The organism is Kribbella sp. DT2 (assembly GCF_049844575.1).
Taxonomy (GTDB): Bacteria; Actinomycetota; Actinomycetes; order Propionibacteriales; family Kribbellaceae; genus Kribbella.
Genome location: NZ_JBNCLH010000008.1, coordinates 388844 through 443146, shown reverse-complemented (window position 1 = coordinate 443146; position 54303 = coordinate 388844). Strand labels below are relative to the sequence as shown.

Sequence of the window (54303 nt, the reverse complement as noted above, 5' to 3'; positions counted from 1 at the left end):
GTTTCGGCCGGCGGGGCGGGGTAGTCCGGGTCCACGCCGTCCGTTTCCGCGGGCGGGGCCGGGTAGTCCGGGTCGACGCCGTCGGTGCCGCCGCCCGCCGGGGCCGGGTGGGGGGCAGGGTAGTCGGGGTCCACACCGTCGTTGCCGGTGCCGGGGCCGTGGGGCTGGTCGGCGGGCGGGACCGGGTAGTCCGGGTCCACACCGTTCTGCCCGAAGGTCGGGAACGTGTTGGCCTGGGTGGGCGGGTTGTTCGGGCCGGATTGAGCCATGGTTGCCTTTCTCGCGCGGCGGCGGCGGACGTTGTCGACGATGATCAGCACGATGCCGATCAGGAAGAGCAGCACGAACGAGCCGATCGCCAGCAGCACCGACCCCACGAAGGAGGCGAGTGCGAGCTTCGGGCCGGCGTAGAAGGTACCGGCGGTGCCGGCGGTGTCGCAGTCGACCACGACCTCCTGGGCCGGCACCTTGCGGACCGACTGGGCGACGACGTACCAGGTGTCGCCGTTCAGGGAGATCTGCTGCGAACCGTTCACCCGTTCCATCGGGATGTCGGCGCCGGAGGCATCCTTCGCCGTACAGGGTGGGATCAGGGTCGGCACGGTCGAGTAGACCGTCAGCCCCTCGTCGGTCAGCCGCACAGTTCCACCGTCGACCCGGGTCGGGACCTTCGGCACGTTCTGCACCACGCGGACCGCGAAGATCCCGCTCAGCACCAGCCCGAGGACGAAGCAACCGACAGCGATCCACGTGAGTGTCCGCTTCGGCGCCACAGGTCGCCCGGAGTAGCTCGTCATACCCCGCACGCTAACCCGCCAGAGGATCCCGCCGGCCCGATCTGCCCGAAAGGGCGACGCAGGCTGCGGTGCGTGGAACAGGCGCTGCGCTGGGTGAGCGAACTGACGCCCGGCGTCCTGCAGGACCGGCTGGAGCGGTACCTGGCTCAGGTGTCCTGAGGCCGCTGGTCCTGCGGGGGCGCAGGGAAGGTGTTGCCGCCTCGGAAGGTGTTGAACGTGGTGCTGGGCCGACGGCGCCGGCGGTCGATGGTGAGCAGGAGCACGCCCAGCACGACGAACCCCACGCCCGAGAAGACCGTGCCGAGGATCGACAGCGTGAAGGCCAGCACGCCCGACCGCGGGCCGACGCCGTACGTCAGGTCGAGGTCGTAGTCCCCCGGGCAGCTGACGACGACGGTCTGCGGCGGGACCTTCTCGACCGACCGGGCGACGACGTACCAGGTCGTGCCGTTCAGCGTGATGCTCTCGGTGCCGGCCGGCCGCTTCAGGGCGATGTCCGCGTCGTTCTCGTCCCGTGCGAAGCAGGTCGACCCCTCGAGCGGCAACGACGCGTAGATGGTCAGCCCGTCACGCTTCAGCTCCACCGGTCCGTCGTTCAGGTCGGCCGGCTGCCGCGGCGCCGTCTCGACGATCCGCCAGGCGAAGAACCCGGTCAGCAGCAGCCCGATCGCGAACGCGCCGATCGCGAACCACGTCATCATCCCGCGCGGCCCGCGCTGACTCGTCATGCGCGGAAGACTAGGGCGTGTCTCCTAATTCCCGCCGTAGCGAGCAGGTGCTCGGTGCGGTAGCTCGGAGTGCTGGAGTGAAGCCCTCGATGTTTTTCCATCGTGGGCTTTGCTCCAGTGCTCCGAGGTGCCGTGCCGAGCACCTGCTCGCTACGGCGGGAATTAGGAGACACGCCCTAGTGGCCGCGGCGGCTCAGGGCACGCCGAGAAGGCGGAGTCCCGCGGCAGTGGCCGCGGCGGCGACCACGACCAGCACGAAGGGCGCTCGGCGCCAGGCGAGGATGCCACCGACCAGTACGCCGAGAGGCCGCGCGACACCGGCGTGCGTGTGCCCGGCCGTGAGCGCGGCAGTCGCGATCAGCGCGGCGAGCAGGACGACGGCCGCCGCGGAGAGCAGTTGCTGGACGCGGTCGGAGAGCTCGAACCGGGCGCGCATCAGCGGACCCGCGATCCGCAGCGAAAAGGTGCCTACGGCAAGGATCAGGATCGCGACCAGGAGCAGGGCGTTGTCCATCAGGCGGGTTCCAGAGTCTTGATCGGGCGGTAGAAGAGCAGGCCGGCCAGCGCCAGCAGGACCGGCAGACCGGCGGGCAGGAACGGCGTCGCCGCGAGCGCGACGACCGAGCCGACCAGTGCCGCCGTACGGGTTGCCTTGTCCTTCAGCGCGGGCAGCACCAGCGCGAGCAGTACGGCGGGGAACGCCGCGTCCAGCCCGAACGCGTCCGTGTCCGTGATCACCGACCCGGCGAGCGCGCCGGCCACCACCCCGACGTTCCAGCTGACGAAGATCCCGATCCCGCACAGCCAGTACGCCGCGCGCTTGTGCCGCAGCTCCTCCTGGCCGAGCGCGAACGCGACGTTCTCGTCGGTCATCAGGTGACTGCCGGCGGCCCGGCGCCAGCCGCCGCCGAGCACGTCGCTGACCGCGAGCCCGAACGCGACGTGCCGGCTGTTCACCAGCAGCCCGGCGATGGTCGCCGCGATCGGCGAGCCGCCGGCGGCGACGATCCCGACGAACAGGAACTGCGACGCCCCCGCGAACACCAGCAGCGACATCGCCACCGGCACCCACAGGCTGAGTCCGCCGCCGACGCTGATCGCGCCGTACGAGAGGCCGACGACACTGTCGGCGAGGCAGACCAGTGCGATGTCGCGGGCCAGGCCCGGGTCGAGTGTTCGCCAGATCGAACGCATGGGTTTTATGATGAACAGAGCACAGGCGTTCGTCAAGTCGAACGCATGGACCGATGGAGCGAACACTGATGGACAGCAAGGCACCACTCGACGTGATCGCGGGCTCGTTGCGCCGGGAACGCGCCCGGACCGGGCTGTCGCTGAGCGAGGTCGCCAAACGGGCCGGCGTCGCGAAGTCCACGCTGTCGCAGCTGGAGTCGGGCACCGGCAACCCCAGCGTCGAGACGCTGTGGGCGCTCTGCGTGGCGCTGGAGATCCAGTTCGGCGACCTGATCGACCCGCCGCGACCGAAGGTCCAGGTGATCCGGGCCGGCGAGGGCCCGGCGATCCGCTCCGAGAAGGCCGACTACAGCGCGACGCTGGTCGCGTCCTGCCCGCCGAACGCGCGGCGCGACATCTACCGGCTGACGATCGAGCCCGGCCCCGGCCGCGACTCGGAGCCGCACATGCCGGGCACGATCGAGCACGTCGTGCTGGGCACCGGCCGGGCGCTCATCGGTCTCAGCACCGAGCCGGTCGAGCTCACCCCGGGCGACTACATCGCCTACCCGGGAGACCTCCCGCACGTGTTCCGCGCGCTGGAGCCGGGCACCACCCTCGTCCTGGTGTCCGAGACGGCCTGATGGTTGCCCCGAGCAACAGTTGGTACGCCGTACCGGCGGTCAGACCTTGCGGCCGACGCCGCCGGCGATGCACTCCTCGACCTGGTTCAGCGGCTTGACCCGCGGCCCGTCCGGCCACCAGTCGTCGCACAGCACCAGACCGGGCTCGACCAGCTCCTGGTCGGGGAACATCGCGCGGATCTGGTCGTAGGAGCGGAACACCCCGCTGCCCATCGGGCTGTGGGTGAACTTGTCCTCCATCGCCCGCGCGATCGCCGAGTGCTCGGGGGTCTGCGGGTCGTAGAAGTGCGCGACCACCGAGTACGACCCCGGGACCAGGGCATCCAGGTAGGTCTTCATCAGCCCCGGGCCGTCGTCGCCCAGGTAGTGGTGAAGGGTGCCGTTGTGGATCAGGGCGATCGGCTGGTCGAAGTCGAGGAAGTCCTTCACCTGCGGCTCGGCCAGCACCTTCTCCGGCTCGAAGATGTCCGCGCTGAGGAACAGGGTCTGGTCGTTCTCCTCCAGCAGCGCGCGCCCGTGCGCGAGCACCACCGGGTCGTTGTCGATGTACAAGACCTTCGCGCTCGGCTGCAGCCGCTGCACGATCTGGTGGGTGTTCTCCGCGGTGGGCAGACCGGAACCGCAGTCCAGGTACTGCGTGATGCCGGCCTGGCTGGCCAGGAAGCGGCAGGCGCGGATCAGGAAGTTGCGGTTCGACCAGGCCAGGTCGTTCACCTGGGGGGCCACCGTCGCGACCTGCCGCAACACCTCGCGGTCGATCTCGAAGTTGTCCTTGCCGTTCAGCGCCGCGTCGTACACGCGGGCGATGCTGGCCCGGGTGGTGTCCACACCGACCGGGACGGAGCTGGGAGCCTTGGTGGCATCGGACATGCGGCGACCTCACAGGGGAAGGTTCGGCTGAAGCTCCGAGCTTTCCACAATGCACCCGAAATATCACGCCGAGTAGCGAGTCCGGACTCCCCTTGGCCGTGCCGGACGTGCAAAGATCGGCGGGCACGTCGCGGGAGAGTCGATCAGGGAGGGTCGCGGTGACCGAGGAGCAGGGCGCACCGGGTGGCCCGACAGCCCTGCGGATCATGCTCGGAGCCCACCTGCGCCGGATGCGCGAGGACGCCGGGATCAGCCGCGGCGACGCCGGCTGGGCGATCCGCGGGTCGGAGTCCAAGATCAGCCGGCTCGAGCTCGGCAAGGTCGGTTTCAAGCCGCGCGACGTCGACGACCTGCTGACGCTGTACCGGATGAACGACATCGAGGAGCGCGAACGGCTGCTCGACCTCGCCCAGCAGGCGAACAACCCCGGCTGGTGGCAGCGCTACGACGACGTCACCCCGAACTGGTTCCACGCCTACCTCGGCCTCGAGGTCGCGGCGGACATGATCCGGACGTTCGAGTCGCAGTACGTCCCGGGCCTGCTGCAGACCGCCGACTACGCCCGCGCGGTCACCCAGCTCGGGCATAGCGAGGCGCCGCTGCCGCAGGCCGAGGTCGAGCGCCTTGTCACGTTGCGGGTCGAGCGTCAGGCGATCCTGACCCGCTCGCTGCGGCCCCTGCGCCTGTGGGCCGTGCTCGACGAGTCGGTCCTGCGCCGCGGGGTCGGCGTTCCCGGCGTACTGCGTGATCAGCTCGAGCACCTGGTCGAGATGTCCCGCCGCTCCAACATCACGCTGCAGGTGATCCGCTTCGACAAGGGCCTGTACGCCGCGACCGGCGGCGCGTTCAGCATCCTGCGCTTCGCCGAGGCCGACCTGCCCGACGTCGTCTACATCGAGCACCTCACCAGCGCGGTCTACCTCGACAAGCGCGAGGACCTCGACAAGTACGTCGTCACGATGGACGCCCTGTCGATCGCCGCCGGCACGCCGCGGGAGACCGAGGAGCTACTGAAGGAGATCCTGAAGACCACCGAGTGAGCCAGTGGTTCTACTCCGACGACGTGTGGTGGTCGGTCCTGGTGAAGAAGTCGCTCGGATCGGCGGTCGGCTGCGGAGTGGTCTCCAGCCAGGCGGCGAAGGTCTCCGGCTGTCTGCGCTCCAGCTCGTCGAGATAGCTGAGCCGGGTCGCGGTGATCTCCAGGCGCTCGTCCGAGGTTGCGGCCGACTCCAGCGCCGTGCTGCTCAGGCACCAGGCCAGGCAGAGCTCCTCGTCGGAGTACTGCGCGATCGTCGAGACCGGCGTCCAGAAGTGCTTCACGACGTACGGCGAAGTCGCGGCGACCGCCACGACGAGCGCGATCGTCGTCCAGCCGGCGGTGACGACGTACCCGCAGACGGCGAGCGCCACCGCGCCGGAGCGCAGCGACCACTTCGCGACCTGGCGGGCGACGTGCCGGGCGGGTTTGCCGTCGGCCAGGCCCGCGCTGAGATAGACCGAGCCGACCGTTCCCGCGCCCATCACGAACGTCATCAGGCAGGTGGTCGGGCTGATCAGCAGGACGGCGGCACCGGCGCCGGCCAGTAGCAGGAACCCGACCACGGCCGTCCAGACGATCCGATAGCGCTGTCCACCGAAAATCCCCGTAGCCGCCATCTCTACCTCCTTCTCCCCAGTCAAGTGCCCACACCAGGTGTGGTCAATCCATGACGCCGGGTGTCGGCGGAAGAGGTCAGGAAATCGGCGGGCCGGAGCGCCGCGAAGAGTACAGGCAGGTCCAGGGCCTGGGCGTGCGGGAACCCGGCGAGTTCGGCCCGAACCAGGCGTCGAGGACCACGTCCTCACCACCCGCCTCGACCGGCTCGGCCGGATCGGCCGGATCGCGCTCGACCAGCCGCAGCAGCGCGATCAGCCGCCACGCGGTTTCCCCCGTCATTTTCATTGCCCCAGGCCCCCTCTCCCCCTCTATCGGGGAACAGCGGCCGAACGTTTCACCGGCGCGCCACCTGGTGGACTCAGCGGCTTCGCCAGTCGTCCTCACGCAGCGCGAAGACCAGGTCGTCGATCCACTCGCCCTTGAAGAACGCGGCGTGCACGAGGTGACCCTCCTGGCGCATCCCGAGCCGGGTCGCGAGCTGGACGGAGTCCTTGTTGCCATCGACGATGATCGCGCAGATCCGGTGCAGACCGAGCTCCTCGAAGCCGAGCTCGAGCACCGCCTGGGCGGCCTCGGCGGCGTAGCCGTGGCCCTGGTAGGCGGCGTTCAGCGCGTAGCCGAGCTCTCCCTGACGGTCGGTGTCGCTCGCCCACTTGAGCAGGACCTCGCCGATCACCGTGCCCGTCTCGCGTAGCTCGATCGCCAGGACCAGCCACTGTCCCGGCTCGGTCACCTCGCCCTGCCCGAGCTTCTTCTCCAGCGCGGCCTTCGTCTGCTCGCGGTCCCGCACCGGCCACGGCACGTACCGGACGACGTCGGGATCGGAGTGGAAGGCGAGCAGGTCGTCGAGGTCCTCCCGCCGGTGCGGCCGCAGATCGAGCCGCTCGGTCCGTACGGGGTAGTCGGGACGCAGTCCTCCGGACATGGTGATCCTTTCGTCTAACGTTGTTAGACAGCTAGGCTAATGAGGTTGGACAGCCCGGGACAAGGGAGATTCCGCAGATGCCGGTACGGCGTACGCCCGCCCAGGGCGCCTCCGCGCGCGACGCCTCGTCGCACGCCTCGGCCGGGCTGACCGTCGCGTCGATCGTCGACGCGGCGCTGGCGGTGATCCGGGCCGACGGCGTGGCCGGGCTGACCATGCGGTCGCTGGCCGAGCGGCTGGCGGTTCGGGCGCCCTCGCTGTACCACCACGTGCGCAACAAGGACGAGCTGCTCGAACTGGTCGCCCGGAACGCCTTCGACGCGTTCGCGGCCGACCGTACGGCGTACGCGGAAGTGCGGACGCTGGACGACTGGATCGCGGTGACCACCACCGGGTCGCACCGCTTGCGGGAGTTCTACGCCGAGCACCCAGGGCTGGCCGCGCTGATCCAGGCCAAGGCGACGCCGTACCGGGACCAGGGCGACGGCTCGCGCGCGGCGCTCGTCCGGGCGCAGATCAGGGCGCTGGTCACGCTGGGGGTCTCCGAGGCTGTCGCGCGGGAGACCTTCGAGACCATCGCGTACTGGACGCTCGCTGCGGTGGCGGCCGACGGGCCGGACGAGCTCTTCGGCGCCGGGCTCGACCTGCTGATGCTCGGCGTGCGCTCCCGGCTGACGGGCTGACGGGCTGACGGGCTGACGGGCTGACGGGCTGAGCCTGCTTGTTTGTCGGTGGCCGGAGTTAGGCTCGGAGACATGAGTTACCGCGAGTACCGGTCGCCAGTGGGTCTGGAGCCGCTGGTCGCTTGCCTGTGGGAGAGCGACCCGGCGCCGGGGCAGACGACTCGGGTGATCCCGGACGGGTGCGTCGACCTGGTGTGGCTCGGGGGCGAGGAGGGGCTGATGGTCGCGGGGCCTGATACCAGGCCGTGGATCACAGGTCCCGCGAGTGGGAGCAGCCACGCGATCCGGCTGCGGCCGGGGGCGGCCGGTGCGGTGCTGGGACTGCCGGCGTCGGAGATGCGGGACCTCCGGATCAATATCGAGCTGGTGTGGGGTGCTGCCGGGCGGGAGCTCGGCGACGCGCTGGCAGCGGCGGATCCGGGGCAGCGGCTGCGGGTCCTGACCGAGACGGTGCTGCAGCGGCGGGCGGTGCCTGATCCGCTCGCGGTGGCCGCGGCGCGCAAGCTGGCGGAGCCGGCCGCGAAGGTCTCGACGGCGGCCGCTGACCTGGGGATCAGCGAGCGGCAGCTCAACCGGCGCCTGCAGAGTTCGGTCGGGTACGGGCCGAAGATGCTCGCGCGGGTGGCGAGGCTTCGCCGGCTGATCGCCGAGCCGGGTGGCGACGGGCTGGCCGCCCGGGCGTTCAGCGCGGGGTACGCGAGCCAGGCGCACATGAACGACGAGGTCCGCCGGCTGACCGGGCTGACGCCTGTGCAGTTCTTGAAGGACGCCACGCTGACCGCCGCCTGATCGGCATCGCGTCGTGTCCATTTCCTGAAAGACCGCACGCTGCCCACGCCCTACCGTCGACTCCATGATCGACATCACCGCAGCAGAACAGTTCGTCCACGCCAACGCGCGGCTGATCGACCGGCACCGGCTCGCCGTCCTCCTGCACGACGCCCCGGCCGCTCCGGTCCTCGCCGCGTTGCGTGCCTACCGCACTCCCGACGGTGGCTTCGGCCACGGGCTCGAGCCCGACGTCCGCTGCCCCGGCAGCCAGACGTCCGCCGTACTGCAGGCGCTGGAGATCCTCGTCGGGGCCGACGCGCTCGACGACCCGCTCGTCGACGAGCTCGGCGACTGGCTGACCACGATCACCAACTCCGACGGCGGCGTACCGACGGTGCTGCCGAGCGCGGACGGTCATCCCCGCGCGCCGTGGATGGTCCCGGCGCCCGAGAGCAGCTTCCTCACCTACGCGATCGCCGGCAAGCTCTGGCAGGCCGGGTCGAAGCACGCCTGGTTGCCGAAGGCCACCGAGTGGTGCTGGACGACGATCGAGCAGGCCGACGGCGTCGGCGGGTACACGGTGAAGTTCGCGCTCGACTTCCTCGACGCCGTGCCCGACCCGGCCCGCGCCGCCGCGGCGGTCGAGCGGTTCCGCTCCGCGCTCGATGCCAACGGCAACCTTCCCGTCGAGGGCGGCACCGAGGACGAGAAGATCACCCCGATCACGCTGTCCCCGCACCCCGGGACGCCGAGCCGCGCCCTGTTCACGACCGAGCAGCTCGGCGCCGACCTCGACCGCCTCGAAGCAGAGCAGCTCGACGACGGCGGCTGGGACGTCGACTACCTGCACTGGTCGCCCGGTCAGGGCCTCGACTGGCGCGGTATCGCCACCATCCAGGCGATCACGACGCTCCGCACCAACGGCCGCCTTTGACGCCTGGGGTCAACCGGCCGCCGTCGGCCCGGTCCGTCCGTAGGGCGCTGACCTGTCCGTTCGCCCACGAGCTCACGATCCAGTCCCTCTAGAACAGCCGCCCGGCGCGGACCTCGCTCGGCTCCTCCAGGTCCAGCAGCAGCTGCTTGCGGCGCAGGCCACCGGCGTACCCGGTGAGCTTGCCGCCCCTGCCGACCACCCGGTGGCAGGGGACGACGACCGAGACCGGGTTATGGCCGACCGCCTGGCCGACCCGCTGGGCCAGCGCCTTGTCGCCGAGCTGCTCCGCCAGTTCGCCGTACGTCGTGGTGGTGCCGTACGGGATCTCGTTCAGCAGCGCCCAGACCCGCTGCTGGAACTCGTCGCCGTCCAGCACGGTCGGTACGTCGAAGGTCCGGCGCGTGCCGGCCAGGTACTCGTGCAGCTCGGTCTCCGCCTGGGTCAGCACCGGGTCGCCTTCGGCGGGGACCTCGTCGCCGAGGGCCGACCGGTCCGGGCGCGTCCAGTGGTGCGGGAAGTAGACGCCGGCCAGCGCGTCGCCGGACGCGACCAGGGTCAGGTCGCCCAGCGTCGTACTGACTACCGCGTGCCGGAAACTCATGCGCTTCTCCTCGTCTCGATGTCTCACCGGTAGAACGGCGACGCGGCCGGATGTGTGAGGGCTTCCGTTCCGTCACCCTCGGTACAGGTGGTCCAGGTCACCGAAACCCGTGGGCTTGGTGGCGGTGTGCCGCCACTAAGGTGGAGGCGCCAGGCACTTTTGGCGCACTGCACGTAGGCACACTGGGAGCGGAGTACACGGTGACTGACCCGACCATCATCTACACCCACACTGACGAGGCGCCGGCTTTGGCGACGTACTCGTTCCTGCCGGTGATCCAGGCGTACGCCGGGCAGGCCGGGGTCGCCGTCGAGACCCGGGACATCTCGCTGGCCGGGCGGATCATCGCGCTGTTCGGGGAGCACCTGACCGAGGACCAGCGGATCGCCGACGCGCTGGCCGAGCTGGGTGAGCTGGCCAAGACGCCCGAGGCGAACATCATCAAGCTGCCGAACGTGTCGGCCTCGATCCCGCAGCTGAAGGCCGCGGTCGCCGAGCTGCAGAGCCAGGGCTACGCGCTGCCGGACTACCCCGACGAGCCGAAGACCGACGAGGAGCGGGAGATCCAGGCCCGCTACGACAAGGTCAAGGGCTCGGCCGTGAACCCGGTGCTGCGCGAGGGCAACTCCGACCGCCGCGCGCCCGCCTCGGTGAAGAACTACGCCAAGACCCACCCGCACCGCATGGGCGCGTGGACCCCGGACTCGAAGACCAACGTCGCCACGATGGGCGCCGACGACTTCCGCTCGACCGAGAAGTCCGTCGTGATCGCCAAGGACGGCGCGCTGCGGATCGAGCTCGTCGGTGACGACGGGACGACGACCGTGCTGCGCGAGTCGGTGCCGGTGCTGGCCGACGAGATCGTCGACGCGTCGGTGATGCACGTCGCGCCGCTGCGCGAGTTCCTCACCGCGCAGGTCGCCCGGGCCAAGGCCGAGGACGTGCTGTTCTCGGTGCACCTGAAGGCCACGATGATGAAGGTCTCCGACCCGATCGTGTTCGGTCACGTCGTCCGCGCGTTCTTCCCGAAGACCTTCGCGGCGTACGGCGAGGTGCTGGCCAAGGCCGGCCTGACCCCGAACGACGGCCTCGGCGGCATCCTGGCCGGTCTGGCCGGACTGCCCGAGGGCGACGAGATCAAGGCCTCCTTCGACGCCGAGGTCGCCGACGGCCCGGCGCTGGCGATGGTCGACTCCGACAAGGGCATCACCAACCTGCACGTGCCGTCCGACGTGATCGTCGACGCCTCGATGCCGGCGATGATCCGCACGTCGGGCCACATGTGGGGCCCGGACGGCCAGGAGCACGACACCCTCGCCGTGCTGCCGGACAGCAGCTACGCCGGGATCTACCAGGTCGTGCTCGACGACTGCCGCGCCAACGGCGCCTTCGACCCGTCGACGATGGGCTCGGTCCCGAACGTCGGGCTGATGGCCCAGAAGGCCGAGGAGTACGGCAGCCACGACAAGACCTTCGAGGTCGCCACCACCGGGACCGTCCGGCTGGTCGATGCCGACGGCAACGCCGTACTCGAGCAGGCCGTGTCGGCCGGTGACATCTTCCGCGCCTGCCAGACCAAGGACGCGCCGATCCGCGACTGGGTCAAGCTGGCCGTCACCCGCGCCCGGGCGACCGGCAGCCCGGCGGTGTTCTGGCTGGACGAGACCCGTGCGCACGACGCGCAGATCATTGCCAAGGTCAACGAGTACCTGGGCGAGCACGACACCGACGGGCTGGAGCTCAAGATCCTGGCCCCGGTGGACGCGATCGAGTTCTCGCTGGAGCGGATCCGCCGCGGCGAGGACACCATCTCGGTGACCGGCAACGTGCTGCGCGACTACCTGACCGACCTGTTCCCGATCCTCGAGCTGGGCACCAGCGCGAAGATGCTGTCCGTCGTACCGCTGATGGCCGGTGGCGGGCTGTTCGAGACCGGTGCGGGCGGCTCGGCGCCGAAGCACGTGCAGCAGTTCGCGAAGGAGAACTACCTGCGCTGGGACAGCCTGGGCGAGTTCTTCGCGCTGGCCGCGAGCTTCGAGCACCTGGCCCAGACCACCGGCAACGCCAAGGCGCAGATCCTCGCCGACACCCTGGACCGGGCGACGGCGACGTTCCTGAACGAGGACAAGTCGCCGACCCGCCGCATCGGTGGCATCGACAACCGCGGCAGCCACTTCTACCTGTCGCTGTACTGGGCGCAGGAGCTGGCCAAGCAGACCGACGACGCGGAGCTGGCGAAGCTGTTCACCGCCGTCGCCGAGACGCTGGCGAGCAACGAGCAGACCATCGTCGAGGAGCTGCTCGCGGTCCAGGGCAGCCCGGTCGAGCTGGGCGGCTACTACCAGCCGAACGCGGAGCTCGCCGCGGCCGCGATGCGTCCGTCGAAGACCTGGAACGACGCGCTCGCGACGCTGTCCTGAGCTTGTGACGGGGGTGCTCACCGTTCGGTGGGCACCCCCTTTGTCATAGCCAGCTGATCGCTGCGTCGACCTCAGCACCCGCGGCGGCCGAGTGTCGCAACCCGTTGTGGACAAGGTCCCACAGCGCGGGGTTCGCCTCGAGCACTCCCATCGGGATCGTCAGCTTGGCCTCGTTGGCTCCGGTGATCCGCAGTGCCGCCTTCGGCGTACCGGGGTCGACCAGGGCGATCCGTTGCAACTCGTACGTCGGGAGGCATGCCTCGCGCCCCTCGCCGTCTCCCACCCAGGCCGCCCCCGCGAACACCACCTGATCGCGGTGCTGCAGGAATCGGACGCCGGCGTACAGGATCGTGATCACGGAGATGATCACCGCGACAGCCACCGCGTCGCTCGAGTCGAACCCGGCCTCCCTGACCGCCATCCAGATCCCGGCCGCGACCGCGAGCCCCAGCCCGGAGAGCAGCGGGTAGGCGATCGCGAACCACAGCGCGTGCCGCCGTCGTACCTGAGCGAGCTCGAGGATCGGCTCCTCGATGTCGAACCACTGCTGCTCCCGGCCAGGGCTCCAGCTCGCCACCTGACGCCCGGCCTCGCGGCATCCACCCCACGGCCCGACCACGACCGGTCCTGGCGGTGGCCGTGGGATCCCACTCACCGCATCGGGCCGCTCCGGCAACGTCACGCCTTCGACCGTACGTCGCTGTGCCGCACCCGCTGTCCCGGTGACCTGTTGAGGCCAGCCCTGGACGCCCGGCGCAGGGGGCACCGGACGTCCAGGGAGTCGGTCAGCGCGCCGGTGCGTCCTGGAACAGCATCGCGCTGATGTAGCCGTTCTTCGGGCGGTACTTCTCGTCGAGGGCCTTGGTGAGCAGCGCCCGTTCGCTCGGGGAGACCTGGCCGTGGCTCGCGTAGTAGTTCGACAGGATCTCGAACACCGGCTTGCTGATCTCGCCGCGCAGCTTGTCGGAGATGAAGGTCTCCGACTCGACGGCACCGGCCGCGTCGGTGGTGTTGTAGCGCGCGTAGTACAGGGCGCCGGTGAGCAGGCGGGAGCCGTACGCGCCGAAGACGTCGATGCCCTGGTTCAGCGCGATCTCCGAGGTGTAGCCGAAGCCTTCCAGGCCCATGCCCGCGTGCCCCTGGTCGCGGTTGGACTCCTGGCTCTCGCCGGTCCGGTAGATGTAGCTCGGCAGCGTGCCCATCGACAGCGTGTTCGTCACGTTGTCACCGCGGTAGTACTGGTTGAGCGCCCGGTTGAAGATCTGGCGGTCGTCCAGGTACACCCCGATCGCCATGCTGGCCCCGGCGATCAGCGAGTCCCAGTTGCCGTTGGCCTGCGGGTAGTACTCGCCGATCGTGTCGTCGTAGAAGACCGACCGGACCAGCTTGTCGAACCGCTTCATGTCGGCGCCGGTCCAGCGGTCGGCGGCCTTGACCCGGGAGTCCTTGTTGTACAGGTGCTTGATCAGCTCGGCGCCGCTCAGGTAGTCCGGCCCGGCCATCGCGACGATCAGCTTCGCGTCGTTGTTGGTGACGCTCTTCAGCGTGCGCGACCAGCCGTTCAGGATCTCGATCGCCTTCTTCGCGTTCGCCTGGTCACCGGTCAGGTACCAGCGCAACGCGTTGTAGTGCACGGCTTTCCCGTCCCGCGCGAACTGGCTCGAGCCGACGTCCGGGTTGTTGTACGGGCCGCGCTCGACGGTCTCGAAGTACCCGTCCGGGCGGGAGTAGGTGCTCGACGACTCAGGAGCCGCCAGGAGCTCCTGGTAGCCGCGCGCCCAGACCGAGTCGGGGATGTCCTTGCCGGTCTTGAGGTTCCCGAGGTCCTCGGCGGTGTAGTAGATGCCGGGGTGCTCGAACTTGCCGGACTTCACCGGTACGGCGGCCTTCGGCACGAACTCGCCGTCGATCGGCGTCACCTCGAAGTAGTCGAGGTTCGGGCCGTCGTACACGCCCTGCCCCGGCGGAGCCTCGATCGACAGCTTGAGGTCGTTGCGGCCCTTCTTCAGCGGCACGTTCATGTAGTTGGTGTTCCACGCGGTGTTGCCGCCGACCGTCGCCGCCGTCTGCACCGCACCCGGCGCCGCCGAGCTGTTGTAGCCGGAGGTGGCGAAGATCATCCAGCCGACCCAGCCCTTCGCGCTGGTGTACGACGGGCTGTTGACGTTGATCCGCATGTTGCGCTCGTCACGGGTGTTGCGGCTGCCGCCCCACTTGGTGCCGGGGTTGTTGTAGACGAACTTGATCCGGTAGTTGCCGGCCTTCGGGACGGTGACCTGCCAGGTGGCACCGTCCTGACCGGGTGGGATGGTGCCCTGCCAGTCCGTGGCGGCGACCGGGTCGCTGAAGTCGAGGAAGCCGGCGCCGGAGTAGCCGGTCAGCGGCGTCGAGAGCTCCGCCGGCCGGTTCCCGATCGTGCGGCTGTCGTGGACGTTGCCGATCGAGCGGTAGGCGGTCTCGGCCTCGTACTTGACGGTCTTGCCAGGGCTTGCGCTGGTGCTGGTTGTGGTGCTGGTGCTGGTTGTGGTGCTGCTGCTCGTGGGGGTGGCGGCCGCGGGCGTGTCCGGCTGGACGGCGACCAGGGTGGTGGCCGCGAGGCCGGCCATCGCGATGGCGGTGCCGATGCGTCTGGGATCCACTGCACTCTCCTGCTCGGTATGCGCTTTCCCGCCAGGCAGTCGGGCGGCTCGGCGATAGAAAACGATTTCTATGAACCTAGCCAGTTCTCGCCTGCATAGGCAAGGCTTGTGATAGAAATCGTTTGCTACCCCGCTCCGAAACGAGGTGTTCCGTGGTGCTCGACCGGCGCTGGACCGTCAAGGACGTCGCCGCGCACGCGGGCGTCTCCCCCGCGACCGTCTCCCGCGTCCTGGCCGGCAACTACCCGGTGGCGACCGCGACCAGGAGCCGGGTGATGACGGCCGTCCGCGCGCTCGACTACGTGGTGAACGCGCAGGCCCGCGCCCTCAAGGGCTCCGGCACCAAGACCGTCGCGTTCGTCGTCAGCGACGTCACCGGTCCGTTCTTCGCCCACGTCGCCCACGGCGTCGAGCAGCAGGCCACCGAGGAAGGCCGGCTCTGCCTGGTCTGCACGACCCACGACGACCCGGACCGCGAGCTGGCCGTCATCGACCTGATGCGCGAGCAACGCGCCGATGCCGTCGTGCTCGTCGGCGGCGGCTACGAGAGCACGGCGTACCACGAACGCATGGTGCGACTGGCCCACGCGCTCGACGACGCGGGCTCCCGGCTGGTCCTGTGCGGCCGGCCGTCGCTCGGCCACGGCGTACCGAGCACTGTCGTCGAGTACGACAACGAGGGCGGCGCCTACGCCGTCGTCAGCCACCTGCTCTCCCGCGGGCACCGCAAGATCGCCTACCTCGGCGCCCAGCGCGACTTCACCACCACGACGGCCCGGATCCGCGGTTTCGCCCAGGCACACGAGGCGATGGGCCTCGCCGCCGATCCCGACCTGATCGTCGAGGGCACGTTCAGCCGCTCGTTCGGCTACACCGCGACCCAGCAGTTGCTGACCGCCCGCCGCGACGTCACCGCCGTCTTCGCCGCGACCGACATGATCGCGGCCGGCGTCCTGCGCGCGATCCGCGACCTCGGGCTGCGCTGCCCGGAGGACATCTCGGTGGTCGGCTACGACGACGTGCCGTTCGCCGCCGACCTGTTCCCGGCGCTCACCACCGTGCACATCCCGACCGAGGACCTCGGGCGGACGGCGGTCCGCCTGGCTCTGCACCGCGACGAGTACGAGACCAGCCAGCACGTCGTACTGGGGACTCATCTCGTGGTCCGCGACTCGGTCGCCGCTCCCGCATGACCAGGGGTGCCCACCCGGTCAGGTGAGCACCCCTTGACGTCGTACGTCGAACTAGTGCTGGTCCGCGTACTCCTGCTGGGTCATCTCGCGCAGCTCGTGCGCGGGGGTCTTGGCCTTGTCCTGCGAGCTGCCGCCGCCGACGTCACCGCCGCCGAACTTCACGTTCGCCCAGTTGTTCTGGGTGGTCAGCGTGGTCTTGCCGCCGTCGCGGTTGATGTCGGCGGACGCGGTGTCGACGGTGTCGCCGTCACAGTTCCAGTCGATGCCGAGGTCGGCCGCGCCCGAGGTCCGGGTGGTGTTGTCCGGGCACTTCCACTTGGTCTTCCAGGTCGAGGCGGCGCTGCCCAGACCGGTCGACTCCTTCAGGCTGGTCTCGGTGAGCACCGGCGGGGCGAAGTTCGAGTAGCTGAACCAGGCCGCGCCGCTGGTCCGCGGGACGCCGTCGAACTGGAAGTGGTAGTTCATCACGCTGAGGTAGTTCGGCTTGTAGTTCACCGAGTCCGACCCACCGTGGGTCAGGCCGAGGTCGTGACCGAGCTCGTGGATGAACGTGCCGACGTTCATGTTCTCGGTGACGGTCCAGTTGCACTTCGGGCCCATCGTCACGACGAACGTGTCGTTCGGGATCGCGAACGCGTTGCCGCTGCTGCAGCTGTTGTCGTAGTCGTCGGCCCAGAGCATGTAGTGGAAGACCGCTTTGCGGGCCGACGCGAAGTTCGTCGACTTGATCGCGTCGGTCTGCTGCTCGGCCGGCTGCAGGTTGCTGTCGTACGGCACCTGGTTGCCGCCGCCGAGGTCGTACGCCGTACCGCGCGCGGAGCCGGCGTCGAGGTGGATCCGGATGCCGGTGCTGCCGTCGGGGTTGCTGATCGGTGCGTTCGCGAAGCTCTGGACGATCCGGTCGAGCGCCGCCGTACTGGCCAGGCGGCCTGCCATGGAGTCCATCTCGACGAACAGGTCCTTCTTGTTCGGCGTCGCGCCCATCCCGGGCAGGTCGACGTCGACGACGCCGTCACCGTTGGCGTCGTACCCGTTGGTCTCCCAGGTGTCGGGCAGCGAGTCGCCGTCAGTGTCGGTGGCGGCGGGGGCTTCGGCCTTCGTCGCGTCTGGTGCGGGCGCCTTGACCTGGGCGTTCGCCGGGTCCGGCGCGGGGGCCGCCGGGGTGTCCGGCGCGACGGCGGCGACGGCACCGCCGGCCGCGGCGGCGACCAGGGCGAACGAGCTCAGCGTGGCGAGCACGAGGGGGCGGGGGCGGAATGTCATCGGATCTCCTCGGTCCGGTCAGCGGCTGAGCAAGCTCCTCACAGCGCCGCGCGACGGTTGCTATCAACAACTTTCCGCAGCATGTATCCAATCGACCACCCAGCGCAATGGGGATTACCCGAAAGTTTTCGGTTTCACCCCTCAGAGCGTGCGGGGTGTCACCCGGCGTGAACCAGTGGGAGGACGCTGAGCGAGGTCACCGCGATCCCGGTCAGGCGGGCGCGGCCGACGCCGGCCGCGCCGAGCACCTCCATGCCGCGCGTGATCGCGACGAAGTACCCGGCCAACTCACCCGCGTTCGCCGACCCGTCGACCTCGCCACTGGCCTGCGCGTCCTCGATGCAGTGCCGGTAGATCGCCTCGAGACTCTCGTACGCCGCCAGCGCCGACTGGGCGACCTCCTCGTCCTGGTCGGCCATCTCGACGGCGGCCTTGGTGACGAAGAACCCGGACGGCGCCGGGTCACTGAACGTGATCGCCATCCGCAGGACCTGCGCCTTGATCCCCTCCAGCGGGGTCGAGGTCTCGCTGCCGAGTTCTTCGTCGACGAGCGCGATCGCCTCCGCGGTCTTGGCCGACAACGCCTTCAGGAACAACTCACGCTTGCCGCCGAACGCGTTGTAGAGACTCTGCTTGCCCACCCCGGTCGCACGGGCGAGGTCGTCGACACTCGTCCCGCCGTACCCCTGCTTGGCAAAGGCCTCGCTGGCGCGGGTCAGCACGTCAGCTTCCACGAACTTGCGCGGTCGTCCCATGCCCCGAGCCTACCGCGTACTTGACTATCCAGTCTAAAACGCTACTTTTGGACTGTCTCGTCAAAAACCTTGGGAGCTTCTCTTGACCACCTTGTCCGTCGTCCAGGACTTCCTCACCCGCCTCGCCGCCCAGGACGCCGACGCCGTTGGCGAACTGTTTGCCGACGACATCGACTGGCAGGTCCCCGGCAACCCGTCGCTCCCGTGGACCGGCGCACGCGAGCATGGCTCCGACGTACCGGTGTTCCTGCGCACGATGTGGTCCCACTTCGTCGAGGGCCGGAGCGAGGTCCGCCTCGACGACATCGCCGTGGACGGCGAAACGGCGGTCGTCTTCGCCCAGTTGACCCACACCGCCGCCCCCACCGGCCGTCCCTTCACCACCGCCGCCGCGTTGCGCTTCCGCGTCGTCGACGGGCAGATCGTCAAGCTGCACCTGTACGAGGACACACACGCGGTGAGCGCGGCGTTCGTCTAGATTTCTTGGTATGTACGGATTCGTGGGCACGGGCGAACTGACAGCGGCAATCGTGACAGGCTTGGCGGGGCCGGCGGGCCCCACCGGCGACAGCAGCCCGCTCGGAGCATCGGGCGGTGCCGGCATCTTCCTCTCCCCTCGCGGGAAGGAGATCGGGCAGGAACTGGCTGAGCGGTTCCCCGACGTACGGGTCTGCTCGAACAACCAGGAAGTGATCGACAGCACGCCCGTCGTCGTACTCGCCGTCCGCCCGCAGGTCGCGCAGGAAGTCCTGCAGGAGTTGACCTTTCATGACCAGGTGGTCGTGAGCGCAATAGCCGCCGTCTCACTCGCCCAACTCCGCGAGTGGGCACCCGGCGCCGCAGCCTACGTCCGCTCGATCCCCCTCCCCGCGGCAGCGAACCGCCAGAGCCTGACCGCGATGTACCCCGATGACCCGACCGCACGCGAACTCTTCGAACGCGTTGGCCAGGTCGTCGTACCAGCTGACGAGCAAACCCTCGACGCCTTCAGTGCCGCCACCGCAACCGCCGCCGCACACCTCGACTACGTAGCAACGATCGCCGATTGGCTCAGCACCAACGGCGTAGCAGCAACCGACGCCACGGCCTACATGGCCCACCTCTTCGCCCAACTCGGCCAGTCCCTGGACCAGCCCAACGTCTCCCTCACCGAACTAGCCGCCGCCCACATGACCCCCGGCGGCCTCAACCAACAGTTCAAAACCGACCTCCACCAGGCCGGCGTCCCCAACGCCGTACGAGCCGGCCTCGACCGAGTACTCGCACGCGTACGCGGCACAGCCCACGAGAACCAGCCTCCTGCACCAGACCCAGTACGGCCGTAAGCCGATCTCGCTCCACCCCCGCTCGGCAAGGACGGCGACTCCGAGTCCGGCCGCCACGCAGCCCGGCCCGAGTCCGGCACGAGTCCGGCACGATCGAGCACTCGTGCACCCGCACGACACAGCCCACCAGAGCGCGGTACTGGTTGTGCCGACGCCGCTCAGTACAGCTAGCGCCCTCAGCCCACACGCAGCCCGACACGACCCGGCCCGCACGACGCCCGAGACGAGCCGGGCACAACCGAGCGCTCGTGCACCCACACAAGACCACAACCGAGAACTAGCCGGGCACGGCCCGCACAACGCCCGGCGGGCTGGGCTGGGGTGAGTGCTCGCGCGGGTGCGCGGCTCAGTTGAGGAGGGCTAGCCGCTCGACGAGTGTGGCTTCGAGGTCGGGGGGCCAGGGGAAGAGGGAGGCGGCGACGCGGAGTTGGGCCAGGCCGTGCAGGCCGACCCAGAGGGCAGCCGCGTCGGCGGCGGGGTCGATGCTGCGGGACGTGCCGGCCTCGACGCAGTCGACGAGCGCTTCCCGGAGGACGTCGAACGCATTCATCCCCAGGTCCTGGACCGCGAGATCCGGGACCCGCTCGAGCGACTGCGGCGCGCTCCAGACCGCGCCGAACATGATGCGATAGCGGTTCGGCTTCTCCTGCGCGTACTCCAAGTAGGCGGCACAAACCTCCCGCAACCGCTCGGCTGACCCAGGGTTCGGCGGCAAGGCGCGCAAGTGCGCCTCCAACTCGGCGAACGCCTGCTCCGCGACGGCCAGCAGGATCGAGTCCCGGTCGGCGAAGTGCGGGTAGATCGACGGCGCGCTGATCCCCGCCTCACGGGCGACCGCGCGCAGCGTCACCGCCTGCTCCCCCGCCCCCTCATCGAGCAACCGCGCCGCGGCGACCACGATCTCGTCCCGCAGCCGCCCACCTTCACCCCGCCGACTCCGTTTGCGCTGTTCCACATCCATCACTTTACAGCTGTTAACTCAAAGCGTAAGCTTACAGAGGTAAACTTACACTCGTAACCGAGGAGCACATCATGTCGATCCCCGCCCAGCCGACCACCGATCCCACGACACACCCTGCGGCCCAGCCGACCGCCGACCCGACTGCCGATCGCGTTCAGACCGTCCAGCAGGTACGTCGGGTTGAAGCCGACGGCGCTCAGCCCGCGGTCCGCCGGCCGTCTCGCGCAGTGATCATCTCGGCCTTCGCCGTTCCGGTGATGGTCGTCGGCCAGTTCGCGATGCTCGCGATCGTCCCGGTCGCCATCCTCCTCACCGTCACCCTGCGCACCGCCCGCCTCCGAGCTCTCCGCTGGTGGGCCGCCGGCCTGACCGCGGCGTACGCGATCCCCCTGGCCGCATGGGCGATCGGCCCCGACCGAGCCCCCAGCCTCTCGAAGGACATGCACCCGGCACTCGCCGCCGTGATCGTCATCGCGTCGATCGCCTTCATCACCGCGTACTACGCCACCCGCCGACGGCCGTGAGCCCGAGCAGTACGGCGTTCTGCGCGGCGACCACGCTGGCGCTCGACCCGAGGCACAGATCCGGGCCTCCTCGTCCGGCAGAGGTTCGACCCAGGCGATGAAGACAGCGAATGATCAGCGGTTGGTGGTGGGCGGTGGGGGTGGTCGCGATCGCCGGTCGGCGGTGGGGTGCTCGGCGACCTGTTGCGATCTCCAACTGCCCTTGCGGGCGGGGATCGGAGGCGTCGACGGGCCTGCGGCGCTTGTCTGGGGCGGATGGTCGACGCGCCTGCGGCGCCTGTCTGGGGCGGATGGTCGACGCGCCGGCGGCGCCTGTCTGGGGACGATTGGTCGACGCGCCGTGACCGGCGACGACCCGCTCGCCGGTTCGAGCGCAGTCCACGGCGGTCGTCGTTGCCCTCGGCAGCGATCAGCGCGGCCGGCGCCTCCACGCAGGATGTCGGGCGGCGCCGATCCGTACGCCGAGGCAGATCGATGAAGTGCGGGGCTTAATCGTTTCTCGTGGGTGAGCTGTGGCGGTTGGCTGGGCGACATGACACAGACGAAGGTCGGAGTACGGCGGGAGTTGGGCCGGAGCGGGGCCGCGGTGACGGCGTTGGGGTTTGGGGGTGGGCCTCTGGGCGGGTTGTTCGAGGCGTTGGACGACGGGACGGCGACCGCTGCGTTGGAGGGGGCTTGGGGCGGCGGGGTGCGGTACTTCGACACTTCGCCGCACTACGGAATCGGGCATTCGGAGCGGCGGATCGGTGAGTTTCTTCGGGGGCGGCCCCGAGGCGAGTTCACGGTGTCGACGAAGGTCGGGCGGTTGCTGGTGCCACAGGATCCGCGGGGGCGGATGGATGAGGCGTTTCAGGTGCCGGCGACGCATCGCAGGGTGTGGGACTTCTCCAGGGACGGCATCCGGCGCAGTGTCGAGGACTCGTTGACGCGGCTTGGGCTGGATCGGATCGACGTGCTCTACCTGCACGACGCCGAGCAGCACTTCGATGATGCCCTGCGCAACGGATATCCCGCGTTGAAGGAGCTTCGCGACGAGGGCGTCGTGTCGGCGATCGGCGCTGGGATGTACGACCCGAGGCTGCTGACCACGCTGGTGCGGGATGCGGATGTCGACGCGGTGATGCTGGCCGGCCGCTACACCTTGCTCGATCAGAGCGCTCTGGACACCTTGTTTCCTGCCTGCGCCGAGCGTGGGGTCCCGGTCCTGGCCGCGGCGGTGTTCAACTCGGGGCTGCTCGCCTCGCCCCGTCCGGTCGAGGGAGCGCGTTTCGACTACGCGCCGGCGTCTCAGGAGATGCTCGACCGGGCTCGTCGCATCGCTGACATCTGTACGGCGTACGGCGTCACGTTGCCTGCGGCCGCGATCGCCTTCTCGCTGGCGCATGCGGTGGTCGCCGGTGTGGTGATCGGGATGCGGTCGGCCGACGAGGTGCGTGCGAATCTCGAGTCGTTCGAGGTCGCCGTACCCGATCAGCTGTGGGCGGAGCTGCGCGCCGAGGAACTGATCGACCAGCGCACCGCCGGCTGATCGTCAGCCGGTCAGCTGGTCGCCGAGCCCGCTGCGCCGGTAGAGCACCTGCCTGCCGTCGCGAGTCCTGGTCACCAGGCCGCTGGCATGCAGGACCTTGAGGTGCTGGGACACCGCGCTCGGTGTGACCTTCAGCCGCCGGGCCAGTTCGGAGGTCGGCGGGCCTTCGGACAGGAGCCCGAGCAACGTGGCCCGTGGCGCACCGATCAGGGCTGCCAGGGCCGTCGCGTCGGTGGTCGGCTCGGTTGACCAGAGGGTCGCGAGGCCGCGGGCCGGGTAGGCAAGCATCGGCGCCTCCGACGGGTCCATGGGTGGCACCGGCTTGTAGGCGAACACCGACGGCGCCAGCAGCAGACCCCTTCCTCCCGCACCCACGTGGTGCTGCCCGATCATCTTCTCGATCCGCAGCACCCCGTCGTCCCAGCGCACATTGGGATGCAGGTCGGCGAACAACGCGCGGGCGCCACCGGTCGCGAGTTGCCGCGCCCGGTAGGTGATGTCGGCCTCCAGAACCAGCTTCAGCCGCGACCAGAGCGGCAGCAGGATGGTGTCCCAGTACCGCTGCAGCAGGTCGCAGATCAGTTCGAGCAGCCGCTCGGCATCATCGATCTCAGCCAGTACGTCGGGGAGCCGGCCAGGTGCGTGAGTCGCGAGCAGATCGCGCCGTACGATCCGGGCCGGCGTCTCCCGGACTCCGGCCAGCTCCTCCTCGAACGTGCGGAAGAACGTCGTCGGCCGGGGCGTGAGGAAGTCCGGCAGCGCCCGGCTGTCTCCCACCAGAGCGAGGAGCAGCCGGTGATCGGCCGGGCTGATCCGGCGCAGAACCGATCGCCGCCAGGGCAGGTGCAGTGGGTACCGCCCGGGGTCCCGCAGCACCCAGACGCTGAACACCGTCTCCTGCGACGGTGAGACCGCGAACCGGGTGTCGGCGAGATCCTCGACACCGAGCGTGAAGCTGATCATCAAGCCGCAGGCTACCTCGGCCGGCCCGGCCGAGGCCGGACGTCAGAAGCCCGGCAGGAACAGGCAGAAGATGTGGCCCGCCGGGTCGGCGAGGATGCGGACGCCTTCCGGCTGGGGCTGCGAGGCCATCAGGGTTGCGCCGGCGTCGAGCGCTCGTTGCTGGGCGGCTTCGAGGTCGTCGACCCGGAAGTCCAGGTGGATCTGCATCTGCTGATGGCCGGGCTTGCCCGGCCACTGCGGTGGGCTGTGGTTGGGGTTGCGCTGGAACGACAGCTTGCTGCTGCCGTCCGGCCCGCGGAGCTGAGCCCACTCGTCCTCGTTCTCGACGATCTCCCACCCGAGCAACCGGTGGTAGAACTCCGCCAGCACCTGCGGATCAGGCGCGTCGAGCACGACGCCGGACAGCGGAATCATCTTGTCTGCCACGAAACCTCCCAAGGTTCAGGGAGCCCCGGTAGCCCGTGGTGGGATCGGGAAACCTTCCAGGTTCGCGTCAGCTGTTCTGTACGGCGTACTGCCTGCGCGGTGCCGGCCACTGAATCACCAGTACGGCGGCAAGCACGACCGCTCCCCCGAGGAGCTGGGTCGAGTTGAGCGACTCCCCGAAGATAGTTGCCGCCAGCAACACCGTGACCACGGGCTCGAGCGTCGACAGGATCGACGCGGCGGACGGACCGACACGCGCCAACCCGGCGAAGAAGGTGAGGATCGCGGCGACGGTGCTGACCACCGCGATCGCGGTCAGCCAGAGCCATCCGCTGGGGGCGAAGTCAAAACGCGGACCGCCTTGCACCGTAGAGAAAACCGCGAACGTACAGGCAGCCCCGGTGCACACCAGCGACGACAACGCCACCGGCGACATGCCGGCGCCGATACGATCGCCGGCCAGGATGTAGATCGTGTAGGCAACAGCCGCACCGAAGCCCATCGCCGCGCCCAGCGGGTCAAGGCTCCCGGAGGCCGCGCCGCCGAGGACGAGCGCCGTACCGGCCGAGGCGATCAGCAGGGCGGCGATACGCCGCGAAGAGGCGCGTTCGCGGCGCAGCGCGATGGCGCCGATCGTCACCAGGGCCGGGTACGCGTACAGGATCAGCGCGAGCAGCGAAGCGTCGATCCGTTCGAGCGCGCCGAAGAAGAGCCCGGACTGCGTCGCGTAGCCGACGCCACCCATGGCGAGGCCTGCGACCAGCGAGCGACGCGGTACGCCGCGCAGCGCGCCCGTCGTACCGGCGACGACGAGCAGGAGGGCGGCAGCGACCGCGAAGCGGACGAGCAGCAGGTCGCCGACGTCGACGCCCGCGTCGTACGCGAGCTTGCCGAAGATGGCCATGGCACCGAAGCAGACGGCGGACAGGAGGCAGAGGAGAGGACCCACGCGACGATGCTCGCAGCGCTCAACTGTTCACGTCTATCTCACGTTTGTGCATGGCATCGAGTAGATTCACTGAACGATGCTCGATCTCCGACGACTCCGCCTGCTCCGCGAGCTGCACGCCCGCGGGACGATGCACGGCGCCGCGAAAACGCTCGGTTACACCCCGAGCGCGATCTCCCAGCAGCTCGCCGTTCTCGAACGCGAAGCCGGCGCCAAGCTGCTCGAACGGACCGGCCGCAACGTCCGCCTCACCGACGCCGGGCAGGCACTCGTCCGCCACGCGGCGGTCCTGCTCGACGGGCTCGAAGCCGCCGAGGCCGAGGTCGCGGCGATCGCCGCAGGCCATCCGGCGGGCGTCGTCCGGGTGTCCGCGTTCCAGTCGGCCTTCCTCCGCATCGTCGCCCCGGCCGTCGCCGCGCTCGCGACGAGTCATCCAGGCATCCGCATCGAAGTGACCGAGGCCGAGGTCGAGGGTTCGATCCCGGCACTGCGTCTCGGCCAGCTCGACGCCGTCGTCGGCGACGAGTACTCCGGTCAGCCACGCCCGGTCCACACCAACCTGACCCGCGAGTCCCTGGTCCGCGAGGAGGTGCGCCTGGTCCTCCCCGAGTCACATCCTCAAGCAGGCAACGGGAAAGTCCGCATGGCCGCGCTGTCCGACGCCCGCTGGGGCGCCTGCCAACCCGGCACGGGCCACCGCGAGATGCAGATCCGCGCTTGTCGCGATCTCGGCCACTTCGAGCCGGACCTGCGCTACGCCTCGGACGACTTCCTCATCCTCGTCGAGATGGTCCGCACCGCCGGCGCCTGCGCCCTGCTGCCCGATCTGGTCCTCGGGTACGGCGTACCGGGTGTCGCTGTCCGTCCGCTCGCCGAGGGTCCGATCGACCGCGAGGTCTTCCTGCTCACCCGCGCGACCAGGACCCCCGCCGTCGAGGCCGTCGCCGCGGCGCTGCACGCCGCGGCACTGCATCCCAAGGGCTCAGCCCAGTGACCCTGTCGCCGCCCGGAGCGAATCAAGAGCTGCCAGCGTGTACGGCGCAAGCTCGTCCCCGGCATCGTGATCGCCCTCGGACCACTCGGCGTACCCCTGCTTGAACGCGAGCACCCCGAACTCACCGGCCAGCTGCGCGATCGGGTCAGGCACCCCGCGAGCGATCAGCGCCGTCGTCATCGCCGCAGCGAGCCCGACCGACTTGAGCGCGTCACGCTCCTGCAGCTCGGTGCTGGCGGCAATGGCCGCCTTCAGCCGCGGTCCGAACTCACGGTTCACCGGGCCCATCGCGCCGGACGCGCGCTCGAGCCCGGCCGCGACGGCGGCCAGCGGGGTGGCGTCCTCGGGCGCGTCGGCGATCCCCTCGGTCAGCAGCCGGCACAGCGTCTCCTGCCCGGCCACCAGGAGATCGCGCTTGTCGGGGAAGTACCGGAAGAAGGTGCTCTTGGTGACCCCGGCGCGCTCGGCGATCTGGGCGACGGTCGTGGTGTCGTACCCCTGCTCGGTGAACAGGTCGATGGCCGCGACGACCAGTCGCTCGCGTGCCCCCGGTTCCCATCGCGCCATGGACCCATCCTAGCGATGGGACTTTTGTCCCATCGCCTGCTACGTTGATGAGACAAGAGTCCCATCACTCTCGGAGGGTTCCATGATCGTCTTCGTCACCGGCGGCACCGGCCTGATCGGCTCCGCCGCCGTCGCCGAACTGCTCGGCAACGGCCACACCGTGCTCGCGCTCGCCCGTTCCGACGCCTCCGCGGAGGCTGCCGCGAAGGCCGGCGCCGAGCCGATCCGGGGCGGCCTCACCGACCTCGACGTCCTCCGCGCCGGCGTCGCCCGGGCCGACGGAGTCATCCACCTTGCCTTCAGCAACGACTTCAGCAGCACCGAGGCCGTCACCCGCTCGGTCGAGGAGGAGAGCGCCGCCATCGCGACGCTGGGCAACGAGCTCGTCGGCAGCGATCGCCCGCTGGTCCTCGCCTCGGGCACTCCCGCCGTACCGGGTCGCGCCTCTGTCGAGTCCGACCCGACGGTGACCGACGGCCCGGTCGGCGGTCGCGGTCGCGCGGTCGCCGCGGCCCTCCACCTGGCTGCCCGCGGCGTCCGGAGCTCGGCAGTCCGCCTCCCGCGGACCGTCCACAACCAGGGCGACGGCGGTTTCGCCGGCCTGCTGACCCAGATCGCCCGCCAGACAGGCGTTTCGGGCTACCCGGGCGACGGTACGCAGCGCTGGCCGGCCGTGCACGCTCTCGACGCCGCCGTCCTCCTGCGCCTGGCGTTGGAGAACGCACCGGCCGGGACCGCCTGGCACGCCGTGGCCGACGAAGGCGACGCCGTACGGGACATCGCGACGGTCATCGGCCGACGGCTGGAACTGCCCGTCAAGCCGGTACCCGAGGAGACCTTCGGCCCGATCGGCGCGATCTTCGCGGCCGACCAACCCTCCTCCAGCGCCCACACGCAGCAGGCCCTCAACTGGCACCCGACCCACCCGAGCCTGCTCGACGACCTGGAGAACCTCCAGCCCTGAACTGATCCCGATCCCGATCCCGATCCCGATCGCGCTCACCGCGATCGTCCTCGCGCTGGTCATCACCGTGCTGGTCCTGCGCCCGGCACCGACGCCGGGCGACTAGCAGGACGGTTTCAGCCGTCCCGGCCCTGCCAGGTGGTCACGCAGACCTCGTTGCCCTCCCGGTCGGCCAGCACCCAGAAGGCGGGGGCACGCGTCGCGGACACCAGCCGGCCGCCGGCCGCCAGTGCGGCCTCGATGCGGCGGGGCGCCTCGTCGTGCGGAACACAGATGTCGAAGTGGATGCGATTACGCTGCGGACGCGGCGCGTCCATCTGCTGGAACCAGACGGCCGGGCCCTGGCCGACCGGATCGATGAGCGGATCCTTCGGCCCCTCCGCACCCGCCTCGCCGGTGTAGCCCAGCACCGCCCGCCAGAACTCCCGGATCCCGGCGATGTCCAATGCGTCGATCGCGATCTCGAGAATCTGGACGGAACGCGGCGCGCCCGTTCCGATCTCGGGCTCCGTCATGGCCCCCACGGTGCTGGAGATCAGGAGCGCGAGCTCGACGTCCCGGCTGGTCACCCCGGCGTGCTCCAGCGACTGCAGGGTGAAGACGACCCGATCAGGGCGGCCATCGACCCGGAGGTGCCCGTCGGCGTCATCGCCGCACGCCGCGACAGCATCGGCAGCCAGGCCGATCCCCTGAGCCAACGACCCGACCGGGACCGACGTGAGCAAAGCACCGAGCAGGAAGCGCCACCCCGCGTCGTCGACCGCCTCCGACGCTTCCTGCCGACCCAGAATCTTTTCCATACCCGCAGTTTTGCAGGGTCATGCCGGTAGCGCCGTCCAGGCCAAGGTGTAGCGCCAGAACAGCGCGCGGCGGAGCTGCGCGCCAGGCAGAACCCGTTCAGCGGTGCGGGCGATCTCCTCGAACGATTCCGCGGCCATCGCGACGGGAGCGGTCATCTGCTGCGGTGTTTCGCGTGCTCGACGCGGATGGACGACGACGCCGACGACCGGGTTCAGGATCAGCGAGGCGACCGACCAGGGAAGGTCTGCGGGCGACTCCCGGCTGAGGCCGACCACCACGAGCCGTCCACCCGGGCGCAGCAGTTCGCGGACCTTCTCGAGCGTGGCGTGCAGCGGCAGATGATGCAGCACCGCCACGAAGGTGATGAGGTCGTAGCGGTTCCGGTGGGACGCGTCGAACGGCTCGTTCAGGATGCGGACGTTGGCGAGGCCCTCGGTCGTCCGCCGGGCCAGCTCCGCGGTCGGGACGTCGGCCTCGATGCCCGTCACCGCGGGAAAGACGCTCGCGAGCCGGCGTACGAGGTTCCCCGTCCCGCAGCCCACGTCCAGGGCCTCCGTTCCACCGGCCGCGCGGACGCGACGCGCGTGGTGGAGGACGAGTGCGGCATAGGCGTCGTTGTGGGACCAGGGATGGGCGTCGTTGAAGCGACCGACGGCGGCCAGCGCGCTGGTGAGGGCACGAGACATGGTTCGACAGTACCGACGGGTCTCCGGCGGGACCGCGGCATCTAGGATCGAACCGGTAGCCCGTCTCGACGGACCGAGCAGAGGGAGCGGTAACGGTGGCGGAACTCTCGGCTCCGCTGCTCGTCCTGCTGGCCGCCTTCGGCCTCGCCGGCGGGATCGGGATCACGGCCATCGGGCCCGGTGGAGTACTGCCGACGATCGGGCTGTTCGCCCTGACCAGTCTGTCGCCGGCCCAGGTCGCCGGGACCGCGATCGTCACCCATGTCGCCACCGGCGCGCTGGGGACAGCCGCCTACGCCCGGTCGGGGCAATTGCGCGACCAGCAGACGCGGCGGACGGCGCTGATCCTGGCCGGTGCGGCCGTGATCGGCACACCGGTCGGCGTACTGATCAACGCGGCCGTGTCCAAGCGGGTGTTCGGCATCCTGCTCGCGGTCTTCGTGACCGTCGTCGCGGCGCTGGTGCTCTACCGCGAGCGAAGTCGCGCGCCGGCGCCGGAGACGCACCCTTCGGCACCGCTGCTGGCGGGCATCGGGCTGCTGGTCGCCGTAGCAGCCGGGATCGTCGGGATCGGCGGGCCGATGCTCACGGTCCCGCTGCTCGTGGCAGCCGGCGTACCGGTCCTGGAATCGCTGGCGGTGGCCCAGGCGCAATCGATCGTCATCGCCGGGGTGGGCAGCGTCGGGTACCTGGCCGCCGGTGCCATCAACTGGCCGCTCGCGGCGCTGATCGGAGTCCCGGAACTGGCCGGCGTGCTGGTCGGCTGGCGAATCGCCCACGCACTGCCGACCCGCCAGCTCAAGTACGCACTCGTCATCGCCCTGTTCGCGCTGGCGCCCTACCTCGCACTGCACAGCTAGGGCGTGTCTGGCAATTGTCGCCGTAGCGAGCAGGTGCTCGGTGCGGTAGCTCGGAGTGCTGGAGTGAAGCCCTCGATGTTTTTCCATCGTGGGCTTTGCTCCAGTGCTTCGAGGTGCCGTGCCGAGTGCCGCGCAGTAGGCGAGAATCGCCAGACACGCCCTAGGGGCCTGAGGCACCTACCGCTCGAGGGTCTCGATCCGAATGACGGCGACGTGACCGTTGCCCACGGCACGCACTCGTTCGTCGAGCTCCGCGACGTCGCCGGCGCCCAGCGTCACGGAAGGGCCCTCGGTCTCGAGGGTGACGGATCCGTCGAGGCAGACGATCACCAGAGGGTCCGCCTCAGCGAGCGTCAGCGGGGCGTCCAGCTTCTCGATCGACACGGTGGCGTTCGACCGCCCGCGCCTGGTCATGACGTTGAGGTCGCGGGTCGGGCCGGAAACCCGGCACCGGACCTCGACAGCGCCGTCGAACTGGAACGGCTCGTACGGCGTGAGCGTGTGCGCGATCCCGGGCAGCTGCAGGGACATCGCCTCCCCTTCGACCAGGACAATCGTCCGGTCGACGTCCGGGAAGACCGAGAACTCGCAGTCCTCGGTGACTTCGGCCAGGCTGACGCGCCAGCTGAAGTCAGCCGAGGAACCGCCGCTCGGCGGCGCCTCGGCGTCGCCGCCCGGCGGGTCGCTCGCCAGCTCGGTCGTCAGGCCGGCGCCGTTGCGCCACGCGACCCGGTGCTGGTCGGCGGCGCGCCGGTAGCGCCTCAGCCCAGCCCCTTCAGCAGTTGCCGGGCCATCACGATCCGCTGGACCTGGTTGGTGCCTTCGTAGATCTGGGTGATCTTGGCGTCGCGCATCATCCGCTCGACCGGGTAGTCGTGGGTGTAGCCGTAGCCGCCGAGGAGCTGGACGGCGTCGGTGGTGACGGCCATCGCGACGTCGGAGGCGAAGCACTTCGCGGCGGCGCCGAAGTAGGTGAGGTCGGGAGCGTTCCGCTCCGAGCGGGCGGCCGCGGCGTACGTCAGCTGGCGGGCGGCCTCGAGCTTCATGCCCATGTCGGCGAGCATGAACTGCAGGCCCTGGAACTCCGCGATCGCCTTGCCGAACTGCTTGCGCTCCTTGACGTAGCCGAGCGCGTAGTCGAGCGCGCCCTGCGCGATGCCGAGGGCCTGGGCGGCGATCGTCACGCGGGTGTGGTCGAGCGTCGCCATCGCCGTACCGAAGCCCGTGCCCGGGTCGCCGATCATCCGCGCCGCCGGGATCCGGACGTTGTCGAAGTAAACCTCGCGGGTCGGCGAGCCCTTGATGCCGAGCTTCTTCTCCGGGGCGCCGAAGGACACGCCCTCGTCGGCCTTCTCGACCACGAACGCCGAGATGCCCTTCGACCGCGCGTCGGGATCGGTCACCGCGAACACCGTGTAGTAGTCGCTGACACCGGCGTTGGTGATCCAGCGCTTCACGCCGTTCAGCACGAAGTCGTCGCCGTCCGCGACCGCGCGGGTCTTCATCGACACCGCGTCCGAGCCGGCCTCGGGCTCGGACAGGCAGTACGAGAACATCGCGTCGCCGGCCGCGACCGGCGGCAGGTACCGCTGCTTGACCTCCTCGGACGCCGACAGCAGCAGCGGCAGCGAGCCGAGCTTGTTCACCGCGGGGATCAGCGAGGTGGACGCGCAGGCGCGGGCCACCTCCTCGATCACGATCACCGTGGCCAGCGCGTCCGCGCCGGCGCCGCCGTAGGCCTCCGGGATGTGCGGGGCGTGGAAGTCCGAGGCCTTCAGCGCGTCGTACGACGCCTTCGGGAACTCGGCGAGCTCGTCGACGTCCCCGGCGTGCGGGGCCACCTTGGCGTCGCAGACGTCGCGGACCGCCGCCCGGATCGCGTCGTGCTCCTCGGACAGCGCGTACAGGTCGAATGAGTTACTCACGAGTTTCAATCTACGACGGATCGCCGCGGACCGGGAGCCGACGGCACCGGAAAGTGACGTACGGCGCACCCAGCGGCACCCTGCCGGACCAGCGCCGTTCACTGGCCGGAAAGCGGCGTCGGTAGAGTCGCCCGCATGACTGAAGGCACGCCCACCAGCTCCCTGCGGATCGCGGTGATCGGGACCAACTACCTCGGCGCCAACACGGCCGCGGGCATGGCCGAGTTCGGTTTCGACGTGATCGGCGTCGAGATCGACGAGCACCGGCTGAAGCTGCTCAACGACGGCAAGGCGCCGCTGTACGAGCCCGGGCTGGACCCGCTGCTGAAGAAGCACGTCGACTCCGGGCGGCTGCGCTTCACCAAGGACTACCGCGAGGTCGCGGACTGGGCGGACGTCTACTTCATCTGTGTGGGCACGCCGCAGACCGAGGGCAGCGACGCCGCCGACCTGGCCCAGGTCAACTCGGTGGTCGACATGCTCGCCCCGCTGCTGACCCGGCCGGTCCTGGTCGTCGGGCGTTCGACCGTCCCGGTCGGTACGTCGAAGCTGGTCGAGCAGCGGTTCCACACCGAGGCCCCGGCCGGGCCCGGGGTCGAGATCGCCTGGCAGCCGGAGTTCCTGCGCGAGGCGCACGGCGTCGACGACACGCTGCACCCGGACCGGCTGGTGTTCGGCGTACAGACTCCTGAGGCCGAGGCGACGCTGCGGGAGGTGTTCGCGACACCGATCGCCGAAGGGACACCGGTCGTCGTCTGCAACCTGCCGACCGCCGAGCTGGTCAAGGGTGGCGCGAACGCCTTCCTGGCCACGAAGATCTCGTTCATCAACGCGCTGTCGGAGATGGCCGACGCGACCGGCGCCGACGTCACCCAGCTCGCCGACGCGCTCGGTTTCGACCAGCGGATCGGCCGCGGCATGCTGAACGCCGGTCCCGGGTACGGCGGCGGCTGCCTGCCCAAGGACCTGCGCGCCTTCATGGCCCGCGCCGGTGAGCTCGGCGTCGAAGAAGTGATCACGCTGCTGCGCGAGGTCGACGACATCAACTACCGGCGGCGGGCGCGGATCGTCGACGTCACCCACGAGCTGCTCGGCGCCGCGTGGGTCGGGCGGAACGTCACCGTGCTCGGGGCAGCGTTCAAGGCCGGGACGGACGACGTAAGGGACTCGCCCGCGCTCGACATCGCCGGCCGGATCCAGCTCCACGGCGCGACCGTCACCGTGTACGACCCCGAGGCGATGGAGAACGCGCGCCGGGTCCGCCCGACGCTGCGGTACGCCGCCTCGGCGCTCGAGGCGTGCGAGAACGCCCACCTGGTCCTGCACCTGACCGAGTGGCCGGAGTTCCGCGCGCTCGACCCGGTCACGCTGAAGGAGGTCGTGGACACCCCGGTGATCCTCGACGCGAGACTGCTGCTCGACTCGGCCCAGTGGCGCGCGGCGGGATGGACCTACCGGGCACCGGGCAAGCCGTAACCGACCCACACGGCCCACCGGTGGCGGGGTTCTGTCCTGCCGGCAGAGAAGACGCAGGTACGCCGTACCGGTGTCAGGTGACGGTGGCCTCGCGCATCACCCTGCGACTCAGAGCGAAGCAGCCGATCAGGGCGGTCAGGACGCTGATGCCCAGGCAGACCCCGGCGATGCCGATGCCGTCGAGGTCGATGAAGAACCCGAGCAGAGGGTTCATCACCACCAGGGCGAGGCTTTGGCACAGGACGACGACCGACTGCAGCCGGGACTGGTAGTCCTTCTCGACCGAGTTCATCAGCAGGGGCAGCAGGTGGCCGGTGAAGGTGCCAACACCCAGACCGCTGACGATCGCCGCGGCCATCGTCAGCGGTAGTGGATCGAGGAAGGCCAGTCCGAGGATCCCGATCGACGCCAGCAGCAGTCCCAGCGCCGCCACCAGGCCCGGGCGCTGGAACGCGCCGCGCATCAGGATGCGCAGCGCGATCAGGCCGACGCCGAGGCTTCGGACTGCGATCAGCAGTGAGGCACGGCCGGCGTCCCAGCCGTGTTCCCGGGCCAGCAGCGGCAGCAGCAGTGCGTCCATGGGCATCAGCAGGCCCGCCGCCAAGGTCATGGTGACCAGCAGGGTCCGGGTCAGCGGGCGCCCGAAGGCCACCTTCACACCATCGGCGATCGAGCGGAACATGCCCGTGGTCGGTTTCGGCGGCGGCGCGATCGTTCGGCCCATCAGGGTCAGCACCACGATCATCACCGCGAAGGTCAGCGCGTCGAACCCGGCCGCGGCGGTCAGCCCCGCCCAGCCGACCAGGGCGCCACCGACGGCCGCGCCGATCACGGCGAAGACCATGCCGGTGACCTGGAAGCTGGCCATCGCGCGGGGGATCTGGGCGGGCGGAACGAGCAGCCGCGGCATCGACCGGGACGACGGGAGGAAGAACGCGTCGATCACCCCGACCAGCAAGGCGGTGCCGAGCAGCAGCCAGACCGGCTCGTCGATGGCGATCGTCACCGGGACAAGGAGTGTCGTGAGCGCGAACATCGCCGTACAGCTCAGCAGCAGAACACGTGGTGCGCCGAAGCGGTCACCGATCGCCCCGCCGATCAGCAGCAAGGCCGCGCGCGGTGCCGCTGCCAGCAACAGCACGAGGCCGGCCACCTTGCCGCCGTAGTGACTGGCCGACCAACCGATCGCGAAAGTCATCGCGATGTCGCCGAGCAGGGACACCGCAGCGCCGAAGAGCCAGATCCAGTAGCGGACCGGGATGCGCTGAGTGTCCGGTTCTGCGGGCGGAGTCACGATCGACGACCTTAGACGACAATGGTTGGGATCTCACGGCTACCCGCGCCAAGGGTGTGGAAAACCGCCTCGGTCCGGGCTTAACGCAGCTCTTCCGCCCCGTCACGCACCGCTGCGCCCTTGGCCTTGGCCAGTGCGGCCAAGGAGTCCTGGAAGTCTGTCATCTTCTGCAAGAGCCCGGCGTCGTGCGCGGCGAGGATCCGTACCGCCAGCAGTCCCGCGTTGCGGGCGTTGCCGATCGACACCGTCGCCACCGGTACGCCGGCCGGCATCTGCACGATCGACAGCAGCGAGTCCATCCCGTCGAGGTACTTCAGCGGTACCGGTACGCCGATCACCGGCAACGGCGTCACCGCCGCGAGCATGCCCGGCAGGTGCGCCGCGCCGCCGGCTCCGGCGATCAGCACCTTGAGCCCGCGTTCGTGCGCCTGCCGCCCGTACTCGATCATCTCCACCGGCATCCGGTGCGCGGAGATCACGTCCGCCTCGAACGTCACGCCGAACTCGGCGCAGACCTCCGCGGCGGCCTTCATCACCGGCCAGTCGGAGTCCGATCCCATCACGATGCCCACGCTCATGGCCGGTTCCTCACTCGTCGATCGTGCCGGTCAGGTACGCCGCGGCGTGCCGCGCGCGGTCGCGGACCTCGTCGAGGTCGTCGCCGTACGCCGTGACGTGCCCGACCTTGCGGCCCGGCTTCACGGACTTGCCGTAGAAGTGCACCTTCAGCCCCGGGTCGCGGGCCATGCAGTGCAGCAGTCCCAGGTGCATGTCCTCGACGTCGCCGCCGAGCACGTTCACCATCACCGTGTACGGCGCCCGCGCGGCCGGCGACCCCAGCGGCAGGTCCAGGACGGCGCGCAGGTGGTTCTCGAACTGACTGGTGACCGCGCCCTCGATCGACCAGTGGCCGGTGTTGTGCGGGCGCATCGCGAGCTCGTTCACGAGCAGGCGGCCGTCGCGGGCCTCGAACATCTCGACCGCGAGGATGCCGACCACGCCCAGCTCGCCGGCGATCCGCAGCGCGGTCTGCTGCGCCTGGGCGGCCTTGTCCGGGTCCAGCCCGGGCGCCGGTGCGGTGACCTCGACGCAGATGCCGTTCTCCTGCACCGATTCGACGACCGGGTAGGCGACCGCCTGGCCGTGCGGGCTGCGGGCGACGATCGCGGACAGCTCGCGGACGAAGTCGACCTTCTCCTCGGCCAGGATCGGTACGCCGGAACCGAACGCCTGCGCGACCGCCGCGTCGTCCGGTCCGTCGACGACCCAGACGCCCTTGCCGTCGTACCCGCCGCGGGTGGTCTTGAGAATGATCGGGAAGCCGCCGACGCGCTTGGCGAAGTCGGCGACCTCGGCCGGCGTCGCGACCACCTGGTGGGCCGGCGCGGGCGCGTCGATGGTGTCCAGCCGCTGCCGCATCACCGCCTTGTCCTGCGCGTGCACGAGCGCGTCCGGACCAGGCCGTACGGCGACGCCTGCCGCCTCCAGCTCGCGCAGCAGCTCGGTCGGCACGTGCTCGTGGTCGAAGGTGACGACGTCCGCCTCCGCCGCGAAGGCCTTGACCGTGGCCGGGTCGCGGTAGTCGCCGACCGGCGCGTCGGCCACCGCCTGCGCCGCCGACACCGTCGGGCCCTCGGCCAGCACCCGCAGCTGGATCCCCAGCGCGACCGCCGACTCCTGCGTCATCCTGGCCAGCTGACCGCCGCCGACCATGCCCACCACGGGGGTCCCGACGGGGAGGTCCTTACGCTCGAACTTCACGGCCCCGAGCCTAGTGGTTGGCCTCGCCGCCGCTTACATCACCCGGGACCGGGCGGCCACTGCGCCGCGCGGGCGATTTTCGTGTCGGCCCCCACGGCGGGTACCGTGAAGATTGCCCCACTGACTGCTCACAGCCAGTTGTCCGTTCACAGAGAGTCCACTGGTCCGTTGAAGATCTTCACCACGCTGTACCGCCAGGTCGAGCACCTGGTGCACGAAGTGGCCAAGTTCGGGCTGGTCGGTCTGCTCGGCATGGTCGTCGACCTGCCGATCTACAACTGGCTGGTGTTCGACAACCCGCTGGTCGTCTTCGGCGACCACGGTGAAGGCATGCTGCACGACCGCCCGGTGACGGCGAAGTTCATCTCGGTCACGGTCGCCACCGTCGCGACGTACCTGGGCAACCGGCACTGGACCTGGCGGCACCGTGAGCGCACCGGCCTGCACCGCGAGTACGTGCTGTTCTTCGTGCTGAACGGCATCGGCCTGCTGATCTCGGCCGGCTGCCTGGGCTTCTCCCGGTACGTGCTGGACCTGCACACCGCGCTCGCCGACAACATCTCCGCGAACGTGATCGGCCTCGGGCTGGGCACGCTGTTCCGCTTCTGGTCCTACCGCAAGTGGGTCTTCCGCCAGGAGCTCGACCTCGACGAGGCCGAGCACCAGGCCAAGGCACCGGACTCCCCGGCCGGCCTGGACCAGGAGAACACCGGCGACCTCCCTGTGGTGCGCTGACCCCCACGACACCGAAAGGCCCGGAACAGGACTCCTGTTCCGGGCCTTTCCGCGTTCAACTGCTCACCACTTGTCGTTGCAGACCAGCACCGTCCGGGTCGTGTTCGGGGCGATCGTGAGGTACGCCGTCTTCGGGGCGATCCGGCCGTTCGCCAGGCGCTTCACGATGTAGGTGCCCGCGCGGCCCTGGAAGTACTGGGTGCCGACCTTGTCACGTCCGCTCGCCTTGACGCCAGGCCCGCTGATGGTGACCGTCACGTCACCCACCCGTGAGCAGTTCCACTGCATCTTGAGGTAGGCCTTGTTGGGTGCCGCCGACGCCTGCGGGACGAGCCCGCCGGCGAGCGTGGCCACCAGGCCGAGTGCAAGAGCAGAACGCCGTACGACGCGTCGCATGGTTGATCCTTTCCCCGAGGCGGCCCACCAGCGGGCCGCGTGACGAGGCCCGAGCGGTGCCCCGGGCTCACCGCGCAACGCTAGGCGGCACCCCTTGCACCGGGCTGCCCGTACTCCGCCCGTACCGCGCGCCGCTCACAACGCTCGCTTCGGCGAAGATCGGGAGCCACATCCCTGGTCAGGGCTTGCGGGCGACCGCGCAGTACAGGAAGTTGCTGGCGTCGTCGATGTCCGGTGCGTCCAGGTCGGCTTCGTCGTACGGGTTCCAGTCGGAGAGGCGGACCAGGCCCGGGGAGAGCACCTTCAGGTCGCCGAACAGGGACAGGATCTCGGCGGGCGTCCGGAACCGCAGGTCGGGGAAGCTCGGGCTGAGCTTCTCCTCGAAGGCGTCGGCGTACCGGGCGGTCTCGCTGCCGTCGCGCGGGTTGCAGGCGTGGCTGATCGCGACGAACGAGCCGGACGGCAGCATGTCGAGGTACTCCGCCTGGATCTCGCGGGCGTGGTCGAGGTCGGGCACGTGGTGCAGCACCAGCGCCTCGATCAGGCCGACCGGGCGGCCCTTGTCCAGACCGACGACGGCTTCGTCGGAGAGCACCTGGCGAGGCCGGGTGAAGTCGGCCGGCGCGAAGTCGGTGTGCTCGTTGTCGACCAGCAGGGCGCGGCCGTGCGCGATCACCGACGGGTCGTTGTCGACGTACACGACCTTGGTCACCGGGTTGATGCCCTGGGCGATCTGGTGGGTGTTCTGCGCGGTCGGCAGGCCGGCGCCGAGGTCGAGGAACTGGTTGACCCGGTGCTCGCGGGTCAGCCAGCTGACCGCGCGCTGCAGCCAGCGGCGGTTCTCCCGGGCCCAGACCGGCAGGTCGGGCGCGACCTCCAGGATCTGGCGGTAGATCGCACGGTCGGACTCGTAGTTGTCCTTGCCGCCGAGCAGCATGTCGTAGACCCGCGCGACACTGGGCTTCGTCACGTCGATGGTCGGCGGCGGCTCGTTGCGGTCGTCACCGGCTGGATCACTCATCGCCGAAAACCCTTCATCTTGTGGGTACCTGCCCTGTCACAGTCAGTACGCCGAGGCTATCGCGCACCGGGTCGGCGCCGGCAGGGCACCCCGGGGCAGATCGCGGGGCAGATCAGCGCCGGTCGTTGTCGTCGGAGCTGAACAGCGTCTCGGCGTCGTCGTCGCCCCGCGAGGGCTGCGCGGCGGGCGCCGTCGGCTCGGCCGGGCGGCGGCGGAGCTGCTCCGGCGGCGCCTCGTCGTCCAGGATGCCGTCGCCGGGCCGTCCTTCGGGCCCGCCGAAGAGCAGGTCGGACATCTGCAGGTGCATGTGCTCGACGTGCGGGACGTCCGGCAGGATCACCTGGCCGCGCTCGCCGGCCGACTCGATGGCCAGCGTGCCGCAGCCGAGCATCCGGTCGATCAGACCGTGCTCGTAGGAGACGTCGTTGATCCGCATCAGCGGGATGTCGCGGCCGGTCCGGGTCAGGATGCCGTGCCGGGTGATCAGCCGCCGGTTGGTCAGCGTGTACGTCGAGAAGAACCAGTTCAGGAACGGCTTGGCCCCGAACACGACCACGACCAGCAGGCCGACCACGCCGATCGCGATCCGGGCCGGGGTCTGCAGGCTGCCCGCGGGCACCACCGCGGCCAGGAACCCGCCGCCGGCCGCCACCACGAGCAGCAGGAACACCGGGAAGATCAGTGCCTTCCAGTGCGTCCGGGTGCTGACGACGACGTACTCGTCCTCACCCAACAACTTCGCCGAGATCGCCATACCTCCCAGTCTCACAGCTTCGGGGGCGAGTTGTCGCCGGGCGACACGGTGGTTGAAGACTTCACAATTTGGACACCGTTCCCGCAGGAACGCCCTCGATGGGTCTAAGTTGCCTTCCGGGGGCCACAACCCGGGGCGGACATTCCGAAGGAGTCGTTGAATGGGCATCTTGTCGGTCCTCGACCGGGAGCACAGCGTCGCACCCCCGGGCTACAGCCGCTGGCTGATCCCGCCGGCCGCGCTGGCGGTCCACCTGTGCATCGGTCAGGCCTACGCGACCTCGGTCTACAAGACCTCGCTGGTCCAGCACTTCGACGCGAGCCAGACCGCGATCGGGGTGATCTTCAGCATCGCGATCGTGATGCTGGGTCTGTCCGCCGCGATCGGCGGCACCTGGGTGGAGCGCAACGGCCCGCGCAAGGCGATGTTCGTCTCCGCGTGCTTCTGGGCGGCCGGCTTCCTGGTAGGTGCCCTGGGCATCGGAACCGGTCAGCTCTGGCTGGTCTACCTCGGGTACGGCGTGATCGGCGGCATCGGCCTGGGCATCGGCTACATCTCGCCGGTCTCGACGCTGATCAAGTGGTTCCCCGACCGTCCGGGCCTGGCCACCGGCCTGGCGATCATGGGCTTCGGCGGCGGCGCGCTGGTCGCCAGCCCGCTGTCGCGCCAGCTGCTCAGCCTGTACGACGACGGCTACGACCCGAACAACTCGGCGTCCGTGGCCGACGGCGGCGCCCTGGTCGCGCTGTTCGTCACGCTGGGCATCGCCTACTTCGTGATCATGATGTTCGGTGTCTTCAACATCCGGATCCCCGCGCCGGGCTGGAAGCCGGATGGCTTCGACCCGTCGACGGTCCAGCGGAAGGCGCTCGTCACGACCTCCAACGTGTCGGCCGCGAACGCGATCAAGACGCCGCAGTTCTGGCTGTTGTGGGTCGTTCTGCTCTGCAACGTCACCGCCGGGATCGGCATCCTCGAGCAGGCCAGCCCGATGATCCAGGACTTCTTCCGCGGCGCCGACGGGAAGTCGTCGGTCGCGGTCGCCGCGGCGGCCGGGTTCGTCGGCGTGCTGTCGATCTTCAACATGGCCGGCCGGTTCGGCTGGTCGACGACGTCCGACGTGATCGGCCGCAAGCCGATCTACGCGCTGTACCTCGGCGTCGGGATCATCGCGTACTTCCTGCTGGCGACTGTCGGCCACAACAGCACGGCGCTGTTCGTCCTGCTGGCCGCGGTCATCCTGTCCTTCTACGGCGGCGGTTTCGCGACCGTACCGGCGTACTTGCGGGACCTGTTCGGTACGTACCAGGTCGGCGCGATCCACGGCCGGCTGCTGACCGCGTGGTCGGTGGCGGGTGTCGCCGGACCGCTCATCATCAACGGCTTCCTGGACCGTGAGGGCAAGCCGGGCACGCTGACCGAGGAGGCCTACCGGCCGGCGCTGTTCACGATGGTCGGCGTGCTGGCCATCGGGTTCATCGCCAACCTGCTGATCCGCCCGGTCGCGGAACGGTTCCACGAGAAGTCCAGCACCACAGCAACGGAGGCCGCGTCATGAACCAGACTCCTCGCCTAGTCGTCTCCTGGGCACTCGTCGCCGTCCTGCTCGGCTACGGCGTCGTACAGACGCTCATCACGGCAGCCAAGCTCTTCACCCACTAGCACGCAGGTGCGTCACGTCGCCGGCGGCCAGTGCTCGTTGGCCGTCGGCGGTGTCGACCAGCAGGCGGCCGTCGGTGTCCAGCCCGGTCGCCTTGCCCTCCAGGAACTTCCCGTCCGGCAACTCGACCCGGACCGGTCGGCCGATCGTTGCCGACAGCTCCTGATAGTCCGGCAGGATCACCGCCGGGTCCCCCTCCGCGGCAACCCAGTCCTGGTACCGCGTGGCCAGCTCCCGCAGTACGGCGGACAGCACGGTCACCCGGTCCGTCGTCGTGGCGCCTTCCAGCGCCAGTGAGGTCGCCGCCGGGTGCGGCCGCTCGTCGGCGCGCAGCGAGACGTTGAGGCCCATCCCGACGATCGCCGCCGGCCCCTCGACCCGCTCGAGCAGGATGCCCGCGAGCTTCCGGTCCTCGATCAGTACGTCGTTCGGCCACTTCACCAGCGCCGGGACCTCACCAACCCGCCGTACGGCGGAAGTGACCGCCAGCGAGACCAGCAGGCCCAGCCAGGGCCAGCGGCCGGCCGGGACCGCCGTCGGACGCAGCAGCACCGAGGTCAGCAGCGCAGAGCGCGGCGGAGTGGTCCACGTACGACCCAGCCGTCCACGCCCGGACGACTGGTACTCCGCTGTCGCCACCAGGCCCTCGGGGGCTCCGGAGCGTGCAGCGGCGGCCAGGACGGCGTTGGTGGACGGCGTCTCGGTCAGTACGTCGATCTGCGTCCACAGGCCACCAGGACGCACCAGGCGCCCGCGCAGGAAGTTCTCGTCCAGCGGCGGGCGCTCCAGGTCACCGAACATCAGCCGGTGTTCTGCAGGCCGGCGGCAACGCCCGACACGGTCAGCAGCAGCAGTCTGCGCGTGCGCACGATCTGCTCCTCGTCGAGCGAGTCGTCGGTGCGCAGGGTCCGCAGGGCTCGCAGCTGCAGGTAGCTGAGCGCGTCGACGTACGGGTTGCGTAGCTCGACCGCGCGGCCCAGCACCCGCCGCCCGGCCAGCAGCCGGTCGCTCTCGAGCACCTTGAGCACCCACTCGGTGGTCAGCTCGTGCTCGTCGAGCATCAGCTGCGTCAGGTCCTGCCGGTCGCCCAGCTCCAGGTAGCGGCCGAGGATGCGCCGGTCGGTCTTGGCCAGCGACATCTCCGCGTTCTCCAGCATCACCTGGAACAGCGGCCAGTTCTTGTTCGCGTCCTGCAGCGCGGCGACGTCACCGACCGCCTGGAGCGCGGAGCCCAGGCCGTACCAGCCCGGTGCGTTGACGCGGGCCTGCGACCAGGCGAACACCCACGGGATCGCCCGCAGGTCCTCCAACGAGGACACCGCCACACCACGGCGGGCCGGGCGCGACCCGAGTGGCAGCTGGCCCAGCTCCTCCAGCGGAGTGACCCGGCCGAACCACTCGGCGAACCCGTCGGCCTTCACCAGCTGGTGGTACGCCGTACGGGCTGCTTCGTCGAGCACCTTCTCGATCTCGCCGAACCGGTCGGCTGCTGCCGTGGCCCGCTCCTCGATCGCCGGGGTGGACGCCAGCAGCGTGGCCGCGGTGACCTGCTCGATGTGCCGCTGCGCGATCGCGGCGTTGCCGTACCGGGCCGGGATCGCTTCACCCTGCTCGGTGAGCTTGAACCGGCCGGCGACGGAACCGGGCGCCTGCGCGAGCACGGCCCGGTTCGCGGGACCGCCGCCACGGCCGAGCGCGCCGCCGCGGCCGTGGAACAGGGTCAGGCGGATCGCGTTGCGCTGGGCCCAGGCGGTGATCCGCGCCTGCGCGTCGTACAGGGCCAGGGTCGCCGAGACCGGGCCGACGTCCTTGGCGGAGTCGGAGTAGCCGAGCATGACCTCGAAGCGGCGGTCGTTGGCGGTCAGGCGGTGCCGGACCCGGGTCAGCTGGATCGCGTTGTCCAGCACCTCGACGGAGTTCTGCAGGTCCTCACCGGTCTCGAACAGCGGTACGACGTCCAGCTCGATCGGGCGGCCGTCCAGCGCCGCGTCGGCCAGCTCGTAGACCGCCGCGAGGTCGCCGGCGTTCCGGGTGAACGACACGACGTACCGGCGGCACGCCTCGGGGCCGAACCGCTGCTGGATCTGGCCGATCACCCGCAGGGTGGCCAGCACCTCCTCGGTCTGGTCGGACAGCTCGCCGCCGCCCAGGACCTCCTCCAGCGCCTTGGCGTGCACCGACGAGTGCTGGCGGACCTCCAGCTCGGCCAGGTGGAAGCCGAACGAGCTGACCTGCCAGATGAGCTGCTGCAGCTGGCCGTACGCCTGGCGCGGCGCACCTGCCGAGACCAGCGAGTCCTGCAGGGCCTTCAGCTCGTGGGCGAAGTCCGTGGCCCGCGGGTAGCCGAAGTCGGCGTCGCGGGCGCGGGTGGCGGCCAGCCGGCGCGCTGCCAGCAGCAGGAGCTGCCGGTGCGGCTCGGAGGGCGAGCGGGTCTCGATGTCGGCGATCAGCTCCGGGTTGACCGCGCGGGCGTCCTCGAGGATCCGGCGGACCGGCGCGGACGGCGGAGTGGTCGCCGCGTCCAGCGTGAGTGACCGGCCGAGCTGGTCGGTGGCCTGCTCCAGCGCGCGCAGCACGTGGTCGGCCTGGATCTGCATCGCCTCGCGGGTGATCGCGGCGGTGACGTTCGGGTTGCCGTCGCGGTCGCCGCCGATCCAGGAACCGAGCCGGACGAACGGCGCGACCACCGGCGGGCGCGTCCCGGCCGCCTCGCCGGCCAGGGCGTCGTCGAGCCGCCGGTAGACGTTGCCGACGACATCGAACAGGGTCTCCTCGAAGACCGCCATCGCCGAGCGCACCTCGTCCAGCGGCGTCGGCCGGCTGGTCCGCAGCTGCCCCGTCCGCCAGAGGATGTCGACCTGCTCGACCAGGCCACGCCGGTTCTCGGCCAGCTCGGCGTCGCCGGCGCGCGGGTCGTTGCGCTCCTCCAGCAGCGACGAGATCCGCCGGATGGTCGCCAGTACGGCGCGCCGCCGGGCCTCGGTCGGGTGTGCGGTCAGCACCGGGCGGAACTCCAGCCCGTTCAGCAGCGCGCGGGCCTGCTGCTCCCCGGCGTCGACGGAAATCTGCTCGACCGCCTGGGCCAGCTCGGAGATCGCCGGGGCGTCGCCGGAGCGGTCGCGCTCGCGCAGCACGCGGGCCCGGTGCAGCTCCTCGCTCAGGTTGGTGAGGTGGAAGTAGCAGGTGAACGCGCGGGCGACGTCCTCGGCGCGCTCGTGCGGCCAGGTCGCGACCAGCTGCTCGGCCGCTTCGCCGTCACCGGCGATGGTCAGCTCGCGCAGCTTCTCCACGTCGTCCAGCAGCGGCTGCCCGGCGTACTCGACCAGGATGCGGCCCAGGATCTCGCCGAGCAGGCGGACGTCGGCCCGCAGCTCCTCGGGGACTTCGAAACGTGCGCGGGTACGGGTGCGGGCGTTCGCCTGACTGCCGGTCTCGGTCACGTTCGCCCACGATATCCGGGGCTGCGGTCTCTTGCCTCATGGTCCGGCCAGTGAACGCAGATCGTGACCGAGCGTGGCGACGAGCTGACGGTACGACGTGCGCCCCCGGCACGCACCCGCCCTCCCCCCGAGCACGATTTCGTGGGTTGACCCACGAAATTGCCCCTTGGCCCACCAGATTTCGGTGGGCCAAGGGGCCAGTTGACGGGTTGACCCACGAAATGCGTGCGGCGACGAGCGGCCGGTCAGACCGAGCCGAAGCCGCCACCGACGACCTGGGAGACCACCTGGGCCAGCTCGGCCGGGGTCCGGTCGGTGCCGTCGACAACGAGCATCCGGGCGCAGGCCTCGGTCATCGAGGCGAGCATCTCGGCCAGCACCGGCAGGTTCGCGTCCGGGGCGGTGACACCCGGCAACGATTGCACGAGGGTCAGCCGCAGGCCCTCGACGAGGAACGCGCGCGCCGCCCGGACCCGGTCGGCCACGACCGGCGCCGCGCCGTACTGGGCGCCGAAAACGATCCGCCAGGACTGCGGATTCTTCGCCGCGGTCTCCAGGAACGCCGACAGTCCCTCGAGCACGTGCTCCTGCGGTGTCCCGACGGTCGGGTCGGCCGGCAGCGCGGCCATGATCGAGAGGACCAGGTGCTGCTCCTCGCGGGCGAGCAGGGCCAGCAGCAGCTCGTCGCGGTTGGCGAAGGAGGCGTAGACCACCGGTTTGGTCACGCCGGCGGCGTCGGCGACCGACTGCATCGTCGTACCGGCGTAGCCGCGCTCGGAGAAGACCTGCAGGGCGGCCTCGAGAATCATCGGGCGCCGGCGTTCCGGACCGAGGTGCGCGGCCCGGCGGCGAGGTTCCGGAACCGGCTCGTCGGGGCTGACCACTTGACAAAGCTACCAGGTCGTAGGAAATTCCTACGGTCTAGTAGGAACTGGCCACGGGGAGGTCTGTTGACCGAGCGTGGCGGCGCCCACTGGTTGGAGGCCGGTGACTGGTCCGGGCTCGAGCTGGGTGAATTGGCCCGGCTGGTGGACCGTACGTCGGAACGGGAGCTTCGGCATCGACTCATCGGGGGTGTGCGAGAGGTCGCGTTGCGCGAGATCTTTCGCCGGATGCCGGAGTACCTCCGGCCGGCCCGGGCCACCGGCTTCGACGCGGTCGTCACCTGGCAGATCACGGGCGCGGCCGGCGGAGTGCACGGCGAGGGCGTCGACGAGTACCACATCCGCGTCGCCGACGGCCGCTGCGAGCTGCTGCCCGATCACACCGGCCAGGCCCAGATCTCGGTCCGCACCGACCCGGCCACCCTGCTGAAGATCGTCACCGGCAACGAGGACCCCGTCACCGCCGTCCTCAAGCAACGCCTCTCCGTGAGAGGCGACCTGGCCCTGGCCGCCCGCCTCACCAAACTCTTCGCCGTCGGCCCGATCTGACTACCTGCTCGGCACGTCCGGGTTCGTCCCGCGGTCCGGAGCTTCCGCACCGCGCCCCGCCGCCTGCCCGCCACCCTGCCGCCCTTGCGCCGCCTCCCCCGCCTTCAACCGGGGAGCCCCCGCTGCCGGCGCACCGGGCGCCAGCACCTCCCGCAGGCTCTCGAGGTCCCCGGCCTTGGCCTCCTGGCCGGCGCCTTGCTGCTGCGCGGCCGGCGCTTGCTGGGGACTCCATTGCCGCTGCGCCCCAGGGCCCTGCTCGACCGTGGCTCGCTGCTGCGCAGTCGGCGCCTGCGCGGACCGGTAGCGCTCACCGAGCTCGCCGACCTTGGCGACCGCGGACTCGGCAATCGCCACCCCGCGCTGCCCGGAGACCTCCCTGCGCGTGTCCGAGTCCGTACCCTTGGGAAGCGGCTTCAGATCGGCGAAACCCTGGTTGATCACGGTTTCGATCTCCCAGCGGGCCTCCGCGCCAGCACCCCTTCCGGTGGTCACCAGCTCGGACAGCCCCGATCTCTCGAACAGCAGCTCGGCCGCGACCCCCGCCTGCCGCGGCCGTGGCTCTCTCGTCATCCGGGCCAGCAGGTCGTGGGTCTCGATCCCGATCTCTGCCCCGACCCGCTCGGCGAACTTCTCCGCCGCCGGTGCGAAGTCCGGGATCGGCTGCGGGCTTCGCACCGACTTCACCTCGGCAGCCAGATCCGCCGGCAACACCTTGTCCGCCAACTGGTCGAGCCGGCCGTGACTCCAGGCCGCGGCGGTGCCGAAGCCGATCGGGACGTACTGTCTGTCCAGGTCGTGCAACCGGTCCGAGACCTGGTGCTCTTCCGGACCCGTCAGGTCGACGAACGCACGGGCGGCATCCTGCAGCGCGGTACGGCGCTCGATCCGCTCCTGCTCGGTCGACGGCAGGCCACGGCTGTCGTACAGGTCCTGCAGCGGCTTGATCACCTGCTGGCTGAGGAAGACCCGGCCGTCCGGGTCCGCGGTGGCCCGGCTCCTCAGATCCGGGCCGCTCTCGACCTTCCCGTACTGCCAGAGCGAGGATTCCGCCCCTGTCTCGGCCCCGACCGCGTCGTGGAGCCGCTCCCAGAGCCCGTCGCCGACCCGTCGTACCGGATCGTTGCGGTACTCCAGGTTCGTCACGTAGTCCCTGGCCTGCGAGCGCTCCATCGCACCGTCGACCGTCTCGGCGAGGTCCCGGAGCCGCTCGACGGCGACGGCCTCCTCCGCCTGGCCGGCCCGGGTCGGGCGCGCGAAGAACTGCCGGTACTCGGAGATGAAGGCGTCCCATTCCATGGGCACATTCTGGCAACGCACAGGTCGACCGCGACGGCTCGTCGCGGCTGCCCCGCCCTGACGACGTACTCCCGCCGACCTCCGCCGGTAGTCCGAGGGCCGACCAACTAGACCTCGCGCACCGGGCTCTCCTCGGTGCTGTTCTGCGGCGCCGCCGCCGATTGCGCCGCGACCCCTCGGCCCGTCACCTGGCTCAGCGGTCGTACTGCCGGGTCGCGCGTCAGCCGGGCAGCGGCCTGCTCCTGGGTCTGGCCGACGCCGCCCTCGAGCTGCTTGACCGCGGCCCACGCGCTCTGTCCGATCTCCTGCCCGTACGCCCGCGACAGCGAGTACAGCTGCCCCTGCTCGCCTGCACTCAGCCCGGCGGACCACTCCGCGACCCGTGCAGGCAGTGCCTCGAATCCCTGGTCGATCACCCCAGCAACAGCCCGTACGGCGTCCGCCCGCTTACCAGTGGGAATCCTCGACTGCCGCACCAGGATGTCCGCCGCACCGACCGCTGGGGTCGCGTGCTCGCTCTGACCGGCCGCCGGTACGTGCTGCGACAGCCCAGGCCGCCCGGCGAGCTCCCGGAGCGTCTCGCTGGGCTCGGCGTCCCGCCCGACGGAGACGTCGACGCTGAAGGCCAGCCCACGCGCCGCCGGCGCCCAGGCCACGTCCCGGACGGTTGGCTCCGGCCCGGTCAGGCCGACCGCCTGCTCCGCCGGGAGACTCCCCCGGACGATCTCGCCCAGGTTGTCCTCGACGAAGGCCGCGTTGACGGCGTACGACGTCACGCTCGGCTCGCCCCCGGCAGACCGGCGGGCAAACTCCCCCGCGACCGCCTGCACGGCCCCACGCACCGACCGCGCGTCACCGGCGCCGGACTCGCCCGGCGCCTCGGTCGTCAGCTGCCGAAGCGCCGCCCGCGCCGTACCGAGCTGCAAAGCTCCGTCCGCCGACCGCCCGACCTGTCCCTGCGTAGCAGCCGCTGCCGGCGGCAGCGGGTCGATCCGTCCGTTCCAAGGAGCCAGCGGGCTCCCAGTGAGCCGAGCGACCTCCTGCCGAACCCGGCGAACCACTTCCTCGACGTCCTGCGCCACAACCTGCGCCCCGCCGCCATACCCGATCGGTGTACTCACCCGGCAAACCTAGCCAGCGGGAGGGCGATCAACGCTCCCGCTGGGGAGCCTTCGGTTCCGCAGCGGCGATCCGTGGCGCGTCGGATCCCGCCGTGTGCAGCCGGACGGCGCGCAGCGGGGGAATCGCCGGGTCACCAGCAGCACCCAGCGCGGCAGCAGCGGGCCGCTCCCGCACCGCCGCGTGCCACTCCGGGAGCCTGTCGAGGAAGTCGTGCAGCGCCCGGACCTCCGCGCCGGCAGTCGCGCTCGCCTGGTCGACCGGCGTCACTCCACCCCGTACGTCGAGCTGCCGCGCCTCCACGGCCGTGGTCTGCTCCCGGGTCGCCGCCCCCTGCAGATCGCGCTGGGCGAACCCGGTCTCCAGCCCACGAGCGACCTGCCTCAGCAGCGCCTCCTTCTCGGGCTGCGGCAGCCTCTCGTACGCCGGCCCCTGCTTGTTCAGCAGCATCTCGGCAGCCACCGGAGCCGCACCGCCCTTCCCCGCGGCGACCTGGGCGGTCAGCACGTCCTGGTACTGCCGCCCGGTCCGTGCGCCGACAGCCACCGCCATCGCCCGTGCGGCCAGCACGTCACCTTCCGGCACGCGCCACTTGAACTCCCCGAGGTCGCCGGGCCGGCCGTTCTTGACGACCTTCGGCAGCAGTCCCGGCGTGGCCTCGAGGGCGTACGCCTTGTTGACCGCTACCGCCAGCCGATCCTGCTCCGGGGAGCCGGGCGTGCCCGGCAGCCGGTCGTCGCGCTCCAGCGCGCCGGCGCACGTCGCCACCAGCTCCGTCAGGTGCTCGCGCAGGTACTGGCGTTGGTCGACCACCTGACCGCCGCGCTGGGCGAGCACGGCACGCGGGTCCGGGGCGAGCCTGGCCAGGACGTCGAGGTTGTCGGCGATCGGTTCGATCGCGGCCCGCAGTTGCGGCGTGACCTCCAGCACCTCCCGTCCGTACACCGGCGACAAGCCACCGGTGTGCTCGACGACGGCCTGGTTCATCGCGATGATCAGGGTGTCCACAGCTTTGTCAGCCACGGCGGAAACCTAGCGCCGCGCGGGTTCAGCGCTGCGCTGCGGCAGAGGTCACAGGCGGAACCCCTACTGGCCAGTTAGGCTGCCGGGTTATGGGAGAGACCGTGAACATCCACACCACCGCCGGGAAGCTCGCGGACCTGGAGCAGCGGCTGGACGAGGCCGTGCACGCCGGGTCCGAGCGCGCGGTGGAGAAGCAGCACGCGCGGGGCAAGAAAACCGCGCGGGAGCGGATCGCGCTGCTGCTGGACGAGGGGTCGTTCTCCGAGCTCGACGAGTTCGCCCGGCACCGGTCGACGTCGTTCGGCCTGGACGCCAACCGCCCGTACGGCGACGGCGTCGTGACCGGTTTCGGCACCATCGACGGGCGCCAGGTCTGCGTGTTCGCCCAGGACTTCACCGTCTTCGGCGGCTCGCTGGGTGAGGTGTTCGGCGAGAAGATCGTCAAGGTGATGGACCTGGCGATGAAGATCGGCTGCCCGCTGATCGGCATCAACGACTCCGGGGGCGCCCGGATCCAGGAGGGTGTGGTCTCGCTCGGCCTGTACGGCGAGATCTTCCGCCGCAACGTGCGTGCGTCGGGGGTGATCCCGCAGATCTCGCTGATCATGGGCCCGTGCGCCGGCGGCGCGGTCTACTCGCCGGCCGTCACCGACTTCACGGTGATGGTGGACGAGTCGTCGTACATGTTCATCACCGGGCCGGACGTGATCAAGACCGTCACCGGCGAGGACGTCACCCAGGAGGAGCTCGGCGGCGCCCGGACGCACAACACCAAGTCCGGCAACGCGCACTACCTGGGCAGCGACGAGGAGGACGCGATCGACTGGGTGAAGGCCCTGGTCGCGCACCTGCCGCAGAACAACCTCGAGGACCCGCCGGTCTACGACGCCCCGGCCGACCTCGAGGTGAACGATCTCGACGCCGCCCTCGACACGCTGATCCCGGACTCGCCGAACCAGCCGTACGACATGCACACGGTGATCGAGGCGGTCGTCGACGACGGCGACTTCCTCGAGGTGCAGACGCTGTTCGCGCCGAACATCATCGTCGGCTTCGGCCGGGTCGAGGGCCGCCCGGTCGGCGTCGTCGCGAACCAGCCGATGCAGTTCGCCGGCACGCTCGACATCGATGCCTCCGAGAAGGCCGCCCGGTTCGTCCGCACCTGCGACGCGTTCAACGTGCCGATCCTGACCTTCGTCGACGTGCCCGGCTTCCTGCCCGGCACCGACCAGGAGTGGAACGGCATCATCCGCCGCGGCGCCAAGCTGATCTACGCCTACGCCGAGGCGACCGTCCCGATGATCACCGTGATCACCCGCAAGGCCTACGGCGGCGCGTACGACGTGATGGGCTCCAAGCACCTCGGCGCCGACATGAACATCGCCTGGCCGACCGCGCAGATCGCGGTGATGGGCGCGCAGGGCGCCGTCAACATCCTGCACCGCCGCGAGCTCGCCGCCGCCGAGGACGTCGAGACCCGCCGCCAGGAACTGATCACCGAGTACGAGGAGCACCTGGCCAACCCGTACGTCGCGGCCGAACGCGGCTACATCGACGCGGTGATCAAGCCCAGCGAGACCCGCGCCGAGATCGTCCGCGGCCTGCGGCTGCTCCGCACCAAGCGCGACACCCTGCCCCCGAAGAAGCACGGCAACATCCCCCTGTGACGGGAGCCCTCCCCATGACCGACACCTCAGCCGACGCACTCGCGCCCTCCGACGCCTCCGGCGGCGCCCTCGCGCCTTCCGACGCACCCGGCGGTTCCACCGACGCCTCCGGCGCGTCCCCCGTCCTGCGGGTGGTCAAGGGCGCCCCCACCCCCGAGGAGCTCGCCGCCCTCGTCGCGGTCGTCACCGCCCGCGCGTCCGCCGTACCGGCTCCTGCTGATCCCGAACGCGCCAGCGACTGGGCGACGTACTGGCGCCACGCCAAGCGCCCCCTCCACCCCGGCCCCAACAGCTGGCGCGCAAGCGCACATCCGTAAACACTGGGCCCATGGCCAAGTACGAGGTGAACCCGGCGGCGGTTGAGTACGCGCGGAAGCTGATCGACGGGCGGCAGTACGTGCTGGACAGCGACTGGGGTGCGTCGCAGCCGGACGCCGACGCGCAGAACGACTACCTGGCGAACCACGGGTGGGACGAGTACGGCGCGTGGCACCTCGGGCTGACCGACGGCGCCAACGAGGAGACCAAGGCGCGGCACGCCTTCGTGTACGGCGATTTCCGGCGGGTGCACCGGACCGGGCTGATCGCGTGCGTCTACCGCGCGGCAGAATGGCGGCACAAGGACGTCGAGCTGGCGGCACACGAACTGCTGCAGCTCCTGGACGCGAAGGCTGGGATCAAGTGAAGACAACGGTTGGGTGGGTCGGCGCCGGGGTGCTGCTGGCCGGGATGATCACCGCGCCGGCTTCGGCCGCGCCCGCTTCGGCCGCGCCCGCTTCGGCCGCGCCCGCTTCGGCCGCGCCCGCTTCGGCCGCGCCCGCTTCGGCCGCGCCCGCTTCGGCGGCGCCCGCTTCGGCGGCGTCCGAGCAGGTGACCGCGCGGTCAACGGGCCTTGGGCAACTGACGGACCTGGTCGCGGAGCGGATCGAGGTCGGCGACCTGGTCGCGGCGTCGAAGTTCGGCACCGACAAGCCGATCGACGACCCGGCGCGGGAGCAGGTCGTGCTCGACCAGGCGCGCGCGTCGGCGGGCCGGCTCGGGATCGACCCGGAAGAGACCGTGGTCTTCTTCCGCGACCAGATCGAGGCGAGCAAGGTCGTGCAGCGCGGGCTGTTCGCGCGCTGGACCGCTCACCCCGGCGAGGCCCCGACCACCCGCCCGGACCTCAACGAGATCCGGGTGACGCTGGACAAGCTCACCACCGACCTGCTGCAGGCACTCCGCAGTACGACGTACGTCCGGCACGCCGGCCTGCGCTGCGCCGTCGACCTCACCACCAGCAGCATCATCACCGGCGTCGAGCACCGCCTGGATCACCTGCACAGGCAGGCTTTCCAGGGCGGCGTCGCCGACGTCTGCAGCTAGAACGCCTTACGGAACCGCACCAACGGATAGACCGGTACGCCGGGGCCACCCCGCACCGGCCCCTCGAAGCTCGTCGCGCCGTCGAGCACCAGCCCGTGCACGGCGCCGCGAGCAACCAGATGCGACAGCGCGTCACCGGAGCGAGTCTCCTTCGGCGACCGCCCAGCGGCGTACCGACTCGCGTCGGACTTCTCCGTCGTCGTGATGAACACCCCGCCGGGCCGCAGCACGCGCGCAACCTCGGCGATCACCCCTTCGGTGTCGTCCAGCAGGTGCAGCAACCAGATCGCCACCACCGCGTCGCACCGCCGATCCCCCACCGGCAACCGCGCGGCATCAGCCGCCGCCACATGCCCCGGCAACCGGTACCGCGCATGCTTCAACATCGCAGTCGACAGGTCGACCCCGTGCACAAGATTGCCCAAAGCAACAAGCTCGGCCCCGACAACCCCAGTGCCCACAGCAAGCTCCAGCACGCGGAGGGAAGAGAGGAACGGGGATGCGGCAGCCGAGGAGCTAGCGGCCGCAGACCCAGCAGGCAAGGAATCAGCGGGCGCGAAGCCAGTTGAGGAGCTGGCATCCGCAGACCCAGCGCGCAAGGAATCAGCGGGCGCGAAGCCGGCGGCCGAGGAACTAGCGGCCTCAGACCCAGCAGGCAAGGAGCCGGCGCCTGCAGACCCAACAGACAAGGAACCAGCCGGCGCGAAGCCGGCGGCCGAGGAGCCGGCGGGTGCGAAGGCAGTCGACCGGGAGCCGGCGAGTGCGGCAGCGGCGGGCGAGGAGGCGGAGCCGAACTCTCCGGGGGCGCCGCTCCCATCCTCCCCTTCCGGGCCGAGGTCGCCGGAGGCGACGAGGCCGGGTGCCTGCAGCAACCGGTGCACGGCTTCCGCCGCGGCCTTCGCTCGGGTTTCACCGCCGCGGGTCTCGTCGTAGATCGCCGCTTCGGCTTCGTCGTACGCGAAGTGGGGAGGCTGCCACAGCGACGGCCACGGGATGCCTACGTCGGCGAGCATGCGCCGGAGCAACGGCAGCGAGAGGCCGACGACGTTGTGGTAGTCGCCTTCGATGCCCGTGACGAAAGGCCCGCCGATGCCGTCGACGGTGAAGGAGCCGGCGACAACCAACGGCTCGCCGGTGGCGACGTACGCGTCGATCTCGGCGTCGGTGAGGTCGGCGAAGTGCACCGTGGTGGACGCCAGCTCACGCAACTCCTGCTTGCTGTTGGTGTCGAACAGGCAGTGCCCGGTGTGCAGTACGCCGCTGCGCCCGCGCATCATCCGCAGCCGTTCGCGCGCGATCTCCGGCGTACCGGGCTTGCCGTAGGCAACACCGTCGATCTCCAGCACGGAGTCGCACCCGAGGACCGTCGCGTGGTCGTCCAGGGTCGCGACGACCGCACGCGCTTTCAGGCACGCGAGGAGCCGAGCCAGCTCGCCAGGGCTCTCGGCGGTGACGTTGTCCTCGTCGACGCCGGAGACGATCACCTCCGGCTCGACACCCGCGTTGCGCAGCGTCTTCAACCGCGCCGGCGACTGCGACGCCAGCACGAAGCGCGGCCGCGGAGCCGGCTCGCGGGCATCCTCCACCATCTGGTCCCCCCTGTCCGCGCTCACAGGCGGGCGAGGGCGCGACGCAGCGGGTCGAGCCCGATCGAGCCGAGGTCGAGGGCTTCGCGGTGGAAGCCGCGCAGGTCGAACGAGGCACCGCGCCGCGCGCGGACCTCGTCGCGGGCCTGCAGCCAGATCCGTTCACCCACCTTGTACGACGGCGCCTGCCCCGGCCACCCCAGGTACCGGTTCAGCTCCGCGCGCAGGAACTCGGTCTCCATCCGCGAGTACGCCCGCAGGAACTCGAACCCGAGCTCCGCGTTCCACCGCTCCCCCGGCCGGAACCCGAGCGGGTTGTCCCGCGGGATCTCCAGCTCCAGGTGCATGCCGATGTCAACGATCACCCGCGCCGCGCGGAACCCCTGCGCGTCGAGCATGCCGAGCCGGGCGCCCGGCTCCTCCAGGTACCCGAGCTCTTCCATCAGGCGTTCGGCGTACAGGGCCCAGCCTTCGCCGTGCCCGGAGACCCAGCAGCCGATCCGCTGCCAGCGGTTGAGCGTCTCGCCGCGCAGCATCGTCTGCGCGACCTGCAGGTGATGCCCGGGCACGCCTTCGTGGTAGACGGTGGTCACCTCGCGCCAGGTGGCGAAGTCCTCGATGCCGTTCGGCACCGCCCACCACATCCGGCCCGGCCGCGTGGTCAGGTCCTCGCTCGGCGCGGTGTAGTAGATCGACCCGTCGGAGGTGGGCGCGATCATGCACTCGATCTTCTTGATCGCGTCGGGGATGT

59 protein-coding genes (2 of these 59 only partly in view) are annotated in these 54303 nt (G+C 70.3%); 23 read left to right on the top strand and 36 right to left on the bottom strand.

Going from position 1 to position 54303, the window contains the following annotated elements; translation table 11 throughout:
• The 4 genes from ACLQ2O_RS32170 to ACLQ2O_RS32155 form a co-directional block, all read right to left on the bottom strand.
• On the bottom strand, positions 1–797 hold the 5' portion of the coding sequence (locus ACLQ2O_RS32170) for a hypothetical protein (protein WP_425839067.1). Its footprint begins 43 nt before the window's first position; 797 of the gene's 840 nt are visible here — the first part of the coding sequence; its start codon is at positions 795–797; its stop codon lies off the left edge, out of view.
• A gap of 146 nt (positions 798–943) precedes the next feature.
• Positions 944–1525, bottom strand: coding sequence for a hypothetical protein (locus ACLQ2O_RS32165; protein ID WP_425839064.1), 582 nt, complete (start codon positions 1523–1525; stop codon positions 944–946).
• Between the two features lie 193 nt (positions 1526–1718).
• Positions 1719–2039, bottom strand: coding sequence for an AzlD domain-containing protein (locus ACLQ2O_RS32160; protein ID WP_425839061.1), 321 nt, complete (start codon positions 2037–2039; stop codon positions 1719–1721).
• A complete protein-coding gene (locus tag ACLQ2O_RS32155; protein WP_425839058.1) occupies positions 2039–2719 on the bottom strand; it encodes an AzlC family ABC transporter permease in 681 nt (226 codons plus the stop codon). The genes ACLQ2O_RS32160 and ACLQ2O_RS32155 overlap by 1 nt, the downstream gene beginning before the upstream one ends.
• A gap of 53 nt (positions 2720–2772) precedes the next feature.
• Here ACLQ2O_RS32155 and ACLQ2O_RS32150 point away from each other — a divergent pair, with 53 nt between their 5' ends.
• Positions 2773–3342: a helix-turn-helix domain-containing protein gene (locus tag ACLQ2O_RS32150; RefSeq protein WP_425839055.1), complete on the top strand. Its 570-nt coding sequence runs from the start codon at positions 2773–2775 to the stop codon at positions 3340–3342.
• A 39-nt stretch (positions 3343–3381) separates the two neighbouring features.
• Here the strand turns inward: ACLQ2O_RS32150 and ACLQ2O_RS32145 are convergent, their stop codons facing one another.
• On the bottom strand, positions 3382–4212 hold the full coding sequence (locus ACLQ2O_RS32145; protein ID WP_425839052.1) for an SAM-dependent methyltransferase: 831 nt from the start codon (positions 4210–4212) through the stop codon (positions 3382–3384).
• A 206-nt stretch (positions 4213–4418) separates the two neighbouring features.
• Between ACLQ2O_RS32145 and ACLQ2O_RS32140 the strand changes: the two genes are divergently transcribed.
• Positions 4419–5252, top strand: coding sequence for a helix-turn-helix domain-containing protein (locus tag ACLQ2O_RS32140; RefSeq protein ID WP_425839128.1), 834 nt, complete (start codon positions 4419–4421; stop codon positions 5250–5252).
• 10 nt (positions 5253–5262) lie between these two features.
• On the opposite strand, the gene ACLQ2O_RS32135 is transcribed toward ACLQ2O_RS32140, so the two are convergent.
• From ACLQ2O_RS32135 to ACLQ2O_RS32125, 3 genes are all read right to left on the bottom strand, one after another.
• Positions 5263–5868: a hypothetical protein gene (locus ACLQ2O_RS32135; protein WP_425839049.1), complete on the bottom strand. Its 606-nt coding sequence runs from the start codon at positions 5866–5868 to the stop codon at positions 5263–5265.
• A gap of 76 nt (positions 5869–5944) precedes the next feature.
• Positions 5945–6148 carry a hypothetical protein gene (locus ACLQ2O_RS32130; RefSeq protein WP_425839046.1) on the bottom strand — a complete coding sequence of 68 codons (204 nt, stop codon included), beginning with the start codon at positions 6146–6148 and terminating at the stop codon, positions 5945–5947.
• A gap of 79 nt (positions 6149–6227) precedes the next feature.
• Positions 6228–6794, bottom strand: coding sequence for a GNAT family N-acetyltransferase (locus ACLQ2O_RS32125; protein WP_425839043.1), 567 nt, complete (start codon positions 6792–6794; stop codon positions 6228–6230).
• Between the two features lie 77 nt (positions 6795–6871).
• Between ACLQ2O_RS32125 and ACLQ2O_RS32120 the strand changes: the two genes are divergently transcribed.
• The 3 genes from ACLQ2O_RS32120 (at position 6872) to ACLQ2O_RS32110 (ending at position 9182) form a co-directional block, all read left to right on the top strand.
• Complete coding sequence (locus tag ACLQ2O_RS32120; RefSeq protein WP_425839040.1) at positions 6872–7477, top strand: TetR/AcrR family transcriptional regulator; 606 nt, start codon at positions 6872–6874, stop codon at positions 7475–7477.
• Between the two features lie 72 nt (positions 7478–7549).
• Positions 7550–8266 carry an AraC family transcriptional regulator gene (locus tag ACLQ2O_RS32115; protein ID WP_425839037.1) on the top strand — a complete coding sequence of 239 codons (717 nt, stop codon included), beginning with the start codon at positions 7550–7552 and terminating at the stop codon, positions 8264–8266.
• Between the two features lie 64 nt (positions 8267–8330).
• On the top strand, positions 8331–9182 hold the full coding sequence (locus ACLQ2O_RS32110; RefSeq protein ID WP_425839034.1) for a hypothetical protein: 852 nt from the start codon (positions 8331–8333) through the stop codon (positions 9180–9182).
• Positions 9183–9270: 88 nt separating this feature from the next.
• Here ACLQ2O_RS32110 and ACLQ2O_RS32105 read toward each other — a convergent pair whose 3' ends face one another.
• Positions 9271–9783, bottom strand: a complete 513-nt coding sequence (locus ACLQ2O_RS32105) for a methylated-DNA--[protein]-cysteine S-methyltransferase (protein ID WP_425839031.1) — start codon at positions 9781–9783, stop codon at positions 9271–9273.
• A gap of 200 nt (positions 9784–9983) precedes the next feature.
• Here ACLQ2O_RS32105 and ACLQ2O_RS32100 point away from each other — a divergent pair, with 200 nt between their 5' ends.
• Entirely contained in the window at positions 9984–12203 is a 2220-nt protein-coding gene (locus ACLQ2O_RS32100) for an NADP-dependent isocitrate dehydrogenase (RefSeq protein WP_425839028.1), read from the top strand.
• Between the two features lie 43 nt (positions 12204–12246).
• Here ACLQ2O_RS32100 and ACLQ2O_RS32095 read toward each other — a convergent pair whose 3' ends face one another.
• Entirely contained in the window at positions 12247–12885 is a 639-nt protein-coding gene (locus ACLQ2O_RS32095) for a hypothetical protein (RefSeq protein WP_425839026.1), read from the bottom strand.
• 103 nt (positions 12886–12988) lie between these two features.
• Positions 12989–14842, bottom strand: coding sequence for an alginate lyase family protein (locus tag ACLQ2O_RS32090; protein ID WP_425839023.1), 1854 nt, complete (start codon positions 14840–14842; stop codon positions 12989–12991).
• 152 nt (positions 14843–14994) lie between these two features.
• On the opposite strand from ACLQ2O_RS32090, the gene ACLQ2O_RS32085 reads away from it, so the two are divergent.
• A complete protein-coding gene (locus ACLQ2O_RS32085; RefSeq protein ID WP_425839020.1) occupies positions 14995–16035 on the top strand; it encodes a LacI family DNA-binding transcriptional regulator in 1041 nt (346 codons plus the stop codon).
• Between the two features lie 51 nt (positions 16036–16086).
• Here ACLQ2O_RS32085 and ACLQ2O_RS32080 read toward each other — a convergent pair whose 3' ends face one another.
• Both ACLQ2O_RS32080 and ACLQ2O_RS32075 read right to left on the bottom strand, forming a co-directional pair.
• Positions 16087–17298 carry a hypothetical protein gene (locus ACLQ2O_RS32080; protein ID WP_425839016.1) on the bottom strand — a complete coding sequence of 404 codons (1212 nt, stop codon included), beginning with the start codon at positions 17296–17298 and terminating at the stop codon, positions 16087–16089.
• A gap of 158 nt (positions 17299–17456) precedes the next feature.
• Complete coding sequence (locus tag ACLQ2O_RS32075; protein ID WP_425839014.1) at positions 17457–18053, bottom strand: TetR/AcrR family transcriptional regulator; 597 nt, start codon at positions 18051–18053, stop codon at positions 17457–17459.
• 82 nt (positions 18054–18135) lie between these two features.
• Here ACLQ2O_RS32075 and ACLQ2O_RS32070 point away from each other — a divergent pair, with 82 nt between their 5' ends.
• Together ACLQ2O_RS32070 and ACLQ2O_RS32065 are read left to right on the top strand one after the other, a co-directional pair.
• The gene (locus ACLQ2O_RS32070; protein WP_425839012.1) at positions 18136–18531 is read left to right on the top strand and encodes a nuclear transport factor 2 family protein; all 396 of its coding nucleotides are present in this window, start codon (positions 18136–18138) and stop codon (positions 18529–18531) included.
• Positions 18532–18541: 10 nt separating this feature from the next.
• Positions 18542–19378, top strand: a complete 837-nt coding sequence (locus tag ACLQ2O_RS32065) for an NAD(P)-binding domain-containing protein (RefSeq protein ID WP_425839009.1) — start codon at positions 18542–18544, stop codon at positions 19376–19378.
• Between the two features lie 346 nt (positions 19379–19724).
• Here ACLQ2O_RS32065 and ACLQ2O_RS32060 read toward each other — a convergent pair whose 3' ends face one another.
• Complete coding sequence (locus ACLQ2O_RS32060; protein WP_425839007.1) at positions 19725–20333, bottom strand: TetR/AcrR family transcriptional regulator; 609 nt, start codon at positions 20331–20333, stop codon at positions 19725–19727.
• 77 nt (positions 20334–20410) lie between these two features.
• On the opposite strand from ACLQ2O_RS32060, the gene ACLQ2O_RS32055 reads away from it, so the two are divergent.
• Together ACLQ2O_RS32055 and ACLQ2O_RS32050 are read left to right on the top strand one after the other, a co-directional pair.
• On the top strand, positions 20411–20863 hold the full coding sequence (locus tag ACLQ2O_RS32055; RefSeq protein ID WP_425839004.1) for a hypothetical protein: 453 nt from the start codon (positions 20411–20413) through the stop codon (positions 20861–20863).
• A 532-nt stretch (positions 20864–21395) separates the two neighbouring features.
• Positions 21396–22391, top strand: coding sequence for an aldo/keto reductase (locus tag ACLQ2O_RS32050; protein WP_425839001.1), 996 nt, complete (start codon positions 21396–21398; stop codon positions 22389–22391).
• Between the two features lie 3 nt (positions 22392–22394).
• On the opposite strand, the gene ACLQ2O_RS32045 is transcribed toward ACLQ2O_RS32050, so the two are convergent.
• From ACLQ2O_RS32045 to ACLQ2O_RS32035, 3 genes are all read right to left on the bottom strand, one after another.
• Positions 22395–23354: an ArsR family transcriptional regulator gene (locus ACLQ2O_RS32045; RefSeq protein WP_425838999.1), complete on the bottom strand. Its 960-nt coding sequence runs from the start codon at positions 23352–23354 to the stop codon at positions 22395–22397.
• Between the two features lie 42 nt (positions 23355–23396).
• On the bottom strand, positions 23397–23780 hold the full coding sequence (locus ACLQ2O_RS32040) for a VOC family protein (RefSeq protein ID WP_425838996.1): 384 nt from the start codon (positions 23778–23780) through the stop codon (positions 23397–23399).
• A 67-nt stretch (positions 23781–23847) separates the two neighbouring features.
• The gene (locus ACLQ2O_RS32035) at positions 23848–24729 is read right to left on the bottom strand and encodes a DMT family transporter (RefSeq protein ID WP_425838994.1); all 882 of its coding nucleotides are present in this window, start codon (positions 24727–24729) and stop codon (positions 23848–23850) included.
• A 76-nt stretch (positions 24730–24805) separates the two neighbouring features.
• Between ACLQ2O_RS32035 and ACLQ2O_RS32030 the strand changes: the two genes are divergently transcribed.
• On the top strand, positions 24806–25723 hold the full coding sequence (locus ACLQ2O_RS32030; protein WP_425838992.1) for a LysR family transcriptional regulator: 918 nt from the start codon (positions 24806–24808) through the stop codon (positions 25721–25723).
• On the opposite strand, the gene ACLQ2O_RS32025 is transcribed toward ACLQ2O_RS32030, so the two are convergent.
• Complete coding sequence (locus ACLQ2O_RS32025; RefSeq protein WP_425838989.1) at positions 25712–26290, bottom strand: TetR/AcrR family transcriptional regulator; 579 nt, start codon at positions 26288–26290, stop codon at positions 25712–25714. The two genes, ACLQ2O_RS32030 and ACLQ2O_RS32025, sit on opposite strands and share 12 nt — an antisense overlap.
• An 82-nt stretch (positions 26291–26372) precedes the next feature.
• Between ACLQ2O_RS32025 and ACLQ2O_RS32020 the strand changes: the two genes are divergently transcribed.
• On the top strand, positions 26373–27254 hold the full coding sequence (locus tag ACLQ2O_RS32020; RefSeq protein ID WP_425838986.1) for an SDR family oxidoreductase: 882 nt from the start codon (positions 26373–26375) through the stop codon (positions 27252–27254).
• Between the two features lie 116 nt (positions 27255–27370).
• Here ACLQ2O_RS32020 and ACLQ2O_RS32015 read toward each other — a convergent pair whose 3' ends face one another.
• Both ACLQ2O_RS32015 and ACLQ2O_RS32010 read right to left on the bottom strand, forming a co-directional pair.
• Positions 27371–28054, bottom strand: coding sequence for a VOC family protein (locus ACLQ2O_RS32015; protein WP_425838984.1), 684 nt, complete (start codon positions 28052–28054; stop codon positions 27371–27373).
• An 18-nt stretch (positions 28055–28072) separates the two neighbouring features.
• Positions 28073–28741, bottom strand: coding sequence for a class I SAM-dependent methyltransferase (locus ACLQ2O_RS32010; RefSeq protein WP_425838981.1), 669 nt, complete (start codon positions 28739–28741; stop codon positions 28073–28075).
• A 95-nt stretch (positions 28742–28836) separates the two neighbouring features.
• Here ACLQ2O_RS32010 and ACLQ2O_RS32005 point away from each other — a divergent pair, with 95 nt between their 5' ends.
• On the top strand, positions 28837–29601 hold the full coding sequence (locus ACLQ2O_RS32005; RefSeq protein ID WP_425838978.1) for a sulfite exporter TauE/SafE family protein: 765 nt from the start codon (positions 28837–28839) through the stop codon (positions 29599–29601).
• Between the two features lie 177 nt (positions 29602–29778).
• On the opposite strand, the gene ACLQ2O_RS32000 is transcribed toward ACLQ2O_RS32005, so the two are convergent.
• Both ACLQ2O_RS32000 and ACLQ2O_RS31995 read right to left on the bottom strand, forming a co-directional pair.
• Positions 29779–30366 carry a HutD/Ves family protein gene (locus ACLQ2O_RS32000; RefSeq protein WP_425839125.1) on the bottom strand — a complete coding sequence of 196 codons (588 nt, stop codon included), beginning with the start codon at positions 30364–30366 and terminating at the stop codon, positions 29779–29781.
• Positions 30363–31526, bottom strand: coding sequence for an acyl-CoA dehydrogenase family protein (locus ACLQ2O_RS31995; RefSeq protein ID WP_425838975.1), 1164 nt, complete (start codon positions 31524–31526; stop codon positions 30363–30365). Before ACLQ2O_RS31995 ends, ACLQ2O_RS32000 begins: the two co-directional genes overlap by 4 nt.
• Before the next feature lie 135 nt (positions 31527–31661).
• Between ACLQ2O_RS31995 and ACLQ2O_RS31990 the strand changes: the two genes are divergently transcribed.
• Positions 31662–33002 (top strand): UDP-glucose dehydrogenase family protein, encoded by a 1341-nt coding sequence (locus ACLQ2O_RS31990; RefSeq protein WP_425838973.1) that lies wholly within the window; start codon positions 31662–31664, stop codon positions 33000–33002.
• A 73-nt stretch (positions 33003–33075) separates the two neighbouring features.
• Here the strand turns inward: ACLQ2O_RS31990 and ACLQ2O_RS31985 are convergent, their stop codons facing one another.
• The 3 genes from ACLQ2O_RS31985 to ACLQ2O_RS31975 form a co-directional block, all read right to left on the bottom strand.
• Positions 33076–34296, bottom strand: coding sequence for an MFS transporter (locus ACLQ2O_RS31985; protein ID WP_425838970.1), 1221 nt, complete (start codon positions 34294–34296; stop codon positions 33076–33078).
• Positions 34297–34376: 80 nt separating this feature from the next.
• Positions 34377–34874 (bottom strand): 5-(carboxyamino)imidazole ribonucleotide mutase, encoded by a 498-nt coding sequence (gene purE, locus ACLQ2O_RS31980; RefSeq protein ID WP_425838967.1) that lies wholly within the window; start codon positions 34872–34874, stop codon positions 34377–34379.
• A gap of 10 nt (positions 34875–34884) precedes the next feature.
• The gene (locus tag ACLQ2O_RS31975; protein WP_425838965.1) at positions 34885–36057 is read right to left on the bottom strand and encodes a 5-(carboxyamino)imidazole ribonucleotide synthase; all 1173 of its coding nucleotides are present in this window, start codon (positions 36055–36057) and stop codon (positions 34885–34887) included.
• 168 nt (positions 36058–36225) lie between these two features.
• On the opposite strand from ACLQ2O_RS31975, the gene ACLQ2O_RS31970 reads away from it, so the two are divergent.
• A complete protein-coding gene (locus ACLQ2O_RS31970) occupies positions 36226–36792 on the top strand; it encodes a GtrA family protein (RefSeq protein ID WP_425838963.1) in 567 nt (188 codons plus the stop codon).
• Between the two features lie 63 nt (positions 36793–36855).
• Here ACLQ2O_RS31970 and ACLQ2O_RS31965 read toward each other — a convergent pair whose 3' ends face one another.
• From ACLQ2O_RS31965 to ACLQ2O_RS31955, 3 genes are all read right to left on the bottom strand, one after another.
• Complete coding sequence (locus ACLQ2O_RS31965) at positions 36856–37188, bottom strand: hypothetical protein (RefSeq protein WP_425838961.1); 333 nt, start codon at positions 37186–37188, stop codon at positions 36856–36858.
• Between the two features lie 178 nt (positions 37189–37366).
• Positions 37367–38209 (bottom strand): SAM-dependent methyltransferase, encoded by an 843-nt coding sequence (locus ACLQ2O_RS31960; RefSeq protein WP_425838959.1) that lies wholly within the window; start codon positions 38207–38209, stop codon positions 37367–37369.
• 112 nt (positions 38210–38321) lie between these two features.
• Entirely contained in the window at positions 38322–38963 is a 642-nt protein-coding gene (locus tag ACLQ2O_RS31955; RefSeq protein WP_425838956.1) for a PH domain-containing protein, read from the bottom strand.
• A 160-nt stretch (positions 38964–39123) separates the two neighbouring features.
• On the opposite strand from ACLQ2O_RS31955, the gene ACLQ2O_RS31950 reads away from it, so the two are divergent.
• Positions 39124–40521: an OFA family MFS transporter gene (locus ACLQ2O_RS31950; RefSeq protein ID WP_425838954.1), complete on the top strand. Its 1398-nt coding sequence runs from the start codon at positions 39124–39126 to the stop codon at positions 40519–40521.
• Positions 40518–40625 (top strand): MFS transporter small subunit, encoded by a 108-nt coding sequence (locus ACLQ2O_RS31945; RefSeq protein ID WP_425838951.1) that lies wholly within the window; start codon positions 40518–40520, stop codon positions 40623–40625. The genes ACLQ2O_RS31950 and ACLQ2O_RS31945 overlap by 4 nt, the downstream gene beginning before the upstream one ends.
• Here the strand turns inward: ACLQ2O_RS31945 and ACLQ2O_RS31940 are convergent.
• From ACLQ2O_RS31940 to ACLQ2O_RS31930, 3 genes are all read right to left on the bottom strand, one after another.
• Positions 40615–41424 carry a biotin--[acetyl-CoA-carboxylase] ligase gene (locus ACLQ2O_RS31940; RefSeq protein WP_425838948.1) on the bottom strand — a complete coding sequence of 270 codons (810 nt, stop codon included), beginning with the start codon at positions 41422–41424 and terminating at the stop codon, positions 40615–40617. The two genes, ACLQ2O_RS31945 and ACLQ2O_RS31940, sit on opposite strands and share 11 nt — an antisense overlap.
• A complete protein-coding gene (locus tag ACLQ2O_RS31935; protein ID WP_425838945.1) occupies positions 41424–44063 on the bottom strand; it encodes a phosphoenolpyruvate carboxylase in 2640 nt (879 codons plus the stop codon). Before ACLQ2O_RS31935 ends, ACLQ2O_RS31940 begins: the two co-directional genes overlap by 1 nt.
• Positions 44064–44308: 245 nt before the next feature.
• On the bottom strand, positions 44309–44947 hold the full coding sequence (locus ACLQ2O_RS31930) for a TetR/AcrR family transcriptional regulator (RefSeq protein ID WP_425838942.1): 639 nt from the start codon (positions 44945–44947) through the stop codon (positions 44309–44311).
• A gap of 66 nt (positions 44948–45013) precedes the next feature.
• Between ACLQ2O_RS31930 and ACLQ2O_RS31925 the strand changes: the two genes are divergently transcribed.
• Positions 45014–45496, top strand: a complete 483-nt coding sequence (locus tag ACLQ2O_RS31925; RefSeq protein ID WP_425838939.1) for an SCP2 sterol-binding domain-containing protein — start codon at positions 45014–45016, stop codon at positions 45494–45496.
• Here ACLQ2O_RS31925 and ACLQ2O_RS31920 read toward each other — a convergent pair whose 3' ends face one another.
• From ACLQ2O_RS31920 to ACLQ2O_RS31910, 3 genes are all read right to left on the bottom strand, one after another.
• Positions 45497–46792 carry a hypothetical protein gene (locus tag ACLQ2O_RS31920; RefSeq protein ID WP_425838936.1) on the bottom strand — a complete coding sequence of 432 codons (1296 nt, stop codon included), beginning with the start codon at positions 46790–46792 and terminating at the stop codon, positions 45497–45499.
• A gap of 107 nt (positions 46793–46899) precedes the next feature.
• Entirely contained in the window at positions 46900–47913 is a 1014-nt protein-coding gene (locus tag ACLQ2O_RS31915; RefSeq protein ID WP_425838933.1) for a hypothetical protein, read from the bottom strand.
• Between the two features lie 28 nt (positions 47914–47941).
• Positions 47942–48934, bottom strand: a complete 993-nt coding sequence (locus ACLQ2O_RS31910; protein WP_425838931.1) for a hypothetical protein — start codon at positions 48932–48934, stop codon at positions 47942–47944.
• Between the two features lie 89 nt (positions 48935–49023).
• On the opposite strand from ACLQ2O_RS31910, the gene ACLQ2O_RS31905 reads away from it, so the two are divergent.
• From ACLQ2O_RS31905 to aroQ, 4 genes are read left to right on the top strand one after another with little or no spacing between them, the layout of a single operon-like run.
• A complete protein-coding gene (locus tag ACLQ2O_RS31905) occupies positions 49024–50601 on the top strand; it encodes an acyl-CoA carboxylase subunit beta (RefSeq protein ID WP_425838928.1) in 1578 nt (525 codons plus the stop codon).
• A gap of 14 nt (positions 50602–50615) precedes the next feature.
• The gene (locus ACLQ2O_RS31900; RefSeq protein ID WP_425838925.1) at positions 50616–50918 is read left to right on the top strand and encodes an acyl-CoA carboxylase subunit epsilon; all 303 of its coding nucleotides are present in this window, start codon (positions 50616–50618) and stop codon (positions 50916–50918) included.
• Positions 50919–50929: 11 nt separating this feature from the next.
• Positions 50930–51286: a hypothetical protein gene (locus ACLQ2O_RS31895; protein WP_425838922.1), complete on the top strand. Its 357-nt coding sequence runs from the start codon at positions 50930–50932 to the stop codon at positions 51284–51286.
• On the top strand, positions 51283–51966 hold the full coding sequence (gene aroQ, locus ACLQ2O_RS31890; protein WP_425838919.1) for a gamma subclass chorismate mutase AroQ: 684 nt from the start codon (positions 51283–51285) through the stop codon (positions 51964–51966). The genes ACLQ2O_RS31895 and aroQ overlap by 4 nt, the downstream gene beginning before the upstream one ends.
• Here aroQ and ACLQ2O_RS31885 read toward each other — a convergent pair.
• Both ACLQ2O_RS31885 and ACLQ2O_RS31880 read right to left on the bottom strand, forming a co-directional pair.
• Positions 51963–53555, bottom strand: a complete 1593-nt coding sequence (locus ACLQ2O_RS31885; RefSeq protein ID WP_425838917.1) for a Maf family nucleotide pyrophosphatase — start codon at positions 53553–53555, stop codon at positions 51963–51965. The genes aroQ and ACLQ2O_RS31885 overlap by 4 nt on opposite strands.
• Before the next feature lie 20 nt (positions 53556–53575).
• Positions 53576–54303, bottom strand: partial view of a DUF885 domain-containing protein gene (locus tag ACLQ2O_RS31880; protein ID WP_425838914.1) — the end only. It continues 964 nt past the right edge of the window; only the last 728 of its 1692 coding nucleotides appear in the window; its start codon lies off the right edge, out of view; it ends in the stop codon at positions 53576–53578.

Excerpts from the sequence above, each read along its gene's own strand:
- ACLQ2O_RS32050 (WP_425839001.1), top strand. The coding sequence starts at position 21,396 with ATGACACAGACGAAGGTCGGAGTACGGCGGGAGTTGGGCCGGAGCGGG.
- ACLQ2O_RS32135 (WP_425839049.1), bottom strand. The coding sequence starts at position 5,868 with ATGGCGGCTACGGGGATTTTCGGTGGACAGCGCTATCGGATCGTCTGG.
- ACLQ2O_RS32045 (WP_425838999.1), bottom strand. The coding sequence starts at position 23,354 with ATGATCAGCTTCACGCTCGGTGTCGAGGATCTCGCCGACACCCGGTTC.
- ACLQ2O_RS32065 (WP_425839009.1), top strand. The coding sequence starts at position 18,542 with ATGTACGGATTCGTGGGCACGGGCGAACTGACAGCGGCAATCGTGACA.
- ACLQ2O_RS31965 (WP_425838961.1), bottom strand. The coding sequence starts at position 37,188 with ATGCGACGCGTCGTACGGCGTTCTGCTCTTGCACTCGGCCTGGTGGCC.
- ACLQ2O_RS32080 (WP_425839016.1), bottom strand. The coding sequence starts at position 17,298 with ATGACATTCCGCCCCCGCCCCCTCGTGCTCGCCACGCTGAGCTCGTTC.
- ACLQ2O_RS32110 (WP_425839034.1), top strand. The coding sequence starts at position 8,331 with ATGATCGACATCACCGCAGCAGAACAGTTCGTCCACGCCAACGCGCGG.
- ACLQ2O_RS31960 (WP_425838959.1), bottom strand. The coding sequence starts at position 38,209 with ATGAGTGATCCAGCCGGTGACGACCGCAACGAGCCGCCGCCGACCATC.
- ACLQ2O_RS31990 (WP_425838973.1), top strand. The coding sequence starts at position 31,662 with ATGACTGAAGGCACGCCCACCAGCTCCCTGCGGATCGCGGTGATCGGG.
- ACLQ2O_RS31955 (WP_425838956.1), bottom strand. The coding sequence starts at position 38,963 with ATGGCGATCTCGGCGAAGTTGTTGGGTGAGGACGAGTACGTCGTCGTC.
- ACLQ2O_RS32160 (WP_425839061.1), bottom strand. The coding sequence starts at position 2,039 with ATGGACAACGCCCTGCTCCTGGTCGCGATCCTGATCCTTGCCGTAGGC.
- ACLQ2O_RS32155 (WP_425839058.1), bottom strand. The coding sequence starts at position 2,719 with ATGCGTTCGATCTGGCGAACACTCGACCCGGGCCTGGCCCGCGACATC.
- ACLQ2O_RS32020 (WP_425838986.1), top strand. The coding sequence starts at position 26,373 with ATGATCGTCTTCGTCACCGGCGGCACCGGCCTGATCGGCTCCGCCGCC.
- ACLQ2O_RS31895 (WP_425838922.1), top strand. The coding sequence starts at position 50,930 with ATGGCCAAGTACGAGGTGAACCCGGCGGCGGTTGAGTACGCGCGGAAG.
- ACLQ2O_RS32075 (WP_425839014.1), bottom strand. The coding sequence starts at position 18,053 with ATGGGACGACCGCGCAAGTTCGTGGAAGCTGACGTGCTGACCCGCGCC.
- ACLQ2O_RS32015 (WP_425838984.1), bottom strand. The coding sequence starts at position 28,054 with ATGGAAAAGATTCTGGGTCGGCAGGAAGCGTCGGAGGCGGTCGACGAC.
- ACLQ2O_RS31885 (WP_425838917.1), bottom strand. The coding sequence starts at position 53,555 with ATGGTGGAGGATGCCCGCGAGCCGGCTCCGCGGCCGCGCTTCGTGCTG.
- ACLQ2O_RS32165 (WP_425839064.1), bottom strand. The coding sequence starts at position 1,525 with ATGACGAGTCAGCGCGGGCCGCGCGGGATGATGACGTGGTTCGCGATC.
- ACLQ2O_RS32105 (WP_425839031.1), bottom strand. The coding sequence starts at position 9,783 with ATGAGTTTCCGGCACGCGGTAGTCAGTACGACGCTGGGCGACCTGACC.
- ACLQ2O_RS32145 (WP_425839052.1), bottom strand. The coding sequence starts at position 4,212 with ATGTCCGATGCCACCAAGGCTCCCAGCTCCGTCCCGGTCGGTGTGGAC.
- ACLQ2O_RS31950 (WP_425838954.1), top strand. The coding sequence starts at position 39,124 with ATGGGCATCTTGTCGGTCCTCGACCGGGAGCACAGCGTCGCACCCCCG.
- ACLQ2O_RS32140 (WP_425839128.1), top strand. The coding sequence starts at position 4,419 with ATGCTCGGAGCCCACCTGCGCCGGATGCGCGAGGACGCCGGGATCAGC.
- ACLQ2O_RS32130 (WP_425839046.1), bottom strand. The coding sequence starts at position 6,148 with ATGACGGGGGAAACCGCGTGGCGGCTGATCGCGCTGCTGCGGCTGGTC.
- ACLQ2O_RS31905 (WP_425838928.1), top strand. The coding sequence starts at position 49,024 with ATGGGAGAGACCGTGAACATCCACACCACCGCCGGGAAGCTCGCGGAC.
- ACLQ2O_RS31920 (WP_425838936.1), bottom strand. The coding sequence starts at position 46,792 with ATGGAATGGGACGCCTTCATCTCCGAGTACCGGCAGTTCTTCGCGCGC.
- ACLQ2O_RS32120 (WP_425839040.1), top strand. The coding sequence starts at position 6,872 with ATGCCGGTACGGCGTACGCCCGCCCAGGGCGCCTCCGCGCGCGACGCC.
- ACLQ2O_RS32030 (WP_425838992.1), top strand. The coding sequence starts at position 24,806 with ATGCTCGATCTCCGACGACTCCGCCTGCTCCGCGAGCTGCACGCCCGC.
- ACLQ2O_RS31945 (WP_425838951.1), top strand. The coding sequence starts at position 40,518 with ATGAACCAGACTCCTCGCCTAGTCGTCTCCTGGGCACTCGTCGCCGTC.
- ACLQ2O_RS32055 (WP_425839004.1), top strand. The coding sequence starts at position 20,411 with ATGTCGATCCCCGCCCAGCCGACCACCGATCCCACGACACACCCTGCG.
- ACLQ2O_RS32125 (WP_425839043.1), bottom strand. The coding sequence starts at position 6,794 with ATGTCCGGAGGACTGCGTCCCGACTACCCCGTACGGACCGAGCGGCTC.
- ACLQ2O_RS32025 (WP_425838989.1), bottom strand. The coding sequence starts at position 26,290 with ATGGCGCGATGGGAACCGGGGGCACGCGAGCGACTGGTCGTCGCGGCC.
- purE (WP_425838967.1), bottom strand. The coding sequence starts at position 34,874 with ATGAGCGTGGGCATCGTGATGGGATCGGACTCCGACTGGCCGGTGATG.
- ACLQ2O_RS32010 (WP_425838981.1), bottom strand. The coding sequence starts at position 28,741 with ATGTCTCGTGCCCTCACCAGCGCGCTGGCCGCCGTCGGTCGCTTCAAC.
- ACLQ2O_RS32115 (WP_425839037.1), top strand. The coding sequence starts at position 7,550 with ATGAGTTACCGCGAGTACCGGTCGCCAGTGGGTCTGGAGCCGCTGGTC.
- ACLQ2O_RS32150 (WP_425839055.1), top strand. The coding sequence starts at position 2,773 with ATGGAGCGAACACTGATGGACAGCAAGGCACCACTCGACGTGATCGCG.
- ACLQ2O_RS31900 (WP_425838925.1), top strand. The coding sequence starts at position 50,616 with ATGACCGACACCTCAGCCGACGCACTCGCGCCCTCCGACGCCTCCGGC.
- ACLQ2O_RS31940 (WP_425838948.1), bottom strand. The coding sequence starts at position 41,424 with ATGTTCGGTGACCTGGAGCGCCCGCCGCTGGACGAGAACTTCCTGCGC.